At 52.4% G+C, this 56,828-nt stretch carries 59 protein-coding genes and 1 other RNA gene (1 of these 60 running past the window's edge); 32 read left to right on the top strand and 28 right to left on the bottom strand.

All coding sequences use genetic code 11. From position 1 onward, the window contains the following. Window positions 1-82 carry the 5' portion of a tagaturonate reductase gene (locus tag HGO41_RS20220; protein ID WP_013577201.1) on the bottom strand. It extends 1,370 nt beyond the left edge of the window, so 82 of the gene's 1,452 nt are visible here — the first part of the coding sequence; its start codon is at window positions 80-82; the stop codon falls past the left edge of the window. A gap of 156 nt (window positions 83-238) precedes the next feature. Further along, on the bottom strand, window positions 239-1,651 hold the full coding sequence (gene uxaC, locus HGO41_RS20215; protein WP_112197450.1) for a glucuronate isomerase: 1,413 nt from the start codon (window positions 1,649-1,651) through the stop codon (window positions 239-241). Window positions 1,652-2,621: 970 nt separating this feature from the next. Between uxaC and HGO41_RS20210 the strand changes: the two genes are divergently transcribed. The 10 genes from HGO41_RS20210 to HGO41_RS20165 all read left to right on the top strand — a co-directional run bounded on the left by HGO41_RS20210 (window position 2,622) and on the right by HGO41_RS20165 (window position 9,769). Then, window positions 2,622-3,914 carry an MFS transporter gene (locus HGO41_RS20210; protein ID WP_013577203.1) on the top strand — a complete coding sequence of 431 codons (1,293 nt, stop codon included), beginning with the start codon at window positions 2,622-2,624 and terminating at the stop codon, window positions 3,912-3,914. Window positions 3,915-4,104: 190 nt separating this feature from the next. Then, window positions 4,105-4,881, top strand: a complete 777-nt coding sequence (exuR, locus tag HGO41_RS20205; RefSeq protein ID WP_013577204.1) for a transcriptional regulator ExuR — start codon at window positions 4,105-4,107, stop codon at window positions 4,879-4,881. 383 nt (window positions 4,882-5,264) lie between these two features. Beyond that, window positions 5,265-5,945, top strand: a complete 681-nt coding sequence (locus HGO41_RS20200) for a DedA family protein (RefSeq protein WP_013577205.1) — start codon at window positions 5,265-5,267, stop codon at window positions 5,943-5,945. Further along, complete coding sequence (gene mzrA / locus HGO41_RS20195; RefSeq protein ID WP_015690506.1) at window positions 5,945-6,328, top strand: EnvZ/OmpR regulon moderator MzrA; 384 nt, start codon at window positions 5,945-5,947, stop codon at window positions 6,326-6,328. Before HGO41_RS20200 ends, mzrA begins: the two co-directional genes overlap by 1 nt. 132 nt (window positions 6,329-6,460) lie before the next feature. Continuing rightward, a complete protein-coding gene (locus tag HGO41_RS20190) occupies window positions 6,461-6,838 on the top strand; it encodes a DUF1090 domain-containing protein (protein ID WP_015690507.1) in 378 nt (125 codons plus the stop codon). Window positions 6,839-6,985: 147 nt separating this feature from the next. After that, the gene (locus HGO41_RS20185) at window positions 6,986-7,288 is read left to right on the top strand and encodes an ElaB/YgaM/YqjD family protein (RefSeq protein WP_013577208.1); all 303 of its coding nucleotides are present in this window, start codon (window positions 6,986-6,988) and stop codon (window positions 7,286-7,288) included. Window positions 7,289-7,290: 2 nt separating this feature from the next. Then, window positions 7,291-7,698, top strand: a complete 408-nt coding sequence (locus tag HGO41_RS20180) for a phage holin family protein (RefSeq protein WP_013577209.1) — start codon at window positions 7,291-7,293, stop codon at window positions 7,696-7,698. Next, window positions 7,695-7,979 (top strand): YqjK-like family protein, encoded by a 285-nt coding sequence (locus tag HGO41_RS20175; RefSeq protein WP_112151042.1) that lies wholly within the window; start codon window positions 7,695-7,697, stop codon window positions 7,977-7,979. Before HGO41_RS20180 ends, HGO41_RS20175 begins: the two co-directional genes overlap by 4 nt. 239 nt (window positions 7,980-8,218) lie before the next feature. Further along, on the top strand, window positions 8,219-8,611 hold the full coding sequence (locus tag HGO41_RS20170; protein ID WP_013577211.1) for a DoxX family protein: 393 nt from the start codon (window positions 8,219-8,221) through the stop codon (window positions 8,609-8,611). Window positions 8,612-8,785: 174 nt separating this feature from the next. Continuing rightward, window positions 8,786-9,769 (top strand): glutathione S-transferase family protein, encoded by a 984-nt coding sequence (locus HGO41_RS20165; RefSeq protein ID WP_250981332.1) that lies wholly within the window; start codon window positions 8,786-8,788, stop codon window positions 9,767-9,769. Window positions 9,770-9,810: 41 nt separating this feature from the next. On the opposite strand, the gene HGO41_RS20160 is transcribed toward HGO41_RS20165, so the two are convergent. After that, entirely contained in the window at window positions 9,811-10,716 is a 906-nt protein-coding gene (locus HGO41_RS20160; RefSeq protein ID WP_013577213.1) for a LysR family transcriptional regulator, read from the bottom strand. Between the two features lie 110 nt (window positions 10,717-10,826). On the opposite strand from HGO41_RS20160, the gene HGO41_RS20155 reads away from it, so the two are divergent. Next, entirely contained in the window at window positions 10,827-11,531 is a 705-nt protein-coding gene (locus HGO41_RS20155; protein ID WP_250981331.1) for a pirin family protein, read from the top strand. A gap of 173 nt (window positions 11,532-11,704) precedes the next feature. Here the strand turns inward: HGO41_RS20155 and rnpB are convergent. Beyond that, an RNA gene (gene rnpB / locus HGO41_RS20150) (RNase P RNA component class A) lies at window positions 11,705-12,083 on the bottom strand. Between the two features lie 25 nt (window positions 12,084-12,108). Then, window positions 12,109-12,978, bottom strand: coding sequence for a 16S rRNA (cytidine(1402)-2'-O)-methyltransferase (gene rsmI / locus HGO41_RS20145; protein WP_013577227.1), 870 nt, complete (start codon window positions 12,976-12,978; stop codon window positions 12,109-12,111). Between the two features lie 61 nt (window positions 12,979-13,039). On the opposite strand from rsmI, the gene HGO41_RS20140 reads away from it, so the two are divergent. From HGO41_RS20140 to dolP, 4 genes are all read left to right on the top strand, one after another. After that, on the top strand, window positions 13,040-15,076 hold the full coding sequence (locus HGO41_RS20140; RefSeq protein ID WP_013577228.1) for a penicillin-binding protein activator: 2,037 nt from the start codon (window positions 13,040-13,042) through the stop codon (window positions 15,074-15,076). Between the two features lie 65 nt (window positions 15,077-15,141). Next, the gene (locus HGO41_RS20135; RefSeq protein ID WP_153376096.1) at window positions 15,142-15,510 is read left to right on the top strand and encodes a YraN family protein; all 369 of its coding nucleotides are present in this window, start codon (window positions 15,142-15,144) and stop codon (window positions 15,508-15,510) included. A gap of 30 nt (window positions 15,511-15,540) precedes the next feature. After that, entirely contained in the window at window positions 15,541-16,131 is a 591-nt protein-coding gene (gene diaA, locus HGO41_RS20130; protein WP_013577230.1) for a DnaA initiator-associating protein DiaA, read from the top strand. Window positions 16,132-16,140: 9 nt separating this feature from the next. Next, complete coding sequence (gene dolP, locus HGO41_RS20125; protein ID WP_013577231.1) at window positions 16,141-16,716, top strand: division/outer membrane stress-associated lipid-binding lipoprotein; 576 nt, start codon at window positions 16,141-16,143, stop codon at window positions 16,714-16,716. A 79-nt stretch (window positions 16,717-16,795) separates the two neighbouring features. On the opposite strand, the gene mtgA is transcribed toward dolP, so the two are convergent. Both mtgA and arcB read right to left on the bottom strand, forming a co-directional pair. Continuing rightward, the gene (gene mtgA, locus HGO41_RS20120) at window positions 16,796-17,518 is read right to left on the bottom strand and encodes a monofunctional biosynthetic peptidoglycan transglycosylase (RefSeq protein ID WP_013577232.1); all 723 of its coding nucleotides are present in this window, start codon (window positions 17,516-17,518) and stop codon (window positions 16,796-16,798) included. Window positions 17,519-18,414: 896 nt separating this feature from the next. Next, window positions 18,415-20,754 (bottom strand): aerobic respiration two-component sensor histidine kinase ArcB, encoded by a 2,340-nt coding sequence (gene arcB, locus HGO41_RS20115; protein ID WP_013577233.1) that lies wholly within the window; start codon window positions 20,752-20,754, stop codon window positions 18,415-18,417. An 872-nt stretch (window positions 20,755-21,626) separates the two neighbouring features. Between arcB and gltB the strand changes: the two genes are divergently transcribed. Together gltB and HGO41_RS20105 are read left to right on the top strand one after the other, a co-directional pair. Further along, on the top strand, window positions 21,627-26,084 hold the full coding sequence (gltB, locus tag HGO41_RS20110; RefSeq protein WP_112151045.1) for a glutamate synthase large subunit: 4,458 nt from the start codon (window positions 21,627-21,629) through the stop codon (window positions 26,082-26,084). A 9-nt stretch (window positions 26,085-26,093) separates the two neighbouring features. Further along, window positions 26,094-27,512 (top strand): glutamate synthase small subunit, encoded by a 1,419-nt coding sequence (locus HGO41_RS20105; protein ID WP_013577235.1) that lies wholly within the window; start codon window positions 26,094-26,096, stop codon window positions 27,510-27,512. Window positions 27,513-27,675: 163 nt separating this feature from the next. Here HGO41_RS20105 and sspB read toward each other — a convergent pair whose 3' ends face one another. The 5 genes from sspB to zapE form a co-directional block, all read right to left on the bottom strand. Next, window positions 27,676-28,170, bottom strand: a complete 495-nt coding sequence (sspB, locus tag HGO41_RS20100; protein WP_013577236.1) for a ClpXP protease specificity-enhancing factor — start codon at window positions 28,168-28,170, stop codon at window positions 27,676-27,678. Between the two features lie 3 nt (window positions 28,171-28,173). After that, a complete protein-coding gene (gene sspA / locus HGO41_RS20095; RefSeq protein WP_013577237.1) occupies window positions 28,174-28,815 on the bottom strand; it encodes a stringent starvation protein SspA in 642 nt (213 codons plus the stop codon). Window positions 28,816-29,149: 334 nt separating this feature from the next. Further along, a complete protein-coding gene (gene rpsI, locus HGO41_RS20090) occupies window positions 29,150-29,542 on the bottom strand; it encodes a 30S ribosomal protein S9 (RefSeq protein WP_013577238.1) in 393 nt (130 codons plus the stop codon). Window positions 29,543-29,558: 16 nt separating this feature from the next. Continuing rightward, window positions 29,559-29,987, bottom strand: a complete 429-nt coding sequence (gene rplM / locus HGO41_RS20085; RefSeq protein ID WP_013577239.1) for a 50S ribosomal protein L13 — start codon at window positions 29,985-29,987, stop codon at window positions 29,559-29,561. 318 nt (window positions 29,988-30,305) lie between these two features. Then, a complete protein-coding gene (gene zapE, locus HGO41_RS20080; RefSeq protein WP_112151046.1) occupies window positions 30,306-31,445 on the bottom strand; it encodes a cell division protein ZapE in 1,140 nt (379 codons plus the stop codon). A 285-nt stretch (window positions 31,446-31,730) separates the two neighbouring features. On the opposite strand from zapE, the gene zapG reads away from it, so the two are divergent. The 3 genes from zapG (at window position 31,731) to degS (ending at window position 34,809) form a co-directional block, all read left to right on the top strand. Further along, a complete protein-coding gene (gene zapG, locus HGO41_RS20075) occupies window positions 31,731-32,132 on the top strand; it encodes a Z-ring associated protein ZapG (RefSeq protein ID WP_013577242.1) in 402 nt (133 codons plus the stop codon). 154 nt (window positions 32,133-32,286) lie between these two features. Beyond that, the gene (degQ, locus tag HGO41_RS20070) at window positions 32,287-33,654 is read left to right on the top strand and encodes a serine endoprotease DegQ (RefSeq protein WP_013577243.1); all 1,368 of its coding nucleotides are present in this window, start codon (window positions 32,287-32,289) and stop codon (window positions 33,652-33,654) included. An 87-nt stretch (window positions 33,655-33,741) separates the two neighbouring features. Continuing rightward, a complete protein-coding gene (gene degS, locus HGO41_RS20065) occupies window positions 33,742-34,809 on the top strand; it encodes an outer membrane-stress sensor serine endopeptidase DegS (protein WP_037035040.1) in 1,068 nt (355 codons plus the stop codon). Between the two features lie 96 nt (window positions 34,810-34,905). On the opposite strand, the gene murA is transcribed toward degS, so the two are convergent. The 7 genes from murA to mlaF all read right to left on the bottom strand — a co-directional run bounded on the left by murA (window position 34,906) and on the right by mlaF (window position 39,815). Continuing rightward, the gene (murA, locus tag HGO41_RS20060; RefSeq protein ID WP_013577245.1) at window positions 34,906-36,165 is read right to left on the bottom strand and encodes a UDP-N-acetylglucosamine 1-carboxyvinyltransferase; all 1,260 of its coding nucleotides are present in this window, start codon (window positions 36,163-36,165) and stop codon (window positions 34,906-34,908) included. Between the two features lie 67 nt (window positions 36,166-36,232). Beyond that, complete coding sequence (gene ibaG / locus HGO41_RS20055; RefSeq protein ID WP_013577246.1) at window positions 36,233-36,487, bottom strand: BolA family iron metabolism protein IbaG; 255 nt, start codon at window positions 36,485-36,487, stop codon at window positions 36,233-36,235. A 168-nt stretch (window positions 36,488-36,655) separates the two neighbouring features. Next, complete coding sequence (mlaB, locus tag HGO41_RS20050; RefSeq protein WP_013577247.1) at window positions 36,656-36,970, bottom strand: lipid asymmetry maintenance protein MlaB; 315 nt, start codon at window positions 36,968-36,970, stop codon at window positions 36,656-36,658. Continuing rightward, window positions 36,967-37,602 (bottom strand): phospholipid-binding protein MlaC, encoded by a 636-nt coding sequence (gene mlaC, locus HGO41_RS20045; protein WP_013577248.1) that lies wholly within the window; start codon window positions 37,600-37,602, stop codon window positions 36,967-36,969. The genes mlaB and mlaC overlap by 4 nt, the downstream gene beginning before the upstream one ends. 41 nt (window positions 37,603-37,643) lie before the next feature. Next, the gene (gene mlaD, locus HGO41_RS20040; RefSeq protein ID WP_013577249.1) at window positions 37,644-38,210 is read right to left on the bottom strand and encodes an outer membrane lipid asymmetry maintenance protein MlaD; all 567 of its coding nucleotides are present in this window, start codon (window positions 38,208-38,210) and stop codon (window positions 37,644-37,646) included. Window positions 38,211-38,213: 3 nt separating this feature from the next. Then, on the bottom strand, window positions 38,214-38,996 hold the full coding sequence (mlaE, locus tag HGO41_RS20035; protein WP_013577250.1) for a lipid asymmetry maintenance ABC transporter permease subunit MlaE: 783 nt from the start codon (window positions 38,994-38,996) through the stop codon (window positions 38,214-38,216). Between the two features lie 15 nt (window positions 38,997-39,011). After that, a complete protein-coding gene (mlaF, locus tag HGO41_RS20030; protein ID WP_013577251.1) occupies window positions 39,012-39,815 on the bottom strand; it encodes a phospholipid ABC transporter ATP-binding protein MlaF in 804 nt (267 codons plus the stop codon). A gap of 307 nt (window positions 39,816-40,122) precedes the next feature. Here mlaF and HGO41_RS20025 point away from each other — a divergent pair, with 307 nt between their 5' ends. From HGO41_RS20025 to npr, 11 genes are all read left to right on the top strand, one after another. Then, a complete protein-coding gene (locus HGO41_RS20025) occupies window positions 40,123-41,100 on the top strand; it encodes a calcium/sodium antiporter (protein WP_121019667.1) in 978 nt (325 codons plus the stop codon). A 19-nt stretch (window positions 41,101-41,119) separates the two neighbouring features. Beyond that, a complete protein-coding gene (gene kdsD, locus HGO41_RS20020; RefSeq protein ID WP_013577253.1) occupies window positions 41,120-42,106 on the top strand; it encodes an arabinose-5-phosphate isomerase KdsD in 987 nt (328 codons plus the stop codon). A 16-nt stretch (window positions 42,107-42,122) separates the two neighbouring features. Further along, on the top strand, window positions 42,123-42,689 hold the full coding sequence (gene kdsC / locus HGO41_RS20015; protein WP_013577254.1) for a 3-deoxy-manno-octulosonate-8-phosphatase KdsC: 567 nt from the start codon (window positions 42,123-42,125) through the stop codon (window positions 42,687-42,689). Continuing rightward, window positions 42,686-43,255: an LPS export ABC transporter periplasmic protein LptC gene (lptC, locus tag HGO41_RS20010; protein ID WP_013577255.1), complete on the top strand. Its 570-nt coding sequence runs from the start codon at window positions 42,686-42,688 to the stop codon at window positions 43,253-43,255. The genes kdsC and lptC overlap by 4 nt, the downstream gene beginning before the upstream one ends. After that, window positions 43,233-43,790, top strand: coding sequence for a lipopolysaccharide ABC transporter substrate-binding protein LptA (gene lptA / locus HGO41_RS20005; protein ID WP_013577256.1), 558 nt, complete (start codon window positions 43,233-43,235; stop codon window positions 43,788-43,790). Before lptC ends, lptA begins: the two co-directional genes overlap by 23 nt. A 6-nt stretch (window positions 43,791-43,796) precedes the next feature. Continuing rightward, a complete protein-coding gene (gene lptB, locus HGO41_RS20000) occupies window positions 43,797-44,522 on the top strand; it encodes an LPS export ABC transporter ATP-binding protein (RefSeq protein ID WP_013577257.1) in 726 nt (241 codons plus the stop codon). Window positions 44,523-44,623: 101 nt separating this feature from the next. Beyond that, complete coding sequence (gene rpoN / locus HGO41_RS19995) at window positions 44,624-46,057, top strand: RNA polymerase factor sigma-54 (RefSeq protein WP_013577258.1); 1,434 nt, start codon at window positions 44,624-44,626, stop codon at window positions 46,055-46,057. 23 nt (window positions 46,058-46,080) lie between these two features. Then, complete coding sequence (gene hpf, locus HGO41_RS19990) at window positions 46,081-46,368, top strand: ribosome hibernation promoting factor (RefSeq protein WP_013577259.1); 288 nt, start codon at window positions 46,081-46,083, stop codon at window positions 46,366-46,368. Between the two features lie 98 nt (window positions 46,369-46,466). Continuing rightward, window positions 46,467-46,949, top strand: a complete 483-nt coding sequence (gene ptsN, locus HGO41_RS19985; RefSeq protein WP_173362074.1) for a PTS IIA-like nitrogen regulatory protein PtsN — start codon at window positions 46,467-46,469, stop codon at window positions 46,947-46,949. A 67-nt stretch (window positions 46,950-47,016) separates the two neighbouring features. Continuing rightward, window positions 47,017-47,871, top strand: a complete 855-nt coding sequence (rapZ, locus tag HGO41_RS19980) for an RNase adapter RapZ (RefSeq protein ID WP_013577261.1) — start codon at window positions 47,017-47,019, stop codon at window positions 47,869-47,871. After that, window positions 47,868-48,140, top strand: coding sequence for a PTS phosphocarrier protein NPr (gene npr, locus HGO41_RS19975; protein ID WP_013577262.1), 273 nt, complete (start codon window positions 47,868-47,870; stop codon window positions 48,138-48,140). The genes rapZ and npr overlap by 4 nt, the downstream gene beginning before the upstream one ends. 25 nt (window positions 48,141-48,165) lie before the next feature. On the opposite strand, the gene HGO41_RS19970 is transcribed toward npr, so the two are convergent. The 9 genes from HGO41_RS19970 to HGO41_RS19930 all read right to left on the bottom strand — a co-directional run bounded on the left by HGO41_RS19970 (window position 48,166) and on the right by HGO41_RS19930 (window position 55,890). After that, window positions 48,166-50,085, bottom strand: coding sequence for a BglG family transcription antiterminator (locus tag HGO41_RS19970; RefSeq protein ID WP_013577263.1), 1,920 nt, complete (start codon window positions 50,083-50,085; stop codon window positions 48,166-48,168). 216 nt (window positions 50,086-50,301) lie between these two features. Continuing rightward, entirely contained in the window at window positions 50,302-51,042 is a 741-nt protein-coding gene (gene dagF, locus HGO41_RS19965) for a 2-dehydro-3-deoxy-phosphogluconate aldolase (protein WP_013577264.1), read from the bottom strand. Further along, window positions 51,039-52,166, bottom strand: a complete 1,128-nt coding sequence (locus tag HGO41_RS19960; RefSeq protein ID WP_250981330.1) for a DgaE family pyridoxal phosphate-dependent ammonia lyase — start codon at window positions 52,164-52,166, stop codon at window positions 51,039-51,041. The genes dagF and HGO41_RS19960 overlap by 4 nt, the downstream gene beginning before the upstream one ends. Further along, the gene (locus HGO41_RS19955) at window positions 52,156-53,289 is read right to left on the bottom strand and encodes an amidohydrolase/deacetylase family metallohydrolase (RefSeq protein WP_250981329.1); all 1,134 of its coding nucleotides are present in this window, start codon (window positions 53,287-53,289) and stop codon (window positions 52,156-52,158) included. The genes HGO41_RS19960 and HGO41_RS19955 overlap by 11 nt, the downstream gene beginning before the upstream one ends. Window positions 53,290-53,358: 69 nt before the next feature. Next, window positions 53,359-54,006, bottom strand: a complete 648-nt coding sequence (locus HGO41_RS19950) for a DUF4310 family protein (protein ID WP_047605604.1) — start codon at window positions 54,004-54,006, stop codon at window positions 53,359-53,361. A 13-nt stretch (window positions 54,007-54,019) separates the two neighbouring features. Beyond that, window positions 54,020-54,796, bottom strand: a complete 777-nt coding sequence (locus HGO41_RS19945; RefSeq protein WP_013577268.1) for a DUF4311 domain-containing protein — start codon at window positions 54,794-54,796, stop codon at window positions 54,020-54,022. Window positions 54,797-54,828: 32 nt separating this feature from the next. Continuing rightward, window positions 54,829-55,128 carry a DUF4312 family protein gene (locus HGO41_RS19940; protein ID WP_013577269.1) on the bottom strand — a complete coding sequence of 100 codons (300 nt, stop codon included), beginning with the start codon at window positions 55,126-55,128 and terminating at the stop codon, window positions 54,829-54,831. After that, the gene (locus tag HGO41_RS19935) at window positions 55,128-55,493 is read right to left on the bottom strand and encodes an SFCGS family glycine-rich protein (RefSeq protein WP_013577270.1); all 366 of its coding nucleotides are present in this window, start codon (window positions 55,491-55,493) and stop codon (window positions 55,128-55,130) included. The genes HGO41_RS19940 and HGO41_RS19935 overlap by 1 nt, the downstream gene beginning before the upstream one ends. A 46-nt stretch (window positions 55,494-55,539) precedes the next feature. Continuing rightward, window positions 55,540-55,890, bottom strand: a complete 351-nt coding sequence (locus HGO41_RS19930; protein ID WP_112198097.1) for a PRD domain-containing protein — start codon at window positions 55,888-55,890, stop codon at window positions 55,540-55,542. A 399-nt stretch (window positions 55,891-56,289) separates the two neighbouring features. On the opposite strand from HGO41_RS19930, the gene rnk reads away from it, so the two are divergent. Then, window positions 56,290-56,700 carry a nucleoside diphosphate kinase regulator gene (gene rnk / locus HGO41_RS19925; protein ID WP_112198098.1) on the top strand — a complete coding sequence of 137 codons (411 nt, stop codon included), beginning with the start codon at window positions 56,290-56,292 and terminating at the stop codon, window positions 56,698-56,700. Window positions 56,701-56,828: the final 128 nt, after the last annotated feature.

Here is a 56,828-nt window from a genome sequence, read left to right as displayed (position 1 = left end):
GCAGGAAATTACCTTCACCGAATTGAATAATTTTGTCCGGATGTTGACGGCCAGGGAAGTCACGGCGATTTAACCTTTGCATCTCACATTCACCTTAATTTGCTCAGACTCCGGTCTTTGAGGGCGGGAAAATTGCCCTATGGCCGTCGTTATCTGTTGGGATAGTTGTTTGTTATTTCAATGTTTATTTCAGGAGCGCAGGAACCTGCGCTCCGTCGTGCTACTCAGTTCAAGCCGATCAGTTCAGTTCAATCTGGAAATACTGTTTCGCATTATCGAAGCAGATGTTTTTCACCATGCTGCCCAGCAGTTCGATATCTGCCGGTGCTTCGCCCTCTTCCACCCAGCGACCAATCATCTGGCACAGAATGCGACGGAAATATTCATGACGCGTATAGGACAGGAAACTGCGGCTGTCAGTCAGCATGCCGACGAAACGGCTGAGTAAGCCGAGGTTGGCGAGCTGTGTCATCTGACGTTGCATGCCGTCTTTCTGGTCGTTAAACCACCAGCCGGAACCAAACTGCATTTTGCCCGGCATCCCTTCACCCTGGAAGTTACCGACCATGGTGCCGATCACTTCGTTATCACGCGGGTTCAGGCAGTACAGAATGGTTTTTGGCAGGCCACCGGCCAGACCTTGCGCGCCCAGCAATTTGGACAGCGGCTCGGCCAGTGGCTGGTCGTTAATGGAGTCGAAACCAACGTCTGCGCCAATCAGCTGGAACATACGGGTGTTGTTATTACGCAGCGCGCCAATGTGATACTGCTGTACCCATTCACGACGTTGATATTCAGAAGCCAGATACAGCAGAACGCCGGTTTTGAACTGAGCAATTTCTTGCGCAGTTGGCGTTTCACCGCTCAGACGACGGGACAGAATGCCGTCCAGCGTCGCATCATCCGCTTCGCCGTAAACCACTACATCCAGCGCGTGGTCTGACACTTTGCAGCCGTGCGCCGCAAAGTGATCCATACGTTTTTTCAGGGCATCACGCAGATCGCTGAAACGGGTAATGGAGACATCCGCCGCGGCTTCGAGTTTCTTCATGTAATCGACGAAGGTTGCCGCTTCAATGTTGAAGGCTTTATCCGGGCGCCAGCTTGGCAGCACTTTGACATCAAAGCCGGAGTCTTGTGCCACCGCTTTATGATGTTCCAGAGAATCAATCGGGTCATCGGTAGTGCCGACCATTTTGACGTTCATCTGTTTCATGATGCCGCGGGCAGAGAATGCATCCTGCGCCAGCAATTCATTACCGCGCTCCCAGATTTCGCCCGCGGTAGACGGGGAAAGCAGTTTACCGGTGATGCCAAACGGACGGCGCAGCTCAAGGTGCGTCCAGTGGTACAGCGGGTTACCGATCGTGTGAGGAACCGTTGCAGCCCAGGCGTCAAATTTCTCGCGGTCGCTGGCATCGCCGGTACACATCCGCTCAGGCACACCGTTGGTACGCATCGCGCGCCATTTGTAGTGATCGCCTTTCAGCCAAATGTCATACAGGTTTTTGAATTTATAGTCCTGCGCAATCAGCTCAGGTGGCAAATGGCAGTGGTAGTCAAAAATTGGCTCATCTTTCGCGTAGTCGTGATACAGGCGACGTGCGAATTCTGTGTCGAGAAGGAAGTCTTCCGTTAAAAACTGCGCCATCTTAGGTTCCTCATCATGAATTCTGTAGAGTTGTCACTCAATGGTGCGAAGTTATCACACCAATTTAAGCTATCGTCCAGTACTTTTTAATGCACCAAAGCCATTAAAATGACTGATTTCATTCCAAAAAAACAAACTAATTCTCTGTAAAATAATGACTTTAGCGTCATCAGCTGCTGGTGCTTATTATCCTCACAATTAGAGTGTCATTTTGTGATGTCACTCAAACTTTAAATCTGTATGACAAGTTATTTCGTACCAAATGTGACAAAACCTAAAAAGTGCGCGCCGGCTTGCGGACATTCAACCGGGCTTCGGCCTCATTATCCTCTTCCCACGCCAGCAGGGCTTATGTAATCCATTTGCCCTTCAGGCGGCCTGCATCGGTCAATTTTTACCAGATAACAGTGTTCATTAACTGTTCACGATAAATGTGATCATTTCGTGAAGTTGTCACACCAATTACGTTTCATTTTTCAGGCTGTCATTGTTAAGCATTGACAGAAAAGTGTGAACCGGATCAATCAAAATACAGTTTTCATTGTAAAATCAAGTAAATAACCGTGAATTTAAAAAAGTTAAGTAACCACACAATATAAATGTGGTTTTGTGATGTCATTCAAATTTTAAATCTGTATGACAAGTTATCTTTGCATCGCCCGGACAAGAGCGTCAGAGATTACCTGCCACGTCCTTTCGCTGTTGTCCGGGCAAAACACTTCCCGGGTGCAGTCAGCCCCATGGCGAAGCAGTAATTCTGGTGTTCAGGACGTTCATCGGACCCTTACGCACAGATAACAATAACGCAGTGCGTAATAACACGGGCAGCTCCCAGTGAAATCATCTGGCGGCAACGTTCCCGAAAACACTTTAAGGAAAGCCAGAACCCCCACGCTTGTTCAGGTGGTGCGAAATACGCCCTGACAGCCTGATGTTGTCATCGCCGGATTATTTACTGGGAGAGAGTTAAATGGGTAAGATTAAAGGGTTACGCTGGTACATGATCGCACTCGTCACCTGCGGCACTGTATTAGGTTATTTGACACGTAACGCCATTGCGGCTGCAGCGCCAACGCTGATGAGCCAGTTAAACATCACCACACAGCAATATTCCTATATTATCGCCGCCTATTCCGCCTGCTACACCCTGATGCAGCCGGTCGCCGGTTACGTTCTCGACGTCATGGGCACCAAAGTCGGTTACGCGATGTTCGCTATTATGTGGGCCATCTTCTGTATGGCGACGGCGCTGGCAAGTAGCTGGGGTGGCCTGGCCATCGCCCGCGGTGCAGTCGGTATGGCAGAAGCGGCCATGATCCCTGCCGGCCTCAAAGCCAGCAGCGAATGGTTCCCGGCAAAAGAACGTTCTATTGCCGTCGGTTACTTCAACGTGGGTTCATCTATTGGCGGCATGATTGCGCCGCCGCTGGTCGTCTGGTGCATCGTGATGCATAGCTGGCAACTGGCCTTCATCATTACCGGCGTACTGAGCCTGATCTGGGCACTGAGCTGGCTGGTGTTCTATAAGCACCCTAAAGATCAGAAGAAACTCAGCGCAGAAGAACGCACCTACATTCTGGAAGGTCAGGAAGCACAGCATCAGACCAACAACGGCAAGAAAATGTCTGCCTGGCAGATCCTGCGTAACCGTCAGTTCTGGGGCATCGCGCTGCCACGTTTCCTGGCTGAACCCGCCTGGGGAACATTCAACGCCTGGATCCCGCTGTTCATGTTCAAAGTGTATGGTTTCAATCTGAAAGAAATCGCGATGTTTGCCTGGATGCCGATGCTGTTTGCCGACCTCGGCTGTATCCTGGGCGGCTATCTGCCACCGTTATTCCAGAAGTACTTCAAAGTTAATCTGATCGTTTCCCGTAAAATGGTTGTCACCATGGGGGCGGTTCTGATGATTGGCCCTGGCATGATCGGTTTGTTCACCAGCCCTTACGCCGCTATTGCTTTATTATGTGTAGGTGGTTTTGCTCACCAGTCACTGTCCGGCGCGCTGATCACTCTGTCATCTGATGTGTTCGGTCGTAACGAAGTGGCTACCGCCAACGGTCTGACCGGTATGGCGGCCTGGATGGCAAGTACCATGTTTGCACTGGTGGTCGGGGCGCTGGCCGATACCATCGGTTTCAGCCCGCTGTTCGCCGCCCTTGCCGTGTTCGATCTGCTCGGCGCCATCATTATCTGGACAGTCCTGCAGAACCGTTCTGCAGTAGAACCTGTCCCGGCTCCGCTGAAAACCGCAAAAGCCTAAACGTCTGTTCGTCAGCCCGGTAACTCTCTTTACCGGGCTTTGCATTTTTCTGACATTTCTCCCATGCCTTTCTGTCCGATGCACGGTGCATCAAACTTTCGTAAAACGTATACTGGCACTTGTATAATAAGTTCACAGGTCTGTCCGACACTCATTTCTTACAGGTTTCACTACTTTAAAGAGCACTCATATGGAATCCACAGACACCAGACGCCTATATCAACAACTGGCTGCCACGCTCAAGGAACGCATCGAAACAGGCTTGTATCCGGTTGGCGAAAAGCTGCCCGCTGAACGTCTGATTTCAGATGAAATGGATGTCAGTCGCACGGTCGTGCGTGAAGCGATTATCATGCTGGAAGTTGAAGGCTATGTGGAAGTCCGTAAAGGGTCGGGAATTCATGTGATGTCAAATCAGCAGCGCCACCTTGTTGTGCCCGATTGTGGCAGCGAGTTTGGCACTGCCGGTCCGTTTGAGCTGTTACAGGCACGTCAGCTGATTGAAAGTAACATCGCTGAATTCGCCGCCACACAGGTCACCAAGCAGGACATCATGCGTCTGATGGAAATTCAGGAGCATGCCCGCCAGGAAGACCGCTTCCGCGATTCAGAATGGGATTTAAAATTCCATGTGCAGGTCGCACAGGCCACGCAAAACAGTGCGCTGGCGACCATCGTTGAGAAGATGTGGAGCCAGCGTTTGCATAACCCTTACTGGCGCAAACTGCATGAGCACATTGATGAGAAGTCCATTGAGAGCTGGTGTGAAGAACACGATCTGATTTTAAAAGCGCTGATCCGCCGTGATCCCCACGCCGCCAAACTGGCAATGTGGCAGCATCTGGAAAACACCAAACAAATGCTTTTCCGCGCGACCAGCGATGATTTCGAGTTTAACGTAGACCGTTATCTTTATTCAGAAAACCCGGTAGTTCATCTCGACCCGCCGGTACTCAATTCTAAATAAATTCCCCTTAAGGCAGGTTTATTCTCCCAACCTGCCTTTTTCGTGCCTCTGCTTTGCCCCCGCCAATCCTGTCAGGCACTGTCGAGTAGTGTCAGCCAATGTAAAACCCTTTTCCATAACGTGCTTCAGACTTAAATGATCAGTCTCAACGCGCTATATTTACCTGTCTGAGTTATTGTTATTTTGTTACAGTTAGACCACTTTTTTTACCCGTCCATGCCGAGTGAAACAGGCCCGGAGACGCGTAAATCCCCGAAAAACTCATGACCAGAAAGCCCGCCAGGGAAGAGGCGACCTTATCAGCAAAACAGGCAGCGTCGAGACAAATTCTCCGCTGATGTCTTTCGCTGACCCACTGAAAATGATGGAGTTTTACAACACCGATGGAAATTATCAGTTCGCTTATCGATGCCCTCTGGCAACAAGATTATAAAACCCTGGCTAATCCCCAATTAGTCTGGGCGTTGTATCTGATTTTATTCATGATTATTTTTCTGGAAAACGGTTTGTTGCCTGCGGCTTTTTTGCCGGGCGACAGCCTGCTGATCCTTGTTGGCGTTTTGATCGCCAAAGATGCCATGAATTTCCCTTTAACCATTTTCCTGCTGACCACCGCAGCCAGCCTCGGTTGCTGGCTGAGTTACGCCCAGGGAAAATGGCTGGGCAACACCCGGATAGTACAAAGCTGGCTGGCGCATTTACCCGTGCATTATCATGAACGTGCACACGCGCTTTTCCATAAGCACGGTCTTTCCGCCTTGTTAGTCGGCCGTTTTCTGGCCTTTGTCCGCACCCTGCTGCCAACAATTGCCGGACTTTCAGGCCTGAACAATAGCCGTTTCCAGTTTTTCAACTGGGTGAGCGGATTGTTGTGGATCCTGATCCTGACCTCGCTGGGGTATTTTCTCGGTAAAACCCCGCTGTTCCTGAAATATGAAGATCAGGTGATGAACTGCCTGATGCTGCTCCCTGTTTTGCTGCTGGTCGGCGGCCTGATCGGTTCGATTGTCGTGCTGTGGCGCAAAAAACACGCTGACCGTCAAAATAAAGGCAAGAACGCATAATGAACCGAAGATTACTCAAACGTTCATTTATCTGGCCTCTGCTGCTCATGCTGCTGGCGGCGGCGACTATGATCGGGCTGGCGGTATCCCGTCTTCCGGCACCGACCAGTGCGCTGCAAATCCGTCCTGCCAGAGCGGGCGTCGCCTTACCCGATGGTTTTTATGTCTATCAGGGGCTGAGCCAGCGCGGTATTCACATCAAAAGCATTACGCCGCTCAATGATGCTTTGGTGGTACAACTCGACACCGCCTCACAACGCAAACTGGCGGAGACCGTATTGCAGGACATTTTGCCTGCCGGATTCGTTATCCAGTACTACGAACCTCAACATGCCACGACCTGGGGGTCGAAACTGGATCGTGAGCGTCTTAAGTTCGGATAAGACCATGCGCAGGATTTGTCTCATATCACCACATATTCAGCGGTAATATAATTTAGACGCTAGCATTCATAAAACTCATCAACAAATGGAATTAAGTGCACATTCGCTTAAACGTCAAAAGGAAAACCGATGATGAAAATCACTTTATCTGCCCTCACTCTTGTTCCTGCATTGCTGTTTACCACTGCCGCTTTTGCCGCACCTCAGCCGGAAAGTTGCGTGACTAAGCAACAGGAAATCCAGAAACAAATCGACGAAGCGCGGGCGCATAAAAACCAGAACCGCGTTGACGGTCTGGAGAAAGCGTTACGTGAAAATAAAGCGCACTGTACCGATGCAGGTCTGAAAGCAGAAAATCAGAAACGTGTTGAAGAGAAACGTGAAAAAGTTGCCGAACGTGAGCAAGAGTTGAAAGAGGTTCAGGCTAAAGGCGACCACGAAAAAATCATCAAGAAACAGCAAAAACTGGAAGAAGCGAAGTCTGAACTGAAAGAGGCTGAAGGCCATTAATCGCTTTTCAGACTGACAGATTTTGCCTCACGCCATAGCGGGTTTACAGCGATCTTGCCTTTTGAAACAGACAATTCGCATTTGCGATAACCCGAATATCCGCTATGTTAAAAGTTCGAATCAGTTAACGTATGGAGTGACTTACACATGGCTAGTAATACATCAGAACAACTGCGCGCTGAACTCAAGTCATTGGCGGATACTCTGGAAGAAGTTCTCCAGACCTCTACCGATAAGCCGAAAGCTGAACTCGATAAACTGCGTGGTAAAGCAGAATCCCTGCTCAAAGATACCCGCGAGCGTCTGAGTGATACAGGTGACAAGATTGCCTATCAGACCAAAGAAATCGCCGGTAAAGCTGACGATTACGTGCATGAAAAACCCTGGACGGGCGTCGGTATTGGTGCCGCGGTCGGTGTTGTGATTGGCGTTCTGTTAGCCCGCCGCTGATTATGGCTGAATCGATCAAACCTTCGCCACAAGGGCCGGGTAAGGGCCTGTTTGACATCGTTTCCCGCATTGCCACCGTGGTGGTGAGCATTGTGGAAACGCGTGTCCGGCTGGCTGTGGTTGAGCTGGAAGAGGAAAAGGCCAATATTTTCCAATTACTGCTTATGGCCGGTATTACCCTGATCTTTACTGCCTTTGGTCTTATGAGTTTGCTGGTTGTTTTATTCTGGGCCATTGACCCGGCCTATCGTCTTACGGCGATAGCAACAACGACCGGCGTGTTGCTGCTTCTGGCAGTGATCCTTGGCGCGATGACACTGGCGAAAGCCAAACGATCAACACTGCTTAGCCTCACCCGAAAGCAACTGGACGTCGATCGCGCTCTGCTGGAAAAGGATGACGAGCTATGAGCATTCCGAACCGTGCTATCGAAAAAGTCAGGTTGCTGCGCAAAATTGAGCGTCAGCGCGGCGAACTTTCTCAGGCCGGTTCTGACTGGCTGGATGCCACCGCGAAAGTGGATCACTACTGGATAAAACTGGTGGATATGCGTAAATATCTGGTCGTAGGCTCAAGCCTGATGGCTGTTTACGGTATCCGTCATCCCAGTGCAGTGGTTCGCTGGTCCCGGCGCGCTTTCGGTATCTGGGGAACGGTACGTCTGTTTCGCAAGACCATCGGCAACAAATAGCGTGATACCCATCCTGCAAAAAGGGCTGATTGAAAACAATCAGCCCTTTTCTTTTTGAATAACAATACGGTGGCTGTTCAATTTATTTGAACCATTCAGACAGATTTACTTGCTAACATAACTTATTCATCCGACTTATTATCTCGTCATCAACTGATGCGGTAACGGCAGGAAATATTTTCCGACCGGACCGGTAACACTTTTAGCTCAATTTGGGCGCACCACTTTCGGAGTCGAAGATGAACAAGTTACACGACACAGCTTTACTGGTTGCACGTATTCTGATGCCTATTCTGTTTATTGTTGCAGGTTGGGGCAAAATTAACGGTTACACCGCGACTGCGGGTTACATGGCTTCCATGGGCGTGCCAAGCTTCTTCCTGCCACTGACTATCTTGTTAGAGTTTGGCGGCGGTCTGGCAATCTTGTTCGGCTTCTTTACCCGTACCACCGCGCTGATCACCGCCATCTTCACTATCCTGACGGCGCTGATCTTCCACACTGATTTTGCACAGGGCGTGAACCAGATGATGTTCATGAAAAACCTGTCTATCGCGGGTGGATTCTTCGTCCTGTTTGCTTCCGGCCCTGGCGCATTCAGCATCGACCGCCTGATCAAGAAAAACTGGTAATTGCCCCGGCACCAGGGAGCAGCAACCACGCTATAATTAAATAAGACAATAAGTCAGACCTGCAGGGCGATGTGATTTATCACCTCGCCCTTTTTTATTACTTATCTGTAAATCTCCCCTAAATCATTCGGGTTGCATCACGGCGGCTCGAAGGATGAGGGGGAAGGAGGAAAAATGGGACAACTAGTGAATGGCGTTTGGCAGGACACCTGGTACGACACCAAGTCGACCGGCGGTCATTTCAAACGTTCAGCAGCGCAGTTTCGTAACTGGATAACGCCTGATGGGACGCCGGGCGAACACGGCGTTGGCGGCTTTACCGCAGAACGCGACCGTTATCATCTGTATGTTTCGCTGGCCTGCCCGTGGGCGCACCGCACCTTACTGATGCGTACGCTGAAAGGGCTGGAAGACATTATCCCGGTGTCTGTCGTGCACCCGCTGATGCTGGAACACGGCTGGACGTTCGGCACCGATTTCCCGGCCGCGACCGGTGATGATTTGTATCATCTGAATTACGCCTATGAAATCTATCTGCGCGCGCAGAACGATTACACCGGCCGCGTCACCGTGCCAATCCTGTGGGATAAAAAGCAGCAGACCATCGTCAGCAATGAATCCGCCGATATCATCCGCATGTTCAACAGCGCGTTTGATGCCGTGGGTGCCAAAGCCGGGGATTATTATCCCGAGGCGTTGCGTTCAGAGATTGATGAGATTAATGAGTGGGTGTATCCGCAAATCAATAATGGGGTGTATAAGGCGGGTTTTGCGACATCTCAGGAAGCCTACGATGAAGCGGTTGACGGTGTTTTTGCGGCACTGGAACGTGCCGAGGAATTACTGGGCAAACATCGCTATCTGGCCGGCAATCAGCTGACCGAGGCGGATCTGCGTTTGTGGACCACGCTGGTGCGTTTTGATCCCGTCTATGTCACACACTTTAAATGCGATCGCTACCGCATCAGCGACTACCCGAATCTGTACGGTTTCCTGCGCGATATCTACCAGATGCCGGGGATTCGCGACACGGTGAATTTCGCGCACATCCGTAATCACTATTTCCGCAGCCACGCGACCATCAATCCTTACGGGATTATTTCCACCGGACCGGCGCAGGATTTAGACTCTGAGCACGGCCGCGATAGCCGTTTTTGATTTCGTTCGGCTCCTTCCCCTTTCACACGGGGAAGGACACATTACTTCACGTCCCGCGTAGCCAGCAGCTTAGGGATTTCACGCAGGAACCAGGCTTTTGCCTCGCCCATGCTGTCACGGCGCCACGCCATAATAATGTCGATTTCACGGTTATATTCCGCGCTCACCACCCGCAATCGCCCTTCCTCGATATCTTTCTCGACCATCGGATAAGGCATCGTCGCCACGCCCAATCCCGCCAGCAAGGCTTTACGCTTCTCTTCGATGGTACTGACCGTCAGACGCTGCTGTTTATCCAGCAACTGAACGGTTAATACCGGGCGCTCACGGGCGGTATCCGCCACGGCAATCCCGCGGTATTTAACCCGGCTAACGTCAGACAGCGGCTCCGCTTCAAGATGGATCGGGTGATCCGGCGCGGCCACGTATATGCTGGCCAGCTTATACAGCTTGCGGCTGTTAATTTCGGTGGAAGAGCGGAAATGCATATCCGGCGCGATCACAATATCCGCCCGGCCTTGCTCGAGACGTTCCCACGCACCGGCCAGCACTTCGGTTAACAGAGACACCTGCGTATTGGCTTTCAGCGCCAGCTTTTCAATCAGCGGGAACAACTGCGCAGCGGGCGATAACGCTTCACACACGATGGTGATGTGCGTTTCCCAACCGCGGGCCAGTGCTTCGGCATCCACTGTCAGTTTATCTGCGGCTTCCAGCAATACTCGTCCACGTTCGAGCAACATCCGGCCAACATTGGTGAATTTTGTCCGATGACCTGAACGGTCAAATAACACCACATCCAGCTCTTCTTCAAGTTTCTGCATGGTGTAGCTCAATGCCGACGGGACGCGGCCCAGCTCATCGGCGGCAGCGGCGAAACTCCCCCTGCGGTCAATCGCATCCATGACCCGTAATGCTTCCAGTGTGAGTGCGCGATCCTTAGCCATTCTCTTCTCTTTCAGGAAATTTGAATATAGCGACCAGATTAACTGGCTAACAATCACACGTCCAGACGCTTACCATTTATACATCGAAATTTTTAAGAGAGGCGACCGCCATGATTACCAGCAGAACGGCAAAAGAGTGCGGTACCGCTGACTTTGGCTGGCTCCAGGCACGGTATACATTTTCCTTCGGCCATTACTTTGATCCCAAGCTGATGGGCTACGCTTCCCTGCGCGTCCTGAATCAGGAAGTGCTGGCACCGGGTGCCAGTTTCCAGCCGCGCACGTATCCGCGCGTGGATGTGCTGAATCTGGTGTTGCAGGGTTCGGCGGAATACCGCGACAGCGAAGGCAACAGCATGCAGGTCAGCGCCGGTGAAGCTGCGTTGCTGTCGACGCAGGCGAATGTCAGTTACAGCGAACTGAACACCAGCACCACCCAGCCCCTGACGCGAATGCAACTGTGGCTGGATGCCTGTCCTGAACACGAGAATCCGTTAACGCAGAAAATGGTACTGCCGGAGGCGACGCATTTCCTGCTGGCCTCACCGGACGGGGAAAAGGGCAGCCTGCAACTGCGGCAAAACGTGTGGATCCATCAACTGACACTGGCGGCGGGTGAAGCAATAACATTGCCGGTTCGCGGACCGCGCGCCTATCTGCAATCAATTCACGGTCAAATTGATGCGCAGGGTTCGGTCAGCCGCGAGCTACAAAAACTAGCCTGTGGCGATGGCGCGTTTATCCATCAGGAAAACAGCCTGACGGTTTCTGCCAGCACGCCATTACGGGCGCTGCTGATTGATATGCCGGTGTAGAACGTCCACTAAATCATTCAAATTGCAGGAAGGCGGCAAACGCATGAATCCCGATGAGCTTACTGAAGTAAGCGATTCGGGTGAGTAAGAGCAGCCAACGCGTCGGCAGTTTGAATGGTGACGGGGAAAAGGCGAAAGCCCGCGTAGTTAACACTACGCGGGCTTTCTGTTGACGAGGGAGTTGACCGTTAAGCCGGGTTCTGTCGTGGACAGTCATTCGTCTAGGCCAGCAATCGCTCACTGGCTCAAGCAGCCTACCCGGGTTCAGTACGGGCCGTACCATGTGAACCCCTATTTGGCCTTGCTCCGGGTGGAGTTTACCTTGCCACGAACTGTTGCCAGCCGCGCGGTGCGCTCTTACCGCACCCTTTCACCCTTACCTGATCCCGCTTGCGCGGGCCATCGGCGGTTTGCTCTCTGTTGCACTTGTCGTAAGCTCGCGCTTCCCAGGCGTTACCTGGCACCCTGCCCTATGGAGCCCGGACTTTCCTCCCCTCCTTCTGTCTCCCCCGAAAGGGACGGCAAAGAAGCGGCGACTGTCTGGTCAACTCCGCGGCGGATAATAGGGTATTACGCCCTATTTGTCACCCTCTTGCTCATCAAGCGCGTATTTATACAACGCATTCTTCTTCACACCGTGGATTTCGGCGGCCAGCGCGGCCGCTTTTTTGAGCGGCAGTTCTTTTTGCAGCAATGCCAGTGTGCGCAGGGCTTCCGCCGGTAAGGCTTCGGTATCGACCTTATGGCCTTCAACGATCAGCACCATTTCACCGCGCCGGCGCGTTTCGACTTCCTGCACCCATGCCAGCAGTTCACCCACCGGCGCACCGTGAATATTTTCCCAGGTTTTGGTCAGTTCACGCGCCAGTACGACATAACGATCTGGCCCCCAGACTTCGACCATATCCTGCAAACTGTCCAACAGGCGGTGCGTGGATTCATAGAAAATCAGCGTGCGGGGTTCTTCAATCAATGCCTGCAACGTATCTTTACGGGATTTGGTTTTGGCGGGCAGAAACCCTTCGTAACAGAAACGATCAGAGGGCAAACCGGCGGCACAAAGCGCGGTGATCGCCGCACAGGCACCGGGTAACGGTACCACGCGGATACCGGCTTCGCGGCAGCGACGCACAAGGTGATAGCCAGGATCATTGATCAGCGGCGTACCGGCATCCGAGACCAGCGCTATCGTCTGGCCTGCCTGCAATTTCGCCAGTAAATGCTCAGCTTTCTGCTGTTCATTATGATCATGCAGCGGGTACATTTTTGCCGTGATCGCGAAATGTTGCAGCAGCAATCCGGTATGGCGGGTATCTTCTGCAGCAATCAAATCTACACTGTTCAGTACGGCCAGCGCGCGTTGGGTTATATCTCCTAAATTGCCAATTGGCGTCGGTACGATATACAGCGTTGAGGCAGAAATATCTGCTTGATCGTCTTGATTCATTGTTTCATCCGGATTGCCGATTTAATATTGAGCATCTTAAAAAAACATCACTGGAAACTGAATGCCTTCCTCAATGACCTTTCGTACCCGTTCGGGACGTTTACTCCCTGCCATCATCGTGGCCATGCTTCTTGCCAGCTGTTCAGGTCAGGCGCCGCAGGCACCGACAGAAAGTGTCCAGGGTGCAGCGTCCGGCAGCTCTGACTATTATTTGCAGCAGGCGCAGCAAAGCGGTGATGATAACAAGGCTGACTGGCAATTGCTTGCAGTGCGTGCCCTGATACGCGAAGGCAAAGCGCCTCAGGCGGCGGAACAGCTGGCTAAAGTGCCGCAAAATCTGACGGCTGCCCAAACCGTCGAACAGCAACTGACCAGTGCAGAAGTGCAGGTTGCGCTGAAAAATTATCCGGCAGCAGCCACCAGTCTGAGCCAGTTGGATCCCCACGATCTGACCAACGATCAGAAAGCCCGTTATTATCAGGCGCAAATCGATGCCAGTCAGGGGCGCACCAGCCTTGGCGTGATCCGCGCCTATATCGCGCAGGAGCCGCTGGTACAAGGTCAGCCGCATCAGGACAACATTGACCGCACCTGGATGGCGCTGACGCAGATGTCCGCACAGGACGTCAACAGCATCGTGATCAATGCGGATGAAAATACGCTGCAGGGATGGCTGGATTTACTCAGCGTCTGGCAAAGCAACAAGCAGGATCCTGATTTACTGAAAGCCGGGATTAAAGACTGGCAGCGCCGTTATCCGGTGAATCCGGCAGCGAAAAGCCTGCCGACTCAGCTCAATAATGTGCTGACTTTCCAGCCTGCTTCAACCGGCAAAATTGCGCTGTTTCTGCCAATGAGCGGCCCGGCACAGGTTTACGGGAATGCCATTCAGCAGGGTTTTAATGCGGCAATGAGCGGTCAGGTCAGCCAGCCAGCGGCACAAACGGCACCGACCGATCCAAACGCACAATCTCAGACGCCGGCAGACCCGAACGCAGCCGTCAGTACATCTGCACCGGACGCCAGCGCGCAAAATACCGCGTCTCAAACCGATCCTTCCCAGGCTCAGCCTGCCGCAACCCCAGCCGCTGCGCCCGTGGCCAGCAGCAACGGGCAGGTGAAAGTGTATGATACCAATGGTCAGCCTCTGGCCGCGCTTCTGACGCAGGCTCAGCAGGATGGCGCAACGCTGGTTGTCGGCCCGCTGCTGAAAGATCAGGTGAACGCACTCGCTTCTGACCAGACGCCTCTGAATGTTTTAGCGCTCAATCAGCCAGAAACTGAGAAAAACAGCCCGAATATCTGTTACTTTGCGCTCTCGCCGGAAGACGAGGCACAGGATGCTGCGCGCCACATGTGGTCTGAGCAGAAACGTATGCCGCTGTTACTGGTGCCGCGTGGCAGCTTCGGCGACCGTATCGCGCAGGCTTTTGCTAACGAATGGCAGAAACTGGGCGGGCAAACCGTACTGAAACAAGGTCTCGGTTCCGCCGGTGAATTGCGTTCTTCTATTGGCAGCGGTATCCGCCTGACCGGTACGCCGGTCACCACCAGTGATGCAGCCGCGCCAGCACAAGCGCAGGGTGTCACAATTGGTGGCATTACCATCCCGGCGCCGCCGACAGATGCACAGATTACGCAAGGCAGTACCGGTGGCGCAGTGGATTCCGTCTACGTTGTTGCGACACAAAGTGAACTGACGCTGATTAAACCGATGCTGGATCTGGCCGTGAATGGCCGCGTGCATCCTTCAGTGTACGCCAGTTCGCGCAGCTATCAGGCAGGTGCCGGTCCGGATTACCGTCTCGAAATGGAAGGCGTGCAGTTTAGCGATATTCCTTTACTGGCAGGCGGTAACCCTGCGCTGATGCAGCAGGCAGCCGCGAAGTTTGGTAACGACTATTCGCTGGTTCGTCTCTATGCGATGGGGATCGATGCCTGGAATCTGGCAAATCATTTCTCCCAGATGCGCACATTGCCTGGCTTCCAGGTTTCCGGCAGCACCGGAGAATTGAGCGCCAATAGCAATTGCGTGATCCACCGTAAATTGCCATGGCTGCAATACCGTCAGGGTTCGCTGGTGCCAGTTTCTTCTTAAGAGAAAACTGAAACAGCTCAACAGAGATCGGAATTCTCAGCCATTACAGGTACAAGGACGTACTGATGAAGTCTTTTTTGTCAAAAACGCGGGCGTGCGGCGATAAATACGAAGCATTTGCACGACGCTATCTCGAAGAAGCCGGGTTAACCTTCGTGGCGGCCAATGTGGCCTGCCGTGCCGGTGAAATTGACATGATCATGCGTGACCAGCAAACCTGGGTGTTTGTTGAAGTCCGTTACCGGCGCAACGCCAGTTTTGGTGGTGCGGCGGCCAGCGTGACGATTCAAAAACAGCAGCGCCTGTTACGCGCTGCCTCTTTCTGGCTTGCAGGAAAGAACGCAAGCTTTGACACATCATCTTGCCGTTTTGATGTTTTTGCCATCACCGGCAGCCAGATAGAATGGCTGCGTGATGCCTTCAATGCGGAATAAATATTACGACGACTGACTGGACGAAAACCCGTGCTGGATAGAATCAAAGTCTGCTTTACAGAAAGTATCCAAACTCAGATTGCGGCGGCAGAAGCCTTGCCTGACGCGATTTCCCGCGCCGCGATGACGCTGGTGCAATCGCTGCTTAACGGCAATAAAATTCTGTGCTGCGGCAATGGCACCTCTGCGGCAAATGCGCAGCATTTTTCCGCCAGTCTGATTAATCGTTTTGAAACTGAACGTCCTAGCCTTCCTGCAATCTCATTATGTGCAGATAACATTGTGCTCACTGCGATTGCCAACGATCGACTGCATGAAGAAATTTATGCTAAACAGGTGCGCGCCTTAGGTCAGGCGGGTGATGTTCTGCTGGCCATTTCTACCCGCGGCAACAGCCGTGATATTGTCAAAGCCGTTGAAGCAGCGGTAACCCGTGATATGACCATTGTCGCATTAACAGGTTATGACGGCGGCGAGCTGGCGGGTTTACTGGGGCCTCATGATGTTGAGATCCGTATTCCCTCTCATCGCAGTGCCCGCATTCAGGAAATGCATATGCTCACAGTTAACTGTCTCTGTGACCTGATAGATAACACGCTGTTCCCACACCAGGACGATTAAGGAGATCCCATGAAGGCGAGTCCTCTCTTTGCTGTATTGTTAAGCGCCCTTCTGCTACAAGGCTGTGTCGCCGCTGCGGTAGTTGGTGCGGCTGGCGTCGCAACAAAAACAACGACTGACCCACGTACGGTCGGCACTCAGGTTGATGACAGCACGCTGGAAGCCCGTGTCTCTAATGCGGTGAGTAAAGATAAACAACTGAAAGACGAAGCCCGCATCGTGGCGACTGCGTATCAGGGTAAAGTCCTGTTAACCGGTCAGGCGCCGACGGCGGATATGGCTTCTCGCGCAAAACAAATTGCGATGGGTGTTGAAGGCGCAACGGAAGTGTACAACGAAATCCGTACCGGTAAGCCGGTCAGCATGGGCACAGCGTCAATGGATACGTGGATCACCACCAAAGTCCGTTCTCAGTTGCTGACCAGTGATTCGGTTAAATCATCTAACGTCAAAGTCACCACCGAAAACGGCGAAGTGTTCCTGCTGGGTCTGGTGACGCAGGAAGAAGGTAAGTCAGCGGCTGGGATAGCGGCTGGCGTGAGCGGCGTTAAACACGTCACCACGGCCTTTACTTACGTTAAATAGCTACGTGAAATAATTCAGTACGTTATAACCAAAAAGGACAGCTCAGGCTGTCCTTTTTTTACTGTAAACATCATCCGCTCTAATGCAGTTTATGCTCTTGCAGGAAAGACTCACCACCGAGCTGGCTCATCTGACGCAGGATCCATTGCTGACGGCGTATGACATACGCAGAAGGCGCATTCACCTTAAACAGATGCGGATTCGGCAACACTGCGGCCAGTAACGCGGCCTGAGACGCAGTCAGGCGGCTGGCCGGTTTATGGAAGAAATGCTGCGCAGCCTGCTCGACGCCAAAGACGCCATCACCAAACTCCGCGATATTCAGGTACACCGTCAGAATGCGACGTTTTGTCCATACGGTTTCAATACCCACGGTCAGCCCGGCCTCAAGCCCTTTACGCACCCAACTGCGCCCATCCCACAGAAACAGGTTTTTAGCGGTTTGCTGGGATAATGTCGAAGCACCACGCATTTTTCCGCCGTCTTTATCCAGCACCGACTGAATAGCATCGACATCAAATCCCCAATGAGTCGGGAATTTCTGATCTTCCGCCGCCATCACCGCGAGCGCCATTGGTGAGGAAATCTCACTCATTGGCACCCAGTCCGAATGTGCAACATAACCAAAATCACCGGTCAGCCACGCGGAAATCTGGCGCTCCACCATCACGGCAGAAAAAGGCACGGGTAAAAAAGAAAAAAGAAGAATGCCCGCTACCCATAAGCAGAGTAACAGTATCACTGCGCGTTTTAGCCATAACAGCGGCGTACGCAACAGGCCTTTTCGAGTAATTTTATTCATTTGGCGCTTTCCACAACACATCCGACCATCTAATCAATCTCAATAATAACCTGCAAGATCAGGCTAGCGAAATGCTGCACAATATTGCTAACAATTGAGCAATAACAATGAAACTTTTGCTTACATTCAGAACGAAAAATTCCGATTAAACCACTACCATCAAGGAGTTCCGTCAAACAGTCAGGAACTCTTGCTTTTTTCACTGCGACTGATTTTTAAGCAAAAAAGTAAAATTTTTGTAAACTAATCAACAAAAGATACGTAAGATTAATTTATGATTCCGATCAGTGAAAGTGAATAAATTCTCATCAATTATTCCGTAATGCGTTAACGCACTAAGTCAAATACAACACCTGTGATACCTAAAAAATCAGCAGGGTGTGCACCTTTTTATCAGATAAAAAACGCATAAACCTAAGTGAAATTTTTTCATTTAAAATAAATTTCAGATCTCTTTTGGCTCCGGAGAGATCATTTCGCTGAAATTCACACTTAAACCATATATTACAACAAGTTGGCATAAATTTTTCAATTTATAGAACCGGTTTCATAGACGGGCATGTCGCAAATTCACCTGCAAAACCGCCTGCTATTGTTCACTTCCATAAGCAAAATTGCATGTCGCCAATACAACATCAACATGCTTCATTTGTATTCTGTCAAAAATCCTGCGATAAAGACTTGATGTTTTGTATAGACAAAGACTAATCTACATCACAGTTTTTAATGAATGTTGTAACAGTTCTGCTTATATTTGTTATGTTGATTGCTACAGGATGTATTAGACTTTAAACCTGAATTCCAAGACCTGCGAAAACCGAACCCTAAAAACTATCGTGGGTTACCTCTTTCCCTGGTGTTGGCGCAGTATTCGCGCACCCCGGCCTCGGCCGGGGTTATTTTTTTTCAGCGTTTGCCGTCCAGTCACGTAATACTTTGATGTCATTGCGCCATTCGGCCTTCAGCTCATCAATCCATTCCTGAACGTTATCCCACCAGGCTGGCAATGTCGGCGTCTGAATTTGTTGTGCCAGTTGCTGTAAATGTTTCAGGCCAACAGAACCCGCCGCGCCTTTGATTTTGTGGCCTTCCTCGGCAATCCCTTTTTGATCGCGTGCCGTCATGTTGGAATCAAGCACAGCCAGATAGCCCGGCATCATTTTTTCAAACATATCCGCACTCTGATAAATCAGTTTCGCCCCAACCAGGTCGATGTACTGCTCAAGCATGGCGGTATCAAGCAACGATTCGCTGTCTTTCATCACTACGGGCTCCTTTTCCACTACGGAAACGTCAGGCTGATGATCCCAGAACTGCTGAATCATCGCGGTCAGCGCGGAAACAGACAGCGGCTTGCTCAGCACGTCATCCATTCCCGCATCGAGATACTCTTTTTTGTCTTTCAGCACGTTTGCTGTCAGGGCAATCAGTGGCGGCAGATGTTGTCCGGCGTAATCGGTGCGCAGCTTGCGGGCAATATCCAGCCCTGTCATGTCAGGCAACTGGATATCCAGCAGTACCAGATCGAATTCGTCAGGATCGAACATCTCCAGCGCATCATGGCCATTCATCGCCACTTCCACGCTGTTACCTAACTTCTCCAGCACTGAACGCGCCACAATGACGTTCAGCTCAATGTCTTCGACCAGCAGCACGTGCAGCGCCGGTAAGGGCATGTCTTCTTCGTCACTGGCCAGGTCAGCCGGTGAATCCAGCGTTGGTGCGCGTACGACGAGCGTAAAGCAGGAACCCTGACCCGGCACGCTGCTGACGGTGATATCGCCGCCCATTGCCTGTGCCAGACGTTTTGAGACCGCCAGCCCAATCCCTGTGCCGGTCGCCGGTTTACCGCCGTTCTGATCTTTCACCTGATAATACATGGCAAAGATTTTGTCCTGCTCATCCTGCGGGATCCCCAGACCGGAATCGCGCACGACAAATCGCAGCATATCGTTCGGTTCATAATGCACGCTCAGCACAATCTCACCTTCGCGGGTGAATTTGACGGCGTTGCCGATCAGATTCCACAGAATCTGGCGCAGACGCGTGCCGTCCGTCGTAATACTGCGCGGCAACGGCAGGTCAGGCTCCATGATAAATTTCAGCCCTTTCGGCTGGGCCAGCAGTCCGGAGAGATTTTCCAGATCGGAGAGGAATTCGGTGAAATCAACCGGCTGGTTATCAAGCTGCACTTTGCGGCGCTCAATTTTGTCCATTTCAATAATATCGTTGAAGATATTGCCGAGGGTGATCGCGCTGACATGAATGGTTTTCAGGTAGCTGTGCTGTTCTTTGTCCAGCTCGGTGTCGAGCAAAATGCGGCTCAGCCCGACGATACCGTTAAGCGGCGTACGCAGCTCGTGGCTGATCGTTGAGATAAAAGTGGTCTTCTCACGGCTGGCGTTCTCTAACGCGTCCTGATAGCGCTTACGCTCGGTAATATCACGTCCGAAGCCCATCAGCCCGTGTCGCTTACCGATACGGTCATAAAACGGCACTTTACGCAATTCGAAGCAGGCTTTGCGCCCGTCCGGATAGACCAGCCATTGTTCGTAGGTCAGGGAAACGTTGTGACGGAAAACCTTCTCGTCGGTTTCGACCACTTTCTCGGCGATATCCGGAGTATAAACATCGTTGGGAGTCAGGCCGATCAGTTGCTTTTCACTTTTGCCGGTCAGCAGTTCCATCGCCCGGTTACAGCCGGAGAATTCTTTGTCTTCGTTGCGGTAATACACCAGGTCCGGCGAGGCATCGAGGAAAGAGCGTAATAATGCAGATTGCTGGCTCAGTTCGATCTGCGCCTGTTCGCGGTGCTGCATTTCGAGTTTCAGCTTATCGACCACTGCCAGACGCGCTTCTTCCGCTTTCACACGGTCGGCGATTTCCTGATTCAGTTGGGTGATGTTGTCTTTGAGTTGCTGATTCAGTTCGAGGTCGCGGTGGCGCATTTCTTCCAGTTTATCGACCAGACGCGCTAAACGCTGACGCGACTCTTCAAGTTGTTCAACCACCACCGACAGGAAGTAAACCGCCCAGGGCGTGATCAGCAAACCAAAGAAGATGGAACGAACGACGTCGATACTCTCAACCTGCCCGCGCAGGAGCATAGTGACCGCCATCTGGACAATCATTGCCAGTACCACCAGCGCAGACGCCAGCAACAGTGAGAATCTCACCAGCCCCAGCTTGACCATCAGATCGACATAATACTGCGCTAAAACCCGGATTTGCTTCATAACGTTTCCCTTAAAACGAAGTCGTCTGAATCATACCGCAAAACCTCACCGGCGTGATGGCAGGGGATAAATTGAGCGTGAAGTTTGTGAGATGCACCTTGCAGGGGCTTGTCATGGTGCAATGCAGGAAATAAGGGCAGAGTTATTGACTATTATCTGCGGTGATATTATTAATATCGGCCGGCTTTATCAGGCTGCACGCGTTGCCAACTGCCGTCCAGCTAACATTTTTTCCTTTTATCCTCCGAATATTTTCTCTCCCGGTGCGTTTCGCACAGGCATAACTATTCATTATTACTGCAAATAAAGTCATTCGTGGCAGTATGAATAATTCTTATTACAAACACCGGACTAACACATTATTACTGTCAGGTTAAAAACAGTGACAAACCGCATGGGTACAGTATTTTCCAGTATAAAATACTGGTAATTACGCCCCTGCCAGCACGGTGCGGAGATCTTACGCTTTCCCCATAGTGAGTCAGCTCACACTTTACGTGCATGCCCCCATCGGAAATATGCCAGCAAAAACCCCATAAAACATATATATTTCAAATAATTAAATCTCTTTATATCACTTTTAATATAACTTAAATCGCCATTTGACCTGTCTGTGCTTTCTCGCTAAGTTGGGAGTCCGCTGGAAGCAATCTCGACGGGTGAGCAACTCGTCATATTTATGCAGTAATTGAAGACTCCCTCATTAAAACAAGTCAACCACCACTTGTGAGAACCATCACGAGAGGCCTTTGACGGAGATGTCCGGGCAATCAACGCACCGCAAGAGTGCGCGAAATTGCGGACAAACCTCTGTGTATAAGCCCGCTCGCGATTGGTGTGAGAGTCTCGCAGAGCCTGGGGAGGTTCACGTAATGTTGTACGATAAATCCCAAGAGAGGGACAACTGTGGTTTCGGCCTGATCGCCCATATAGAAGGCGAACCTAGCCATAAGGTCGTGCGTACTGCGATCCACGCGCTGGCCCGTATGCAACACCGTGGCGCGATCCTTGCTGACGGCAAGACCGGCGACGGCTGTGGCCTTCATTTACAGAAACCTGACCGCTTCTTCCGCATGATTGCTGAAGAACGTGGCTGGCGTCTGGCGAAAAACTATGCCGTTGGCATGCTGTTCCTCAGCAAAGATGAAAAAGAAGCTGAGGCAAGCCGCCGCATTGTTGAAGAAGAGTTGCAAAACGAGACGCTGTCCGTGGTGGGCTGGCGTGACGTTCCGACCAATCCGGACGTACTCGGTGAAATCGCGCTTTCCTCCCTGCCCCGCATCGAACAAATTTTTGTCAACGCGCCTGCCGGCTGGCGTCCGCGTGACATGGAACGCCGCCTTTATATGGCGCGCCGCCGTATTGAGAAACGCATTCAGGATAAAGACTTCTATGTGTGCAGTTTCTCCAACGTGGTCACGATCTATAAAGGCCTGTGTATGCCTGCGGATCTGCCACGCTTCTATTTAGACCTGGCCGACCTGCGTCTGGAATCGGCCATCTGCCTGTTCCACCAGCGTTTCTCGACCAACACCGTACCGCGCTGGCAACTGGCTCAGCCTTTCCGCTATCTGGCGCACAACGGCGAAATCAACACCATCACCGGTAACCGCCAGTGGGCGCGTGCCCGTGCGTATAAATTCAAAACGCCGCTGATCCCCGATCTGCAAGACGCCTCACCGTTCGTGAATGAAACCGGTTCGGACTCCAGCTCGCTGGACAACATGCTGGAACTGTTCCTGGCAGGCGGGATGGATTTACTGCGCGCCATGCGTTTGCTGGTGCCGCCAGCCTGGCAGCAAAACCCGGACATGGACGACGATCTGCGCGCATTCTTCGACTTTAACTCCATGCACATGGAGCCGTGGGATGGCCCGGCCGGTATCGTGATGTCAGATGGCCGTTATGCCGCCTGTAACCTTGACCGTAACGGTCTGCGTCCTGCGCGCTATGTCATCACCAAAGATAAGCTGATCACCTGTGCGTCCGAAGTTGGCATCTGGGATTATCAGCCGGACGAAGTGGTCGAAAAAGGCCGCGTCGGACCGGGCGAGCTGATGGTGATCGACACCCGCAGCGGCAAAATCCACCATTCTGCAGAAACTGACAACGATCTGAAGGGCCGCCATCCTTATAAGCAATGGATGGAGAAAAACGTTCAGCGTCTGGTGCCGTTCGAAGACTTGCCGGAAGATCAGGTGGGCAGCCGTGAGCTGGAAGACACCTTACTGGAAACTTTCCAGAAGCAATTCGGCTACAGCAGCGAAGAACTCGATCAGATCATCCGCGTACTGGGTGAAAACGGTCAGGAAGCCGTCGGCTCCATGGGTGACGACACGCCATTTGCCGTGCTCTCCAGCCGTCCGCGTATCGTGTATGACTACTTCCGCCAGCAATTTGCGCAGGTCACTAACCCGCCAATCGATCCGCTGCGCGAAGCCCACGTGATGTCTCTGGCGACCAGCATCGGCCGCGAGATGAACGTGTTCTGCGAAGCCGAAGGTCAGGCTCACCGTCTGAGCTTCAAATCGCCAATCCTGCTGTGGTCTGACTTTAAACAGCTGACCACACTCGACAGCAAACACTATCGCGCGGAAACGCTGGATATTACGTACGATCCGACCGAACAAAATATGGAGCAGTTCGTCCAGAAACTCTGTGACGAAGGCGAACAGAAAGTGCGTAACGGCGCGGTTCTGCTGGTGCTGTCTGACCGCAATATCGCCCCGAACCGCCTGCCGCTGCCTGCACCCATGGCCGTCGGTGCGTTGCAGTTGCGTCTGGTTGAAAAAAGCCTGCGATGCGATGCCAACATCATTGTTGAAACCGCCAGCGCCCGTGACCCGCACCATTTCGCCGTGCTGATTGGCTTCGGTGCCACTGCGGTTTACCCGTATCTGGCCTACGAAACCCTGGCAAAACTGGTCGACTCCCAGGTCATCGAGAAGAAATACCGTGAAGTGATGCTGAACTACCGTAACGGCATCAACAAAGGCCTGTACAAGATCATGTCCAAAATGGGCATATCAACCGTCGCCTCTTACCGTTGCTCGAAACTGTTTGAAGCAGTCGGTCTGGCGAAGGATCTGTGCAACACCTGCTTTAACGGCGTCGTCAGCCGTATCGGCGGTGCCGGTTACAGCGACTTCGAACAGGACTTACTGAACCTGTCCAAGCGCGCGTGGCTGAAACGCAAAACGCTGGATCAGGGCGGCCTGCTGAAATTTGTCCACGGTGGCGAATACCATTCCTATAACCCGGACGTGGTCACTACCCTGCAAGCCGCTGTCAACAGCGGTGATTACGACGATTATAAGAAATACGCCAAACTGGTAAACGAGCGTCCGGTGGCCACACTGCGTGACTTGCTGAAAGTCACGCCAAAAGGTCAGCCGATCCCTGTTGATCAGGTTGAACCGGCGGAAGGTTTATTTACCCGTTTCGATACCGCAGCGATGTCTATCGGCGCACTGAGCCCGGAAGCGCATGAATCTCTGGCCGAAGCGATGAACAGCATCGGCGGACGTTCTAACTCCGGCGAAGGTGGCGAAGACCCGGCGCGTTACGGCACCAATAAAGTGTCCCGAATCAAACAGGTCGCATCGGGTCGTTTCGGCGTAACCCCGGCGTATCTGGTGAATGCCGATGTTATCCAGATCAAAGTGGCGCAGGGTGCAAAACCAGGCGAAGGCGGCCAGTTGCCGGGTGACAAAGTGACGCCGTACATCGCGAAACTGCGCTATTCCGTACCGGGCGTGACCCTGATTTCTCCACCGCCGCACCACGATATTTATTCCATTGAAGATCTGGCGCAGCTGATTTTCGACCTGAAACAGGTCAACCCGAAAGCGATGATTTCGGTGAAACTGGTGTCTGAACCGGGCGTCGGCACTATCGCCGTTGGCGTGGCAAAAGCTTACGCGGATCTCATCACTATCGCTGGCTACGATGGCGGCACCGGCGCAAGCCCGCTGTCTTCGGTGAAGTATGCCGGTTGTCCGTGGGAACTGGGCCTGGTAGAAACACAACAGGCACTGGTGGCCAACGGCCTGCGTCATAAGATCCGTCTGCAGGTTGATGGCGGCCTGAAAACCGGCCTCGACATCATCAAGGCAGCGATTCTTGGTGCAGAAAGCTTCGGTTTTGGTACCGGCCCGATGGTGGCGCTGGGTTGTAAATACCTGCGTATTTGCCACCTGAACAACTGTGCAACGGGCGTGGCAACTCAGGATGAAAAACTGCGTCGCAACCATTATCACGGACTGCCGGAACGTGTAGTGAACTACTTCAGGTTCATCACGCAGGAAACCCGTGAAATCATGGCCGAGTTGGGTGTCAGCCAGCTGGTAGATCTGATTGGTCGTACCGATCTGCTGACTGAGCTGGACGGTTTCACCGCCAAGCAAAACAATCTCGACCTTTCTGCGATACTGGCAACGGCCACGCCGCATGAAGGCAAAGCGGTGTACTGCACCGAAAGCAACCCGGCGTTCGACAAGGGTCAGCTGAATAAAGACATCCTGGAACAGGCCGCGCCGCATATCGATTCAAAACAGAGCAAAGCGTTCTACTTTGATATCCGCAACACTGACCGTTCCGTTGGCGCTATGTTGTCCGGTGCGATTGCAGAGAAACATGGCGATCAGGGCATGGCGGCTGATCCGGTGCGTATTAACTTCAACGGCACCGCAGGCCAGAGCTTCGGCGTCTGGAACGCAGGCGGCGTAGATTTAATGCTGACCGGCGACGCGAACGACTATGTGGGCAAAGGTATGGCGGGTGGCCGCATTGCCATTCGTCCGCCAATTGGTTCTGCGTTCCGCAGTCACGAAGCCAGCATCATCGGTAACACCTGTTTATATGGCGCAACCGGCGGCAAAATGTTTGCTGCAGGCCGCGCGGGTGAGCGTTTCGCGGTACGTAACTCCGGTGCCATCACCGTGGTGGAAGGCATCGGCGATAACGGTTGTGAATATATGACCGGCGGCATTGTTTGTGTGCTGGGCCGTACCGGCGTCAACTTCGGCGCAGGCATGACCGGTGGTTTCGCTTATGTTCTTGATGAAGATGGCGAATTCCGCAAACGTGTTAACCCGGAACTGGTTGAAGTCCTGGAAGTAGCCGATCTGGCTATCCATGAAGAGCATCTGCGCGGTTTGATCATCGAACACGTACAGCTGACCGCATCGACCCGTGGTGAAGAGATTTTGGCGAACTGGCCGGAATGGGCGCCTAAATTTGCCCTGGTAAAACCGAAGTCCAGTGATGTCAAAGCATTGTTGGGTCACCGTAGTCGTTCCGCAGCTGAGCTGCGGGTACAAGCGCAGTAAGAGGTTAAGATGAGTCAAAACGTTTATCAATTTGTCGACCTGCAGCGTGTTGATCCGCCTAAGAAAGCGCTGAAGATCCGCAAAATTGAGTTTGTGGAAATTTACGAGCCGTTCTCAGCAACGCAGGCCGCATCACAGGCTGACCGCTGCCTGTCCTGCGGTAACCCTTACTGCGAATGGAAATGCCCGGTTCACAACTACATTCCGAACTGGCTGAAGCTGGCGAACGAAGGTCGCATCATGGAAGCAGCCGACCTCGCGCATCAGACTAACAGCCTGCCGGAAGTCTGCGGGCGCGTTTGTCCGCAGGACAGACTGTGCGAAGGCTCCTGTACCCTGAACGATGAGTTCGGTGCAGTGACCATCGGTAACATCGAACGCTACATCAACGATAAAGCGATCGAGATGGGCTGGCGTCCGGATATGTCTCACGTGCAGCCAACCGGCAAACGCGTGGCGATCATCGGCGCAGGCCCGGCAGGTCTGGCTTGTGCAGACGTCCTGACCCGTAACGGTGTGAAAGCGGTGGTTTACGATCGCCATCCGGAAATCGGCGGCCTGCTGACTTTCGGTATTCCGGCCTTCAAGCTGGAAAAATCAGTGATGACCAAGCGTCGCGAAATCTTCACTGAGATGGGTATCGAATTCCAGCTCAATACCGAAGTCGGCAAAGATATCACTATTGATGCGCTGCTGGCGGAATACGATTCTGTATTCCTCGGCGTTGGCACCTATCAGTCCATGCGCGGTGGCCTGGCGAACGAAGATGCGCCGGGCGTGTACGATGCCCTGCCGTTCCTCATCGCTAACACCAAGCAACTGATGGGCTACGATGACAGCCAGGAAGAACCTTACGTGACGATGGATAAGAAACGCGTCGTGGTGCTGGGCGGTGGTGATACCGCAATGGACTGCGTGCGTACCTCGATTCGTCAGGGCGCAACGCATGTAACCTGTGCGTACCGTCGTGATGAAGAGAACATGCCGGGCTCGCGTCGTGAAGTGAAGAATGCGCGTGAAGAAGGTGTGGATTTCAAATTCAACCTGCAACCGCTGAGCATCGAGCTGAATGATTCAGGCCGCGTATGCGGCGTGCGTATGGCGCGTACCGAACTGGGCGCTCCGGATGCCCATGGCCGCCGTCGTGCAGAAATCGTGGCCGGTTCCGAACATGTGATGGAAGCTGATGCCGTGGTGATGGCATTTGGTTTCCGCCCTCACAAAATGGAATGGCTGGCAGCCCATGACGTTGAGCTGGACTCTCAGGGACGCATCGTTGCCCCTGAAGGCAGCGACAACGCCTTCCAGACCAGCAATCCGAAAATCTTCGCGGGTGGCGATGCAGTTCGCGGTTCTGATCTGGTGGTGACAGCGATTGCTGAAGGCCGCAAGGCCGCAGAAGGCATCATGAACTTCCTCGAAGTCTGATCCGGCGGGGCATCAAAACGGGGCTGCCAGCGATGGCAGCCCCGTTGTTTTTTTAATCGTATGCAATCTGCACTGGCGAAAAGAGGCGGCGGCGTATTTAAGGCAATAAAAAACCCCACGTAACAACGCAGGGTTTAAGCATGAAGCCGGATTGAGCGGGTTGTTATTTCACAACACGCAATGCCGGGCGACCACCGCGAGGCGGTGTCGGCGGCTCATCATCCGGATCTTCTTCAGCCACATCCGGCAAATCACCATCAATGACTGACATGGTCGGTTCTGTCGGCTCATCAGCGCTCAGGTCACCGTCAAAGGCACCTTCGGCTTCATAAGCAGGTTCAGGTTCGAACATGGTACCGGCACCGTTTTCACGGGCATAAATTGCCAGAACAGCAGCAATCGGTACAAACACGTTACGCGGTACGCCACCAAAACGGGCGTTAAAGCGTACGTCATCATTACCCAGTTCGAGATTGCCGACAGCACGCGGCGCAACGTTCAGAACAATTTGTCCGTCACGCGCAAACTCCATCGGCACCATCACGCCAGGCATCGTCACGTCAACCACCAGATGCGGGGTTAACTGGTTGTCCAGCAACCAGTCATAAAAAGCCCGCAGCAGATAGGGGCGACGCGGAGACATGTCGGTCATCTCCATACCTTAACCTCGGGTATGCAAACGCATTTCGCGCTCTGCTTCGGTCAGGGAAGCCAGGAAAGCATCACGTTCGAAGACGCGGGTCATGTAGCCTTTCAGCTCTTTCGAACCGGTACCTGACAATTCAATGCCCAGCTCTGGCAAACGCCACAACAGCGGAGCCAGGTAGCAATCGACCAGACTGAACTCTTCGCTTTTGAAATAAGGCATGTACGAGAAGATTGGCGCAATCGCCAGCAGCTCTTCACGCAGTTGCTTACGTGCAGCGTCCGCTTCAGTCGCAGAACCTTGCTCGATTTGACGCATCAGCGAATACCAGTCATTTTCGATGCGGTGCATCATCAGACGGCTCTCACCACGGGCAACCGGATAAACCGGCATCAGCGGCGGATGCGGGAAGCGCTCATCAAGATATTCCATGATGATGCGGGATTCAAACAGGGTCAGCTCACGATCAACCAGTGTCGGTACAGTGCGGTAAGGGTTGAGGTCAATAAGATCCTGCGGCAGGTGATCCATCTCAACCTGCTCGATCTCGACACTGACACCTTTTTCCGCCAGTACGATACGTACCTGATGGCTAAAAATGTCGGTCGGGCCGGAAAACAGCGTCATTACCGAACGTTTGTTGGCAGCGACAGCCATGAAAACCTCCAAGTTTATCTAGAATATTACAGCGAGTTATCGCCAGCCTGCAGTTTTTGTCCCGTAGTTTCATAGACAACCATCGGCAAGGCGAACCCAGCCAGGAAGCGCGGCAACGTCAACTGCTCGGCGAACAGGCACAAAAGTGTGTGATAGTTTACCAGATTTTACGCAGGCTGTGGGGGACGGTGAGACGATTTCATGGGGAATTGTGTGTCAGGAGATCATTTCCCCTGCAATTACGGAACAAAAGGCATAAAAAAACCCGGTGAAACACCGGGTTTTTGACGCTGATTTTCGTGCCGAAGCACTGTGCTGCGATAGCAGCAGAAAATTAACGCTTGGAGAACTGAGGACGACGACGTGCTTTACGCAGACCGACTTTCTTACGTTCAACCTGACGAGCATCACGAGTAACGAAGCCAGCTTTACGCAGTTCGCCACGAAGATTTTCGTCATATTCCATCAGTGCACGGGTAATACCGTGACGGATAGCACCAGCTTGACCGGAGATACCACCACCTTTAACGGTGATGTACAGGTCGAATTTCTCAACCATGTCGACCAGTTCCAGTGGTTGACGAACTACCATGCGGGCAGTTTCACGACCAAAGTACTGTTCCAGGCTACGCTGGTTAATTACGATGTTACCACTACCCGGTTTGATGAAAACACGAGCGGCGGAGCTTTTGCGGCGACCAGTGCCGTAGTATTGATTTTCAGCCATTGCCTATAATCCCGAATTAAATGTCAAGAACTTGCGGTTGTTGCGCCGCATGAGTGTGCTCGTTACCCGCGTAAACTTTCATTTTACGGTACATTGCACGACCCAACGGGCCCTTTGGCAACATGCCTTTAACCGCGAGCTCGATCACGCGTTCAGGACGGCGAGCGATCATCTCTTCAAAGGTCGCTTGCTTGATACCACCGATGTGGCCGGTGTGATGGTAATAAATCTTGTCGTTACGCTTGTTGCCAGTAACAGCAACTTTTTCTGCGTTCAGAACGATGATGTAATCACCAGTATCAACGTGCGGAGTGTATTCCGCTTTATGTTTGCCACGCAGACGGCGAGCCAGTTCAGTGGCCAGGCGACCTAAGGTCTTGCCGGTAGCGTCAACTACGAACCAGTCACGTTGTACGGTTTCCGGTTTAGCTGTAAAAGTTTTCATTAAAAGCTTACCCAATTAAAGTTACACGTTGGCGAACACCCGAACGCTTACTTGTTTATAAAATAAGTATTTGAGGTTCACACGACCATCGTCCAGCAAACCTACCCCTTCGAATAGCCAATGCTGGCACTTATAAAGTTTCGGGAAAAAAACTTTGTAGTAACGTGGGGTCGCAAGATTATAGAGAAGTCTCCCGCAAAGATCGAACCCTTTTTCGACAAAAAGGAAGATTTACCTCAACGTCTTCTGAGGGTTCGCCATGCAGGCTTTACTGCGCCTTTTTATACCACAGGCTGAGCAAATAATAATCAATTAAAATCACGGCAGATGCGGCCGCCTGAGGTATTCCTCACTCTGCATCTCCTGCAGACGCGAGAGGCAACGCTGATATTCGAATTTCAGCCGTTCCCCCTGATAAATCTCAAACATCGGCACCGCTGCGGAAATCACCAGTTTTACATGGCGCTCATAGAATTCATCGACCAGCGCCAGAAAACGCCGCGCAGCGTTCTCACTGTCTGCGCCCATCACCGGCACATTATGCAGCAGTACACTGTGATAGATTTTCGACAGCGCAATATAATCGAGCTGGCTGCGCGCCTCTTCACATAAGGTATGAAATTCCACCGCCAGCACGCCGTCAACGGCAGCAATGGCCTGCAGCGGACGATGATTCACTTCAAGTACGGGTCTTTCGCCTGCCTCCGCGCCACTGTGATTGCCGGTCAGTTTGCCTAGCATGGAATGCATCGCGTCACTCGTATCAGGGCCAACAGGCGATAACCACAAATTGGCTTGTGTCAGCGTACGCAGACGGTAATCAATGCCGGCATCCACATTCAGCACATCGCAATATTCTTTAATCAGATCAATGGCCGGCAGGAACCGCGCGCGTTGCAGACCGTTGCGGTACAGCAAATCAGGCGGAATGTTCGACGTCGCAATCAGGGTGATACCGCGGGCAAACAGCGCCTGCAGCAACGTCGCCAGCAACATCGCATCGGTAATATCCGAAACAAAAAACTCGTCGAAACAGAGTACGTCCGTTTCCGCTTTGAAGCGGTCAGCAATCACTTCCAGCGGATCTTCCTGCCCCTGAAGCTCCGTCAGTTCTTCATGGACACGCAACATAAAGCGGTGAAAATGCAGGCGAAGCTTACGTTCACCGGGCAGGCTGTGGAAAAACAAATCCATCAGCCAGGTTTTACCGCGCCCCACGCCGCCCCACATATACAGTCCCTGTACTGGTCGCGAAGGGGTTTTCGGCGGAGATTTTGCAAACAAACGGCCCAGCAACCCTCCACGACCGGTGGTCTGAGGCATTGTTGCGGGCTGCGCGGAAAGTGCCTGATAAATCACATCAAGCTTTGCGACAGCCTGTTTCTGAACAGCATCCGCCTGGAATTCACCGGCATCCACAGCGTTCTGATAAAGGAAAAGGGGTGATTGAGATTGCATCTTTGTTAACGTCCCTGAGAAAAAATTTTTATGTTTTTCACGTCGTTTAGCCGCTTTTTTGCCGTGGGTTCGCCGCTTTTCCCGGCTGTCTGTGTATGAAAAAACCAACAGATAGCAGTGATTTTCCCCGCAGGATTCCACTCTGGCAAGGTTAACGGTTATAGTGGAGCTATTGCATGACAAATGCGTGTAACAATTACGTTAAAACCATTGTGTAAAGAAGTTAAGTCATAAAAGTTACGTGAAAAAGCCCTGCGGGACAACGAAGTCAAAATAGGAGTCATTATGACCTGGGAGTATGCACTCATTGGATTAGTGGTCGGTATCGCGATTGGTGCGGTAGCGATGCGCTTTGGTAATCGTAAATTACGTGATCAACAAGTCATGAAAAACGAACTGGAGAAAAGCAAAGCCGAACTCGACGAATACCGTCAGGAACTGGTGGGCCATTTTGCCCGCAGCGCAGAGTTGCTGGATAACATGGCGACTGATTACCGTCAGCTGTATCAGCACATGGCTAAAAGCTCCAACAATTTGCTGCCCGATATGCCCGAGCAAGATAATCCGTTCAACTACCGCCTGACCGGCTCCGAGGCCGATAACGATCAGGTACCGGTGCAAATGCCACGCGATTATTCTGATGGCGCGTCCGGTCTGCTGCGTGGTGAGCGTCCGGTTCGTAAATAACAGACGCCCCTGACCTGCATAACAATCGTTATGCAGGCGTATTTACGGCATATGTCCCGTGCATGTGCCGTTCTCCAGACCCTTCCCGTGCTGTGAATCACCGTTCTATTGTCCATAACTGACGTCCATTACAGAAAGCGAGAGAGTTATCGTGATGAAGAAAAAGTCATTTTTGCTCAGTGTGTTAGCTGTTAGCCTTGGATTAACTTTCGCTTCTGCGCCTATGGCGAATGCCGCTTTACCTACGGAAGTTCAGGGACAACCTTTGCCAAGTCTGGCACCTATGCTGGAAAAAGTATTGCCCGCAGTCGTGGGCGTTCAGGTTTCAGGTACCCAGCCACCCAGTGCGGATGTCCCACCGGAATACAAATTCTTCTTCGGTCAGCAGGACCCGGAACCCAATCAGGGGCCACAGCCTTTTGAAGGGCTGGGTTCAGGCGTTATTATTGATGCCGCCAAAGGCTATGTGCTCACCAACAACCACGTGGTGAATAATGCGGATAAAATCAACGTTCAGCTCAACGATGGCCGTGAATATAAAGCCAGGCTCATCGGCAAAGACGATCAGTCTGATATTGCGGTGATCCAGCTGATTGATGCTAAAAATTTGACACAAATTACGATGGCGGATTCCGACAACCTGCGTGTCGGTGATTTTGCCGTCGCCGTTGGCAATCCGTTTGGGCTTGGCCAGACGGTGACATCCGGCATTGTTTCTGCGCTTGGTCGCAGCGGCCTGAATCTTGAGGGGCTGGAAAACTTTATTCAGACCGATGCGTCGATTAACCGCGGTAACTCCGGGGGCGCATTGCTCGATCTGAAAGGTGAACTGATTGGTATTAACACCGCCATCATTTCCTCTCAGGGTGGCAGCGTCGGTATCGGTTTTGCTATCCCGGCGAACATGGCGAAGAACCTCAGCCATCAGTTGATTGAGTTCGGTGAAGTGAAACGCGGCCTGCTGGGGATCCGCGGCAGTGAAATGACGCCGGAACTGGCGCAGGCATTCAAACTTGACAGCCAGCGCGGCGCTTTCGTCAATGAAGTATTGCCGGATTCTGCAGCGGCGAAAGCCGGTATTAAACCGGGCGACGTACTGATTACCCTGCAGGGGAAAACGCTGAGCAGCTTTGCTGAGTTACGCGCGAAAGTGGGCACCGCAGGTCCGGGCGTCACCATGCAGATTGGTTTGCTGCGCGATGGTAAACCGATGACTGTGAACGTCACGCTGGATAAAAGCCCGGCCGTGGAAGTCAGCATTGAGAAACTCAATCCTGCCTTGCAGGGTGTGACGCTCAGCGATCCGGCGGATAAAAACGCCAAAGGCGTGCATGTCGATGACGTGAAAAAAGGGACGCCCGCTGACCAAATCGGTCTGGAAAAAGACGATGTGATTATCGGTGTAAACCGCGAACCGCTCGAAAATCTGGCCGCTTTCCGCAAAATACTGGAAAGCAAACCTGACCTGATCGCGCTGAGCATCTTGCGTAAAGGGCAAAATATCTACTTATTCATGCCGTAAAGCGTTGAAAATCGGACGCAGGTGCTGCTGCGTCCGATTAACTCATGCTATTCTTCCCTCACTTTTTATCTCGCATCCCATATACCCATGTTTGTTAAGCTATTGAGATCCGCTGTTATCGGCCTGATTGTTGCTGGCATTTTGCTGGCGGCGGTACCTATGTTGCGTAAAAACATCACAGAACCGCTGTTTGACCGAAACTTCACCCAAAACAGCGAAGAACCGGTCAGCTATAACTCAGGCGTCCGCCACGCTGCTCCGGCAGTGGTGAACGTTTATAACCGCAACATGGGTAACAGTTCACAGAACGAACTGGCCATCCGCACACTGGGTTCCGGTGTGATCATGAACGACAATGGTTATATCCTCACCAACAAGCACGTAATCAATAATGCCGATCAGATCATCGTCGCATTGCAGGATGGCCGCGTATTTGAAGCCTTGCTGGTCGGCTCTGACAGCCTGACTGACCTGGCCGTACTGAAAATCAACGCCGGAAATCTGCCGGTGATCCCGATTAATCCACATCGCGCCCCGCATGTCGGTGATGTCGTGATGGCAATTGGTAACCCGTATAACCTCGGTCAGACAGTCACGCAGGGTATTATCAGCGCCACTGGTCGCATTGGCCTCAGCCCGTCAGGCCGCCAGAACTTTCTGCAAACCGATGCATCGATTAACCAGGGTAACTCCGGCGGTGCACTGGTGAATTCGCTGGGTGAGCTGATGGGGATTAATACACTGTCCTTTGACCAAAGTAATGACGGCGCCACACCGGAAGGTATCGGCTTTGCCATCCCGACCGCACTGGCGACAAAAGTCATGGGCAAGCTGATTCGCGATGGCCGGGTTATTCGCGGGTATATCGGAATCAGCGGGCGCGAGGTTTCCCCTCTGCACGGGCCGAATAGCGGACTGGATCATATTCAGGGGATTGTGGTGAATGAAGTCACACCCAATGGCCCGGCGGCTAATGCAGGCATGCAGGTCAGAGACGTGATCGTTAACGTCAACAACAAACCGGCTGTTTCCGCTATCGAGACAATGGATCAGGTCGCAGAGGTTCGTCCGGGTACGGTCATTCCGGTGGAGATTATGCGTGACGGTCAGAAGCTGACCTTGCAGGTGACCGTGCAGGAATATCCTGATCACTGACGATCGCTGAAGACAGCAACGAAAAAGCCGGAAAGGTTTCCCCTTCCGGCTTTTTTATTGCATCAGAAATCGTTTTATTGCATCAAGAGCTACGAATCATTCGCCGTTGAAGCGCTCAATTTTCGCACCCAGCTGACGCAATTTATCTTCGATACGCTCATAGCCACGATCGATGTGATAAATACGGTCAACCACGGTCACCCCCTCGGCAATACAACCCGCCAGAACCAGACTTGCAGAAGCACGTAAATCGGTCGCCATCACCTGAGCGCCAGACAGTTTTTCAACGCCATGACAAATCAGGGTGCTGCCTTCGATTTCAGCATGTGCGCCCATACGGATCAGTTCAGGAATGTGCATGAAACGGTTTTCGAAGATGGTTTCGGTGATCACACCGGTACCCTCTGCCACCAGATTCAGCAAGCTGAACTGCGCCTGCATGTCAGTCGGGAAGCCCGGATGCGGTGCGGTGCGGAAGGTGACGGCTTTAGCCCGTTTGCCATGCATGTCGAGACTGATCCAGTCTTCGCCCACTTCGATATCGGCACCGGCTTCACGCAGTTTTGCCAGTACAGCATCCAGCGTATCAGGACGGGCTTCGCGACAGGTAATCTTGCCACCGGAAATCGCGGCCGCCACCAGGAAGGTGCCGGTTTCGATACGATCGGGGACCACACGGTAAACACCGCCACCCAGACGTGCAACGCCTTCGATGGTGATTTTATCAGTACCCGCACCGGTAATTTTCGCACCCAGCGTATTCAGGAAATTCGCGGTATCGACGATTTCCGGCTCACGCGCGGCGTTTTCAATAATGGTGGTGCCTTCAGCCAATGTCGCTGCGCTCATGATGGTAACGGTCGCACCCACGCTGACTTTATCCATCACGATGTGCGCACCTTTCAGGCGGCCATCGACAGAGGCTTTCACATAACCTTCTTCCAGCACAATGGTCGCGCCCAGCTGTTCCAGACCGGTAATATGCAGGTCAACAGGACGTGCGCCGATAGCACAGCCGCCCGGCAGGGAGACTTCACCGCGACCAAAACGCGCCACCAGCGGGCCAAGAGCCCAGATAGAAGCGCGCATGGTTTTCACCAGGTCATACGGCGCACAAAACTCATTCACCGCACTGGCGTCAACGAAAACAGAACCGTTGCGTTCTATTTTGGTGCCCAGCTGGCTCAGCAGTTTGATGGTGGTATCGATATCTTTCAGATGAGGAACGTTCTGGAGTTCAACAGGTTCTTCAGCAAGCAGTGCGGCAAACAAAATAGGAAGTGCTGCATTTTTTGCACCAGAGATAGTGACTTCACCGCTCAGGCGAGTCCCACCCTGTACACGAAATTTATCCATTATGACTGCTCTCTATTCATTAAAACGACAGGTCAAATACGAGGAAGCTGCCGGAACTCCGGCAGTCTTATAAACCGCTCAGTTTACGGTCACGCGCCCATTCTTCAGGGGTATAAGCCTTAATAGACAGTGCGTGAATTCGATTGTCGGCGATGTATTCCATCAGCGGTGCGTAAACGGTCTGCTGTTTTTTCACGCGGCTCATGCCATCAAACATCGCACCAACGACAATGGCCTGAAAATGACTGCCATCGCCAGTAATGTGGGCTTCGTCCAGTGCCAATGCGTTCATCAGCACGTCTTTAATTTCACTCGTTTCCATAGGGATCTATTCTTCTGAAGAATCATAACAGCCCGATATCTTATAGGGATCGGCGCAATTCTTAAACCACGAAAAAGCCCCTGACGAAGAGTTTCGCACAGGGGCTTTACGGACATTCAGTCAATTATTCACATCCCGCAGCCTAACTCACGGGAACTGCTCATATATTTATTCAACAGAGCAGCCCGTAGTGTCCGACGGAATAATGTCCTGAAGGTTATACAAGGTAATCAGTGTTCTCAGCCTGTCGGTGATGCCCGCAATCGTCAGCGTAATCCCCTGCTGACGGGCTTCCTCGCGTAAATGCACCAGGAAAGCCAGACCGGAAGAATCCACACGCTCCAGCCCGGAAACATCCAGACAGGTCACGCCGGACATCAGCTTTCTGCGCATATCCCAGAATGCCACCAGCGTTTCGCGATCTAACTCACCGTGCAACATCAGTCGCGGCGGCTGCGATTCCCAGCGCAGGGCTTCACTCATTGTTGTTTATCCAGCGTGATCGGCTGAGCAGCGGCTTGTTTCAGACGCGCTGTCAGACCCTCGATACCTTTCTGGCGCAAGATATCTGCCCACTCGTTCTGTTTGGTCGAAATCATGCTGACGCCTTCGGCGATCATGTCATATGCCTGCCATTCGCCTGTGCGGCTGTTTTTACGCCACTGGAAATCCAGACGAACCGGAGGACGACCATTCGGATCGGTAATGGTGACACGGATAGCAATGATATCTTTATCCGCGTAGGACTGCTCTGGTTGCACCGTGTAGCTCTGGCCGTTGTACATCGCCAGCGCCTGACCGTAAGCCTGTTGCAGATAGTCAGAGAACGCCGCGAAATAAGCCTCGCGCTGTGCAGGTGTCGCCTGTTGATAATAGCGGCCTAATACCAGCGCGCCGGCGTATTTGACCTGCACATACGGCAGCAATTCTTCACGAACGATCTGGCGCAGATAGTTAGGATCCTGCTTGATTTTCGGCTGTTCGGTTTTGAGGCGGGTGAAGGTTTTGTTCGCTGCTTCATTCATCACGCTGTAAGGATTGGTCTTGTCCACAGCAGCATTCGCCAGCGGAGCCATAACCACCAACAGTGCAGCGATCACTAAACGTTTAAACATACTTATTTCCTCTTTTATGGAGAATCCGTAATGGCAAATTCTTAATGGGCAGCCGGCTGTGGCGCCGTATTAGCGTCAGGTGCAGGTGCAGCATTCCCTTCAGGCGCAGCAGGAGCCGCCGTTGCGTCAGGGTCAGCCTTGCCGTCGCCACTCTTATAAAGGAACTGGCCAATCAGGTCTTCGAGAACCATCGCTGATTTAGTGTCCTGAATAACGCCGCCGTTTTTAAGGATAGTCGTTCCCATTTCAGGGTCTTCAAAACCAATATTCAACGCCAGGAATTGTTCGCCCAGCAAACCAGACGTGCGGATCGCCAGCGTACTGGTGCTCGGGATCTGGTTGTATTTCTGGTCGATATCCATTTCGACACGTGGGGAATAGTTTTTATCAAGCGTTATGCTGCTGACGCGGCCGATAACCACGCCACCGACTTTGACCGGCGAACCGCTTTTCAGGCCGCCTATATTGTCGAAGTCCGCAGAAATACGGTAAGTCGGGTCGGAGCCGATGGAACGGATGTCGGCCACTTTAAGACACAGGAAGATCACCGCAATCAATGCGATGATTAAAAACGCGCCTACCCAGATTTCACTCTTTTTCGTTTGCATGGTTTAATTTCCAAACATCAGTGCTGTCAGCACAAAATCCAATCCCAGCACCGCCAGTGACGAATGCACCACAGTACGTGTCGTTGCCCGGCTAATCCCTTCGGACGTCGGTATCGCATCATAGCCATTGAACAACGCAATCCAGGTCACAGTGATAGCGAAAACAAGGCTTTTAATCAGGCAGTTAAGTAAATCAGTCCGCCAGTCTACCGCGGTTTGCATCGCTGACCAGAAGAAACCGCTGTCGATGCCTTTCCAGTCCACACCCACCAGCGAACCTCCCCAAACCCCCACGGCAACGAAAATCGCCGTCAACAAAGGCATGGAAATCAGACCGGCCCAGAAACGCGGTGCAACAACGCGGCGCAGCGGATCGATAGCCATCATCTCCAGGCTGGAAATTTGCTCAGTGGCTTTCATCAACCCCAGTTCGGCGGTCAGCGCGGAACCCGCTCGGCCGGCGAACAGCAGAGCAGTCACCACCGGTCCAAGTTCGCGCAGTAAAGAGAGCGCCACCATCATGCCGAGGCTGGCCTCAGCGCTGTAGGTGGTTAAAATCAGATATCCCTGCAAACCAAGCACCATGCCGATAAACAAGCCGGAAACGAGGATAATCAGCAGGGAAAGTACACCAACGCTGTAAAGCTGCTTGATCAACAGCGGCCACTGCTTGGCAAATTGCGGCTTACCGACCAATGCCCGAAAGAGCATCAGACCGGCGCGGCCAAAAGACGCACAGGTGTTTATCCCGCGGCGCCCGACTGAGGCTAACGCCTTAATTAACATGAATAGGGAACTCCATCATCCGAGCAGCTCGGTTTTGTAATCACCGGCAGGGAAACGGAAAGGCACCGGTCCATCGGCAATACCGTCAAGGAACTGACGAACACGCGGATCAGGATTATTTTGCAGCTCCTCAGGTGTGCCTTCGGCAATCACATGCTGCGCGGCCACAATATAAGCGTAATCAGCAATACTTAGCACTTCAGGAACGTCATGAGAAACCACGATGCACGTCACACCCAGCGCATGGTTCAGTTCATCAATGAGTTTAACCAGGACGCCCATGGTGATCGGATCCTGTCCCACAAAAGGCTCATCGAACATGATCAGTTCAGGGTCGAGGGCAATCGCACGAGCCAGTGCGACACGTCTTGCCATACCGCCAGACAATTCAGCAGGCATCAGGTCACCGGCACCGCGTAACCCGACCGCTTCCAGTTTCATGGTCACCGTACTGCGCAGTAATTCTTCCGGTAATTTGCTGTGTTCACGCAGCGGGAACGCCACATTTTCGAACACAGTCAGGTCAGTAAACAATGCACCGGACTGAAACAACATACTCATTTTCTTGCGCGATTCGTACAATTTGCGACGGGACAACGTCGGAATGTTATCGCCGTCGAACCAGATTTCGCCGCTGTCGGGCGCAAGTTGTCCGCCAATCAGACGCAGCAAGGTGGTTTTACCGATCCCCGAAGGCCCCATGATTGCAGTGACTTTGCCACGCGGCACGGTCATATTTATCTCTTCGAAAATGGGACGATCGCCGCGCACAAAACTCATGCCTTTGATCTCAACCAGATTCGATTCGCTTTGACTCATTCAGTTTTTCCCTTCGGAATGCTTTCGCTAAGAATACGTCTGACACGCACAAGGTATCGTATAACTTTGGTATTTTTACAAAAACTTACCCCGGTTTCGTTACCAAAGTTGCCATCGATTTACTTTTCTGCCACAGACGGTCAAAATCAACGAATTACCATTTTAAAATAAAAGCCTTCATCGTCTAACATACAGGAACCCGCAGGCGTCATTTTCAGACAAAATGTCGCCTTAGCTCATGTTGACGAAGGAATCGCCTGCCCGCCAGGGCAACGAACCTCGCATTATACCCAATAAAGGATGTTTCATGCTTCTCGCTATCGTACTGATGATTGTCGGCTTGTTACTGTTAGTTTACGCCGCTGATCGTCTGGTGTACGGAGCCGCAGTGCTGGCACGCTCGATGGGCATCTCCCCGCTGGTGATTGGTATGACTGTCGTCGGCGTCGGAATATCCCTTCCTGAACTGGTGGTTTCCACCACCGCCGCCATCAACGATCAGATGGATTTGGCCGTCGGAAACGCAATTGGTTCGAATATCATTAATATTCTTCTGATTTTGGGCGGTGCTGCCCTGATTCATCCACTTTCCGTTCGTTCTGATATATTACGCCGCGAGCTCCCATTATTGTTACTGGTCACCGCACTGTGTGGTTTTCTGTTAAGCGACGGCGAACTCAGCCGGTTTGATGGCATTTTGCTACTGGCCAGCGCAGGCGTGTTCGTGATGCTGATGATAAAAATCGCCCGCGCCGCCGAAAAAGAGGGGCTGGATACGCTGACCTACGAGCAAATGTCCGAACTTCCGCAAGACAGTAGCAATACGGTCGCATTTTTGTGGCTGGCACTGGGCTTTATCATCATGCCGCTGGCGTCGGGCATGATCGTTGATAACAGCACTGTCATCGCGCGTTATCTGGGTGTCAGTGAACTGGTGATTGGCCTGACGGTGATTGCTATCGGTACCAGTCTGCCAGAACTGGCGACCTTTATCGCCGGCGCTATCAAAGGCGAAGATGACATCGCGCTGGGTAATATTATCGGCGCAAACATTTTTAATACCTGCCTGGTGCTGGGATTACCCGCGCTGGTAGCACCAGGTTCGTTCAACCCAGACGCGTTTCATCGCGATTATTGGGTCATGCTGGCGGTCAGCGTGGTGCTTTCCGGACTATGCCTGATGCGTAAACACCGTATCGGACATTTAGCCGGTGCATTACTGCTGTGTGGATTTATCGCTTATATGGCCGTGCTGTTTCTATTACCGGACAGCATTGCCTTCTGAACTCTGTCAGGAACCCACTATGGCTAACGATACCTTCGCCCCCGGTTTTGATTTTCAGGCCGTCGGACATGATGTGCTGAAAACAGAACGTGAAGGACTTGAGCAGTTAGATCAATACATTAACGGTGATTTTACCCGCGCCTGCGAAAAAATCTTCGCCTGCAATGGCAAAGTCGTCGTCATGGGCATGGGCAAATCTGGTCATATCGGCCGTAAGATGGCCGCCACCTTTGCCAGTACGGGCACACCGGCATTCTTTGTGCATCCCGGCGAAGCCAGCCACGGTGATCTGGGCATGGTATCGAAGCAGGATGTCGTCATTCTGATTTCCAACTCCGGCGAAGCCCATGAAATTCTGGGGCTGATACCGGTACTCAAACGTCTGGGCATTACGCTTATCTGCATGACGTCTAACCCCGAAAGCACGATGGGGAAAGCGGCAGATGTTCACCTTTGTGTAAAAGTGCCCAAAGAAGCCTGCCCGCTGGGTCTGGCACCGACCAGCAGCACCACGGCAGTGCTGGTGATGGGCGATGCACTGGCCGTCGCACTGCTTGAAGCACGCGGCTTCACACCGGAAGATTTCGCCCTGTCACATCCTGGCGGAGCACTGGGTCGCAAGCTGTTACTGCGCGTCAGCGATATCATGCACACCGGGGATGAAATTCCGCACGTCAGCCGTGAAGCTTCGTTGCGGGATGCGTTGCTGGAAATCACCCGAAAAAATCTGGGCATGACGGTTATCTGCAACGATTTGATGAAAATCGAAGGGATCTTTACCGATGGGGATTTACGACGCATCTTTGATATGGGCGTCAACATCAATACGGCATCGATTGCGGATGTGATGACGACAGGCGGTATCCGCGTGCGTCCTTCACTGCTGGCGGTTGATGCGCTGAATTTAATGCAGGACAAACACATCACTTGCGTGATGGTTGCTGATGGTGACCAGTTGCTGGGTGTGTTACATATGCACGATATGCTGCGCGCTGGCGTAGTTTAATTGAGGAATTCCCTGAATGAGTAATAGCGCAGCCCTGGTGGAAACCTGCTACGGTCCGGTCAGTGCGCAAGTGCTTGAACGGGCAAAAGCAATCCGCCTGCTGATTTGCGATGTCGATGGCGTTATGTCTGATGGCCTGATCTATATGGGAAATCAGGGAGAAGAGCTGAAAAGTTTCAACGTTCGCGACGGTTACGGTATCCGCTGCCTGCTGACATCCGATATCGAAGTCGCGATTATTACAGGCCGCAATGCGAAATTACTGGAAGATCGCGCTAAAACTCTGGGCATACGCCACTTGTATCAGGGGCAATCTGATAAGCTTTTGGCCTTCCGCGAACTGTTAGATACACTGTCTCTGCGGGCCGAAGAAGTGGCGTACATTGGTGATGACCTGATTGACTGGCCGGTGATGGCCGAAGTGGGTCTCTCTGTCGCGGTTCAGGATGCACATCCTGTTCTGTTACCGAAAGCGCATTATGTTACCCGTATAGCGGGTGGACGTGGTGCAGTACGCGAACTGTGTGATTTGATTCTGCTGGCGCAGGGTAAGCTGGAGGACGCCAAAGGGCTGTCGATATGAGTAAAGCAAAACTTTGGATTATTCTGGCGCTGACTGCCATCGTTCTGGTGCTGATTGGCTGGTCATTATCTGACAACAGCGATGATGTTCCGCAAGCGGTCAATGATCAGGATCCGACTTACCAGACGTCCCACACCGTTACGATGGTGTATGACCCGATGGGCAGCCTGACGTATAAACTGGTTTCAGACCAGGTAAAATATTACACCGCTGATCAGGTGTCATGGTTTACCAATCCAGTCGCGACCATGTATGACAAGAACAAAGTAGCCACCTGGGTATTGCGTTCTGATAAAGCGAAACTGACTCAGGATAAAATGCTCTATCTTTATGGGCATGTGCAGGCAGACAGCCTGACACCTGAGACATCACAGCTGCAAAGAATCAAAACGGACAATGCACGGGTTAACCTGACGACACAGGACGTTGCCTCAGACGATGAAGTGACGTTGTATGGTACAGGTTTTACATCTAACGGCATGAAAATGCGTGGTAATCTGCGTGACAAAACAGCAGAGCTGATCGAAAAGGTAACGACCTCTTATGAAATTCAAAGCAAAAAATAAAATCCGTGATCTCCTGATCGTCAGCTCATTGTTAGCCGTCAGCGTTCCGGCATTTGCCTTAAAAGACGATACAACGAAACCGATCACCATTGATTCAGCAAACCAGGCGCTCGACGTCAATACCAATACCGCGACCTTTACCGGCAATGTGGTCGTCAATCAGGGTACGATCCAGGTTAAAGCCGACAAAGTGGTCGTCATCCGCCCGCAGGGGGTTTCCGGTAAAGAAGTGGTAGAAGGTTACGGCAACCCGGTGACGTTCTACCAGATGCAGGATAACGGTAAGCCGATTAAAGGCCATGCACAGAAAGTCCGCTACGAAGTGGAAAATGACCTCGTCACGCTGACCGGCAACGCTTACCTTGAGCAACTGGACAGCAATGTGAAAGGCGACCGTATTACCTATCTGGTACAGAAACAGCAAATGGAAGCCTTTAGTGATAAAGGTAACCGTGTGACGACCGTTCTGGTACCTTCGCAGCTGCAACAAAAAACGCCTGCAGCGGGCGGCCAGCCGACCAAAAAGAGTAACTGATATTTTATGGCTAAATTAATCGCAGAGAATCTGGCAAAGGCATACAAAGGCCGTAAGGTCGTTGAAGATGTCAGTCTGATGGTCAACTCGGGTGAAATCGTCGGGTTATTAGGGCCAAACGGTGCGGGTAAAACCACCACCTTTTACATGGTCGTGGGCATCGTCCAGCGCGATGCGGGCCGCATTATCGTTGATGATGAAGACATCAGCCTGCTGCCGCTGCATACCCGCGCCCGTCGCGGTATTGGCTATCTTCCGCAGGAAGCCTCCATTTTCCGTCGTCTGAGCGTATTTGATAACCTGATGGCGGTGCTGCAGATCCGTGACGATCTGACCAAAGAACAGCGTAATGACCGCGCTAATGAATTAATGGAAGAGTTCCATATTTCTCATTTGCGCGATAACCTCGGTCAGTCACTGTCTGGTGGTGAACGCCGTCGTGTTGAAATTGCCCGTGCACTGGCAGCGAACCCTAAATTCATCCTGCTGGATGAACCGTTCGCCGGGGTTGACCCGATTTCCGTTATCGACATCAAAAAAATCATTGAGCATTTACGTGACAGCGGCCTCGGCGTACTGATCACTGACCATAACGTTCGCGAAACACTCGACGTTTGTGAACGCGCGTATATCGTCAGTCAGGGGAAATTGATCGCCCACGGCACGCCAGCCGACATTCTTGCTGATGAACAAGTTAAACGTGTTTATCTTGGTGAAGAATTCCGTCTGTGATCTGTGCCGCCGGAACCGTGCCTGTTTCAACCTACACTGAAACAGGCCGTCTCTGACAGAAGTGTTGCCGTTTTCACTCATCAACGGAATTAAGCCAAGATATGAAGCAAGGTTTGCAACTCAGACTCAGCCAACAACTGGCAATGACTCCTCAGTTACAACAGGCCATCCGCTTGTTGCAACTATCCACGCTTGAGCTCCAGCAGGAGATCCAACTCGCGCTGGAGAGCAACCCTCTGTTGGAACAAACCGACCTTCATGAAGAAATCGACTCGGTAGAAACCACCGACAGCGAAGGGTTAGACACCCGCGAAGCACTCGAGCAGAAAGACATGCCGGAAGAGTTGCCGCTGGACGCCACCTGGGATGAGATTTACACCGCAGGCACGCCGTCAGGCACCGGCAATGATTACAGCGACGATGAGCTACCGATTTACCAGGGCGAAACCACGCAGACACTTCAGGATTACCTGATGTGGCAGGTCGAGCTGACGCCGTTCTCTGATACCGATGCCGCGATTGCCACCTCAATCGTCGATGCAGTGGATGACACCGGTTACCTGACCGTCTCCCTTGACGACATTCTCGAAAGCGTCGGTGATGAAAATGTCACCATGGACGAAGTCGAAGCCGTACTTAAGCGCGTTCAGCGTTTTGATCCGGTGGGTGTGGCCGCCCGTGACCTGCGCGACTGCCTGCTGATCCAGCTTTCTCAATATGCGACTGACACGCCTTTCATCACTGAAGCCCGTCTTATCATCAGCGAACATCTCGATTTGCTGGCGAACCATGATTTCCGCGCACTTATGCGATCAACCCGGTTAAAAGAAGATACACTGAAAGGAGCGATGCTCCTGATCCAGTCTCTTGATCCGCGTCCGGGCCAGTCTATCAACACCGGCGAATCCGAATACGTGATCCCGGATGTGCTGGTGCGTAAAGTGTCAGGTGTCTGGGCGGTAGAACTCAATTCCGACAGCATTCCGCGTCTGAAGATTAACCAGCAGTACGCCGCGATGGGGAATTCCGCACGCAGCGACAGCGACGGGCAATTTATCCGCAGCAATCTGCAGGAAGCCAAGTGGTTAATCAAAAGCCTGGAAAGCCGTAACGACACGCTGTTGAAAGTGACGCGCTGCATCGTTGAGCAGCAGCAGGCGTTCTTTGAACTGGGTGAAGAATTTATGAAACCTATGGTGCTGGCAGATATTGCCAGTGCCGTGGAAATGCACGAATCGACGATTTCACGTGTGACGACGCAGAAGTTCCTGCACAGCCCGCGTGGCATTTTCGAACTGAAGTATTTCTTCTCCAGCCATGTCAGTACAGACAGCGGTGGCGAGGCATCGTCAACCGCGATCCGGGCGCTGGTGAAGAAATTAATCGCAGCGGAGAATCCTGTAAAACCGCTCAGTGACAGTAAGTTAGCGACCCTGCTTTCCGATCAGGGAATTATGGTTGCGCGTCGGACTGTCGCCAAATACCGAGAGTCTTTGTCCATCCCGCCCTCAAACCAACGTAAACAGTTAGTTTGACCTCAACAGAGAAGGAAGACATTATGCAGCTCAACATTACCGGACATCACATTGAGATCACGGATCCCCTGAGAGAGTTCATCACGTCGAAGCTGGCTAAGCTTGAGCAGTATTTCGACAGGATTAATCAGGTGTATGTGGTGTTGAGCGTGGAAAAGGTGCAGAAAGTAGCGGAAGCCACTTTGCATGTGAACGGAGGCGAATTACATGCCACCTCGGAACATCAGGATATGTACGCAGCGATTGACGGACTGGTTGATAAACTGGCCCGACAGTTGAATAAACATAAAGACAAACTGAAACAGCACTGACATTCATGTAGCCAACCCTGTGCTACAAACCTTCGGGCATCGGCTTGTGACCTTCGGGAAACGAGCCGATATAGCTTTAAGGGTGAAACAGCGCAAAAGTGAAAGATGACATGATTAACGATACTGCAATGCAATTAACGTCGGTGCTTAATGCCGAATGCACCAAAAGCGGCGTTCATTGCGCCAGCAAAAAACGCGCACTGGAAATCATCAGTGAGCTGGCCGCCAAACAATTAAATTTGTCGCCGCAGGTGATTTTTGACGCCATTTTGACCCGTGAACGTATGGGGAGCACCGGGATCGGTGCCGGGATCGCCATCCCGCACGGTAAGCTGGAAGAAGACACTTTACGTGCCGTCGGCGTATTCATTCAGCTTGAACAACCGATTGCTTTTGACGCCATCGATAATCAGCCGGTAGATTTGCTTTTTGCCTTGCTGGTACCGGCAGATCAATGTAAAACCCATTTACATACATTATCTTTAGTCGCTAAGAAATTAGCTGATAAAACAGTGTGTCGCCGTCTGCGTGGCGCGCAAAGTGACGAAGAACTGTTCCAGATAATGACTGAAAACGAATAAATTGCTGATTCCCGGTACAGTGCCGGGAAAATGAATTCTGCACACTGAATGCCAGGGGAGTGACACCATGGTGCTGATGATTGTCAGCGGCCGTTCCGGTTCCGGGAAGTCGGTTGCCCTACGGGCACTAGAAGACATGGGTTTTTACTGTGTGGACAACCTGCCGGTGGTGTTATTGCCGCAGCTTGCCCAGACCCTTGTTGAACGTAATACATCAGCGGCCGTCAGCATTGACGTCCGTAACATGCCGGAAACACCGGAAGTTTATGAGTATGCGATGTCACAACTGCCGGAGAGCTTCTCACCGCAGTTGTTATTCCTTGATGCCGACCGCAATACTCTGATCCGCCGCTACAGCGACACCCGTCGTCTGCACCCGCTTTCCAGCAAAAATCTGTCCCTCGAAAGTGCCATTGATGAAGAAGCCGATCTGCTCGAACCACTGCGTTCGTCTGCGGATTTGATCATCGACACCTCCGAAATGTCCGTGCATGAACTGGCAGAAATGCTGCGTACCCGTCTGCTGGGTAAACGCGAGCGCGAACTGACGATGGTGTTCGAATCCTTCGGTTTCAAACACGGCATTCCGATTGATGCGGATTATGTTTTCGATGTGCGTTTTCTGCCAAACCCGCACTGGGATCCGAAACTGCGTCCGATGACAGGCCTTGATAAGCCGGTCGCGGCGTTCCTTGACCGTCATACTGAAGTGCACAACTTTATTTACCAGACCCGCAGCTACCTCGAACAATGGCTGCCGATGCTGGAAACGAACAACCGCAGCTATCTGACCGTCGCCATTGGCTGTACCGGCGGTAAACACCGTTCGGTCTATATCGCAGAGCAACTGGCCGACTATTTCCGTTCCCGCGGGAAAAATGTGCAATCCCGCCATCGCACGCTGGAAAAACGCAAATCATGACGGTGAAACAAACGGTAGAAATCAAAAACCGGTTGGGTATGCATGCCCGCCCGGCAATGAAGTTGTTTGAACTGGTGCAGAGCTTTGAATCAGAAGTGATGCTGCGCAACGACACGGGCATTGAAGCGGAAGCCAGCAGTGTCATCGCGCTGCTGATGCTCGATTCCCCGAAAGGTCAGAAAATCGAAATCGAAGCCACCGGCCCCGATGAAGAACAGGCATTGACGGCAGTGGTAAATCTGATTAATTCAGGTTTTGATGAAGACTGATAATTAACGCACTCTTTGAGCCGTATTAAATGCGGCTTAAACAGTCGATTGCAATGGCCTTGAAACTCTCAAAGTTTTCGCTGCTCAGCAGACGGCTCATTGAGCGTTCCCGCACAAACGTCACGAACAAATCGTAAATCGCCATCGCCTCTTCATAATCTGCCTTGCTGATTGCCAGCAGGAAAATCACGTGTGCTGTCTCCCCTTCTCCCCACGCAATGCCCTGCGGAGAGAGCAACGTTATCACCACGGTTTTCTTCGCCAGCAGCCCCAGCGAGTGCGGCAGCGCAATCCCTTCCCCCAGCATGGTCGAGACAATTTCCTCGCGCTCAACCACCGACGGATAAAACGCCTGATCGACGTAGCCTTCGGCTTCCAGCTGAGAGCACACATGGCGGAATAACTCCGCCTGCGTCATCGGTTCATCGATGATCATGAAGTGTTTTTCGTCGAAGAATTTTTCCAGCATATAAGGCCGGGTGCGATCAACCAGTACCAGCTTGCCAAGCTGCTCCATCTGGTATTCGGTCGGGAATGGCGACAGCACCACCACCGGTTTATTCTTCTCGCTGATGCGGGCGTTGGAGATGATGAAATCTTCGTCGATGTGTTCCAGTTGTTCGTAATCCCGCAACGTCACCACCTGTTTCATCACCAGCTGCGGATATTTGCGGCTAATCTGCGCCTGAATCATACGGATGGTCGAATTGCCGGTGTCGCATACCAGCATCACCTGCGGATGTCGCTGATAACCGATGTTGTAATGCCGCTCCAGCCCGACGCCGATATGCAGCACAAGAAACCCAATCTCGTTTTCACTCAGGGTGTACGGCGTGTATTTCCCCCAGCTCGACACCGCCGCCAGCGTGACGTCATACGCCATCGGGTAATGCTGTTTGATGTTGTTCAGCAGCGGGTTGGGGATATTAATCTGGTATTTCACCCGCGTAATCATGGTTTTGATATGCGTCAGCAGATCAGCGCGCAGCTGTTTATCACCTTGTAAATCATAACTATAGTGCGAATTGATATACGACAGGATGTAATCGACCAGCGATTCGTCATCGTCAGCATTAATGTCCGTTGGCAGGATTTGCTGCACGCGACGCGCGGCGATATTCACCCGCAGATAAGCTTCTTCAGAGGCCGGAATTTCCTTGCCCACCAGACTTTTCAGCTCCGCAGCCAGCCGCACAGAAACGTGTTTGACCGCCGGGTCACCGTCTTCAGCATCAAAATCAGTCAGCGGATAACCGCCGGCAATGCGTTTAATGGCCACCGCGCAATAGAGAATCAGATATTGTTCACCTTCGTCGGTCAGTTGAATAGAAGACTGCGTCAGAAGCTGATGCATAAAGCGCGTCAGCGGCACCAGCGCTTCCGACTCCAGACTTTCCGCCTTCAGCAGCGGATTGGCCTGTTCTTCGGCATCGAGCTGGAACAACAAGTCGGTCAGGCAGGCGCGGATTGCCAGCTCCGCACCAAACAGCTTCATGCCGTAGCGCGGCTTGGTTTCAATATTCAGATGATAGCGGGCCAGATGCTCCCTTACCTCAGCCATATCATTTTGCAGGGTTCCCCGGCTGACAAACCATTCATCAGCCAGATCTTCCAGCTTTAATGAAAAAGCTGAGGTCAAAAAGCGGATCAGCAGCGTCTTCACCCGCTCTGCGGCCGTACGCGGCGTCGGATTCGGTTTACGTTGTGTCGATTGCTGCAACGACGAGAACAGGCTCTGATCATCAACGCGCAGCTGATACCCGCTGCCACGGTTGTGTACGAAGGTCGCGCCATAGTCCGCGATGATTTCATTAAGCGCAGTGATATCCGCACGGACCGTCCGCGTCGACACCGACAGGCGTTTTGCCAGTTCATCCTGAGGCAGCGTTTCGGTTTGCAGCGCATCAAACAGTTGCGCCAGACGTTGATTGGGAAATCTCACCATTGTTCTTCCATATTATTCCGGCTACGGCGCGATCACCCTTTACAACGAACTGCCGACTGCCACAGAGTCATCGATAAACGCAGTTTGCCGTTTTCGGCAAATACCTTGAATCAGGTGATGTTATCGCTTCGTTGATTGATTGCGTAAATATATTTGCCATCCGGTAACAACATCAGTGTGCCCGGACGGCTTACCGCGCAGGAAAGGTCAGAACCTTCAGCCCACCAGCTTTTTGACGCTGACCAGCAGGGTTTTCACATCGTCAGGACGTGTGTTACCGGTGGCGCTGTCGATAATCGAGCTGTAGATATGCGGGATGATTTTAGTGACGCCCGCCGCCAGCGCGATTTCCATAATCGGCTCGAAGTTTTCTAAATCGATACCGCCGGTCGGTTCCAGCCAGAAATCCTGTTCCGCACAGGCACGGGCCACGGCAGCGAATTCATCACGGGTTTTCAGGCCACCCATCGGGAAATATTTCACCGAGCTGCCGCCCATATCTTTCAGCAGCGCAATGGCGGTTTCCACCGGCACGATGGCGTCCGCAGAAGCAGAACTCAGCGGTCCGGTATTGATCTTCACAAAGCCGGGTTTACCGGTGGGTGAAATCAGACCGTTGACCACGCTGTCGTTTTGCCCAAGCATTCCACGGCTGGTACCGACGCCGGTAAAGACCTGATTGACGTGCTGCGGCTGAACCTGCGCTGAAATCTGGCTGACCATCAGAGACTGACGCGGATCGCCCGCGCCTAAACCGACAGACAACGCGTTTTCAATCAATGCGGCATACTCTTTCATGTCCGCCACCGCACTCGCGACGTCTGGATAATTTTTGGAAAGCACACCGACCAGTACATGACCTTCTGCCGCTTCATAGATATCACGGGCATTGTCTTTCGAGCCCGCCAGCACATTCAGGCACACGCGGTCACGATAGAAATTTGGGGTCAGCTTCATGCTTTGTCTCCGCTGAAAAGTTGTTTAAAACGTTGTGCGACGATGGTGAGCTGCGGCGGCGTCACGCTGCGCACATCGACTTCGATCTTGCCTTCGTTGGCGCGGTAGCCACGGAAATAAATCGCGATATCGCCGTTTTTCATGGCGTCCACAATGGCTTTGGTTTTCCAGCCCAGTACCGCTTCATCGAAAGTGATTTCCGTACGGGCGATATCACGTCCGGCGCTGTCCCAGACCACGCGTCCGGTAACACCGCTGATTTCATTCAGGCTGGCGATAAATGGCGTCATCTTGTCGACCATTTCCTGCCCGGTGGTTTTCGGCAAGGTGAGATAGCTTTCGATAGCCTGCGTCAGGCCAAGAATGCCTTCTTTGCCGACTTTCATCGCACGACCAATCCCGCCCGATTGCAGTTTTACCCATTCGACATACTGTTTTTTGCCGAGCACCAGCCCGCTGGTCGGCCCTTCGATGGCCTTCGCGCCACTGTAAATCACCAGATCCGCACCCATCTCGTAATAACAGGTCAGATCTTCTTCCGCGGCGGCATCGACGATCAGCGGCACATTGTGCTTACGCGCCACTTCAGCGGCTTCCGCAACCGACAAAATGCTTTTCTGCACTGAGTGGTGCGATTTTATGTACATGATTGCAGCGGTACGCGGGGTGATGCAGGCCGCGAGTTGTGCGGCAGAACATTCGTTGGCATAACCGGCTTCTACCACCTTGCCACCGCCCATCGTCACCATCGTCGCGACCGGTGCACCGAAATTCACGTTATGGCCTTTTGGCAGAACGATATCGTGCGGGATTTCCAGTGGCGCGGCGTGCAGGTTTTCCAGCAGCCAGGCGTCATCTTTGACGATCACCGCCGCCACAGATTGCGCGATCCCGGCAGAAGCGCAGGAAACCACCACCGCGTTTTCGACGTTTAGCAGTTTCGCGATGTAAGCGTCGGTTTTGTTCACCAGATCTTTCATCTCAAAGTAATGATTCAGACCGGTATTCACCACTGCTGCGACTTCTTCACGCGGCGTGGAAACGCCCAGCGCTGTCATACGACCGGAAGCATTAATGACTTGTTTTAACTGGTACTTTTCATACAGCGATTGTTCAGAAGACATGAGCAGATTTCCCTTCTTCGGTTAACAGAGTGACGCCCGCGACCACAGCGGCCAGAGGCACCAGCAAACTTTCGCCCTTCACGGACTGTCCTTCGGAATCGATAAACACCTGCGGCGCCTGACGGAGTTCGAACAGGGTCAGATCGGCGTCGGCACCGATTTGCAGACGACCTTTGGCAGGAAGACGCAGCGCATCAGCGGCGTGCGAGGTGACGCAATCAATCACCTGCGGCAATGTCATGCCGACGCTGAAGAATTTCGACATCACGGTCGCCAGGCTGTGCACCGGCCCGTTGAGGCGATTGCGGCAATAAATATCGGAGCTGATGGTGTGCGGCAAAATGCCCTGCTTAATGGCCAGCTCTGCCACTTCAAAGCTGAAACTCGCGGTGCCGTGACCGACATCCAGCAGCACGCCACGGCTGAGCGCCCGCTTAACGGAATCACGCAGCACGCCTTCCGGCGAGAGAATGCGGTTCGGCTTGCCGTTATAGCAGTGGGTAATGATGTCGCCAGAGGTCAGTAAATCTGCGATTTCGTCGAGGTTCGGCGGGTTATTACCGATATGCACCATCAGGGGCAGGTCATCGTTTTCCTGCTGAATTTCTTTGGCGCGCACCAGTGGCTTAATGCCGTTCTGGCCGACCACACTGCTGCTCATGCGCGCTTTGATGCCAATGATAAAACTGGGATTTCGCGCGATGGCGTCACGCACGCCGACCTTGTCGATCTGGGTCATATCCGCCAGTTCGTTCTGCGTGACAATGCCGGTGCGGGCGATATTGAGAAACGCGTAGACGTTGGTTTTCGCCTCACGGGTAATCTGATAGAAATCGTCGACATCATTCGCGCCGGTACTGCCCGCATCGGCCACGGTGGTGACACCGCAGGCCACACCAATCAGATCGGCTTCGTCATGATAAATCGGCGATTTGGGGTAACAGTGAACATGGGAGTCGATCCATCCCGCGCTGGCGTAAACCTTGCCCTGAAGATCGAGAGTCTGGCGGGCGGTGGCACCGCAGGGCAACGTGCCAATGGCGGCGAATTTGCCGTCGCGGATTGCAATATCAGTCAGGCTGCCGTCTGCGCGTAATGCCTGGCGGATGATTAAGTCATACATACGACGTTCTCCATAATCTCGGGCGTCAGGAGTGTTCCTGACGCCCGTTTACTGCTTATGTACTGCTTCTTACAGTGAAACCGGGAAGATGGCGCCCAGCACCATCGCACCGAGAATGGCACCACCGGTAATCGGCTTCTGCCACAGATAGAAACCCAGTGCGCCAATCAGCGAGCCAAGACCGATTGGAATCGATGCGGCCATTGCGGAGAGGATAATCAACGGCCCGAGGAAGCGGCCGGAGGCATTACCCGCGCCCATCATCACGTCAGCGCCGTAGGTGGAGTTGCTCTGATTGATGGTGAATTTACGCGCCAGAATGATGATGTAACCGACGGCTAACCCGAGGATCAGGCCGGTCACCAGCGAGGCGGCAAAGTTCGCCACCGGGAAGATAATCCCGGCGCCCAGCAGCATTGCAGGAACGCCCAGGCCGATACCGGTCTGGATCGCGCCGCCGATATCGAGAATACCAACCAGCGAACCTTCGATGATGCGGGCAAACAGGAAGCTGGCACCAAAGGCCGCCACTGCGCCGTACACGCCGGTATCCATGCCGGAACGCAGCATCGACACAAAGGCCACTTCGTTAAATGCACCGATGCCGTACAGGTAATACATGTGTGTCCCGGCGAAAACGCCGGAAGACAGCAGTCCGACAAAAATCGGGAACGACCACTCGGCGTACCAGAAACCACGTTTGGCTTGTTCTTCCATTGTCATGTTCCCCTTACTTACCGCTGAGTGAGTTGTGAATGCCGTTCAGCCATGTCGGGACGTCCAGCATGAAGGATTGCAACAGCTTGACGTCGAAACCACGGAAGAAACCGCTAAGAACGAACAGCGCGATAATCGCCGCCATCATCACTTTGGTGACGTGGTTCCAGCCGCTCTCTTCGACGCCTTTACCGATCAGGATACCCAGTACCAGACCCGGCACGGCGTTCCCCATGATCATCTGCGCCAGACCGCCAAAAATGGTGGCCCAGAAACCGGAACGACGTCCTGCATCGATCGCCGCCAGCCAGAAAATCACCGGCATGACGGTGTTCACCAGCAGGTTCGCCGCAGGCACCAGCACTTTAATGGCCGTGACCTGCAACGCCGCAGGCACGGCAGACGCGGTGGTGTTGAGGAAGGCCACCACAATCATGCCGATGATGCCGCCCGCAATCGCCATCTTGCGCGGGTCGTGCAGGGTTTCAGTGACATTGCGGTTTTTGAACATCAGGGCAGCGGTGGCCCAGTGAGGAATGATGCGGTGGTCAACGTCCTGAGTGAAAGAACCTGCCGCCACGGAAGATGCCCAGGCGTTAAAGAAGAAGCCCAGACCGAATGAGAAATGCGAAGCCGGATCGCCTTCACAGGAGTTTAATTCCCCAAGCGTACGAAAAGCCCCCATTCCTTGCACGGTTGGCGCATGGAACATACGTGCGGCACCCGCACCTACGCCCACCCCAACCAGTCCGCCGATAATAAGCGACTTAAATAAAATAATTAAAAACATCAGTATATCCTTGTCATTTATAGCTAACGTTTTTATTTCGTGACAAAAACTACCTGTTCCGTATTAATAACAGTCAGGTTGACGGTAATGTCTAACGCCACGTAATAACTCTTTCTTTCCCTGGCCAGAAAAAAGAACAGAAACTTTTCTCTTTTAACCGACTCCTCTGCCTTTATTACCTTGACGTCCTGCGGTTCAATGCGCAGCAAGACATTATTAGCAGACGATTGGAGAACCGTTCTCTGAACCTGACTCAGTGCGGAAGAAAAGGCGGCAGCCTTATTTTCGCCCTTTCCTTCAACCCGGACTGTTGTGGTTAATTGTTGCTTCATTACGCCTGACCATACTTCTTGTTATAAGCTTCAACCAGACGCTGACCCAGTTCTTCTTTATCCATAAATCCGAACCCTAATACTAAACAGCCTTCGTTAATCGCCGTGACACCTTCATCAACTGAACGCATCCCGTACTTCGCTTTATATCCGTATTTGTTTTGTGCGGTAATCGCACCTGCACCGCCACTGCCGCAGAAAGAAATACCAAAGGTCGCGCCTTCTGCTTTCATCACGTCGCCGAGTTTCATGTCTGCCGCCATACCGGGGACAACAATGGCTTTTCCGCCAGCCGCTTCCACGCCTGCTGCCACTTTCTGGCCTTTACCTAAACGGTCGCCGATCACAACTAATACTTGTCCCATGATTCACATCTCCACATTAATTAATGTATTAAAATTTCAATAAAAATTATTTCGGCTCGTTGTCTCTGGCCACTTCAAAATGTACCGAGAGCAAATACGCTTCCTCAATCGGTAAATTCCCGAACCAGCTCACCACGTCCTCTGCCATTTGCATGGAGTCGGCAGAGATTTCATCAAATAACTCTTTTTCGACTTCAGGCAACGGCTCACCGGTAATCGAGCGTAATACCATGGCTTTAACGTGTGACGTTAACATCTGCAACTGAACATCGGTGGTGTAGATATTCTTCGCACTTTGCATTGTCTGAATATCTTTTAATACTTGCTCTGTTATCGCCGCAGCATCTTTCAATTCAATCCGCCCGGTCCCATTCACAGATGCGCTTGCGTTATTCACTCGCGGTTACCTCTCTCCTTGCCCGGCCCACTATTTTCAGCCGTGTATTTCGTCTGTCTTTACCCTAACCCCGGTAAGATTTCCTGTGTAGAGGGTCTTTTTCCAGTTCGAAGTGGAAATACGATGCGCTGAGCAGATCCAATTCGCAAAACGAAAAGTTAAGTCGCCATATCACTGAATATTGCAGGGTGTAGCAGCGTATTACACTGGTAATCGGATTTTTCGCAATGCGGATTAATTCCCTCACAACGCTTTCATTTCCGCTTAAGAGTGCCTAGTATCAAAGAACACATGCAAATTACCGACACCCCTGCGCTTACCCGCAGGGGTGTTATTTTTTGCCGACCGGCACCCCACTCGCATGAAGCGGGTGATGCAAAAGGAACCATGGAGAATGTTATGAGTAAACCGACACTGATCATCAATGAACTTGACGCAGAACGCCTGGACACACTGCTGGCGCAACCGGCGTTTGCCAGCAGCCCGGTCGCCGACGCACTGAATGACGAGTTAGATCGCGCCGAGATTTTGCCGCCCGAGGAAATCCCTGCCGACGTAGTGACGATGAACAGCAAGGTTCGCTTTACTGAAGGTAAAGACGGCGAAGAACACATCCGCACGCTGGTGTATCCGGCTGCGCTCAAAGACAGCAACGAGCAACTGTCGGTGATGGCGCCGTTAGGTGCCGCCCTGCTGGGGCTGCGCGTAGGCGGAAGCATCACGTGGGAAATGCCAAATGGCGAGAACAGCCGGATTGAAGTGCTGGAATTGTTGTTTCAGCCGGAGGCGGCGGGGGAGTTGAGACGTTAAGGCAGTTAACTCCTTTTTCTGCGAAGGTGGGAGGCAACGCGCTGAACGACTCCCTCCCCTGCGAAGGGGAGGGTTGGGGTGGGGTATTAATGGCGAATCTATAAGTTGATGTTTGCACTTACATTGGT

This window comes from Rahnella sp. CG8, assembly GCF_023701875.1.
GTDB lineage: Bacteria > Pseudomonadota > Gammaproteobacteria > Enterobacterales > Enterobacteriaceae > Rahnella > Rahnella aceris.
The sequence above is the reverse complement of the archived record's forward strand: the minus strand, read 5'-3'. Positions and strand labels throughout refer to the sequence as shown.

Excerpts from the sequence above, each read along its gene's own strand:
- uxaC (WP_112197450.1), bottom strand. The coding sequence starts at position 1,651 with ATGGCGCAGTTTTTAACGGAAGACTTCCTTCTCGACACAGAATTCGCA.
- HGO41_RS20210 (WP_013577203.1), top strand. The coding sequence starts at position 2,622 with ATGGGTAAGATTAAAGGGTTACGCTGGTACATGATCGCACTCGTCACC.
- exuR (WP_013577204.1), top strand. The coding sequence starts at position 4,105 with ATGGAATCCACAGACACCAGACGCCTATATCAACAACTGGCTGCCACG.
- HGO41_RS20200 (WP_013577205.1), top strand. The coding sequence starts at position 5,265 with ATGGAAATTATCAGTTCGCTTATCGATGCCCTCTGGCAACAAGATTAT.
- mzrA (WP_015690506.1), top strand. The coding sequence starts at position 5,945 with ATGAACCGAAGATTACTCAAACGTTCATTTATCTGGCCTCTGCTGCTC.
- HGO41_RS20190 (WP_015690507.1), top strand. The coding sequence starts at position 6,461 with ATGAAAATCACTTTATCTGCCCTCACTCTTGTTCCTGCATTGCTGTTT.
- HGO41_RS20185 (WP_013577208.1), top strand. The coding sequence starts at position 6,986 with ATGGCTAGTAATACATCAGAACAACTGCGCGCTGAACTCAAGTCATTG.
- HGO41_RS20180 (WP_013577209.1), top strand. The coding sequence starts at position 7,291 with ATGGCTGAATCGATCAAACCTTCGCCACAAGGGCCGGGTAAGGGCCTG.
- HGO41_RS20175 (WP_112151042.1), top strand. The coding sequence starts at position 7,695 with ATGAGCATTCCGAACCGTGCTATCGAAAAAGTCAGGTTGCTGCGCAAA.
- HGO41_RS20170 (WP_013577211.1), top strand. The coding sequence starts at position 8,219 with ATGAACAAGTTACACGACACAGCTTTACTGGTTGCACGTATTCTGATG.
- HGO41_RS20165 (WP_250981332.1), top strand. The coding sequence starts at position 8,786 with ATGGGACAACTAGTGAATGGCGTTTGGCAGGACACCTGGTACGACACC.
- HGO41_RS20160 (WP_013577213.1), bottom strand. The coding sequence starts at position 10,716 with ATGGCTAAGGATCGCGCACTCACACTGGAAGCATTACGGGTCATGGAT.
- HGO41_RS20155 (WP_250981331.1), top strand. The coding sequence starts at position 10,827 with ATGATTACCAGCAGAACGGCAAAAGAGTGCGGTACCGCTGACTTTGGC.
- rsmI (WP_013577227.1), bottom strand. The coding sequence starts at position 12,978 with ATGAATCAAGACGATCAAGCAGATATTTCTGCCTCAACGCTGTATATC.
- HGO41_RS20140 (WP_013577228.1), top strand. The coding sequence starts at position 13,040 with ATGCCTTCCTCAATGACCTTTCGTACCCGTTCGGGACGTTTACTCCCT.
- HGO41_RS20135 (WP_153376096.1), top strand. The coding sequence starts at position 15,142 with ATGAAGTCTTTTTTGTCAAAAACGCGGGCGTGCGGCGATAAATACGAA.
- dolP (WP_013577231.1), top strand. The coding sequence starts at position 16,141 with ATGAAGGCGAGTCCTCTCTTTGCTGTATTGTTAAGCGCCCTTCTGCTA.
- mtgA (WP_013577232.1), bottom strand. The coding sequence starts at position 17,518 with ATGAATAAAATTACTCGAAAAGGCCTGTTGCGTACGCCGCTGTTATGG.
- arcB (WP_013577233.1), bottom strand. The coding sequence starts at position 20,754 with ATGAAGCAAATCCGGGTTTTAGCGCAGTATTATGTCGATCTGATGGTC.
- gltB (WP_112151045.1), top strand. The coding sequence starts at position 21,627 with ATGTTGTACGATAAATCCCAAGAGAGGGACAACTGTGGTTTCGGCCTG.
- HGO41_RS20105 (WP_013577235.1), top strand. The coding sequence starts at position 26,094 with ATGAGTCAAAACGTTTATCAATTTGTCGACCTGCAGCGTGTTGATCCG.
- sspB (WP_013577236.1), bottom strand. The coding sequence starts at position 28,170 with ATGGAGATGACCGACATGTCTCCGCGTCGCCCCTATCTGCTGCGGGCT.
- sspA (WP_013577237.1), bottom strand. The coding sequence starts at position 28,815 with ATGGCTGTCGCTGCCAACAAACGTTCGGTAATGACGCTGTTTTCCGGC.
- rpsI (WP_013577238.1), bottom strand. The coding sequence starts at position 29,542 with ATGGCTGAAAATCAATACTACGGCACTGGTCGCCGCAAAAGCTCCGCC.
- rplM (WP_013577239.1), bottom strand. The coding sequence starts at position 29,987 with ATGAAAACTTTTACAGCTAAACCGGAAACCGTACAACGTGACTGGTTC.
- zapE (WP_112151046.1), bottom strand. The coding sequence starts at position 31,445 with ATGCAATCTCAATCACCCCTTTTCCTTTATCAGAACGCTGTGGATGCC.
- zapG (WP_013577242.1), top strand. The coding sequence starts at position 31,731 with ATGACCTGGGAGTATGCACTCATTGGATTAGTGGTCGGTATCGCGATT.
- degQ (WP_013577243.1), top strand. The coding sequence starts at position 32,287 with ATGAAGAAAAAGTCATTTTTGCTCAGTGTGTTAGCTGTTAGCCTTGGA.
- degS (WP_037035040.1), top strand. The coding sequence starts at position 33,742 with ATGTTTGTTAAGCTATTGAGATCCGCTGTTATCGGCCTGATTGTTGCT.
- murA (WP_013577245.1), bottom strand. The coding sequence starts at position 36,165 with ATGGATAAATTTCGTGTACAGGGTGGGACTCGCCTGAGCGGTGAAGTC.
- ibaG (WP_013577246.1), bottom strand. The coding sequence starts at position 36,487 with ATGGAAACGAGTGAAATTAAAGACGTGCTGATGAACGCATTGGCACTG.
- mlaB (WP_013577247.1), bottom strand. The coding sequence starts at position 36,970 with ATGAGTGAAGCCCTGCGCTGGGAATCGCAGCCGCCGCGACTGATGTTG.
- mlaC (WP_013577248.1), bottom strand. The coding sequence starts at position 37,602 with ATGTTTAAACGTTTAGTGATCGCTGCACTGTTGGTGGTTATGGCTCCG.
- mlaD (WP_013577249.1), bottom strand. The coding sequence starts at position 38,210 with ATGCAAACGAAAAAGAGTGAAATCTGGGTAGGCGCGTTTTTAATCATC.
- mlaE (WP_013577250.1), bottom strand. The coding sequence starts at position 38,996 with ATGTTAATTAAGGCGTTAGCCTCAGTCGGGCGCCGCGGGATAAACACC.
- mlaF (WP_013577251.1), bottom strand. The coding sequence starts at position 39,815 with ATGAGTCAAAGCGAATCGAATCTGGTTGAGATCAAAGGCATGAGTTTT.
- HGO41_RS20025 (WP_121019667.1), top strand. The coding sequence starts at position 40,123 with ATGCTTCTCGCTATCGTACTGATGATTGTCGGCTTGTTACTGTTAGTT.
- kdsD (WP_013577253.1), top strand. The coding sequence starts at position 41,120 with ATGGCTAACGATACCTTCGCCCCCGGTTTTGATTTTCAGGCCGTCGGA.
- kdsC (WP_013577254.1), top strand. The coding sequence starts at position 42,123 with ATGAGTAATAGCGCAGCCCTGGTGGAAACCTGCTACGGTCCGGTCAGT.
- lptC (WP_013577255.1), top strand. The coding sequence starts at position 42,686 with ATGAGTAAAGCAAAACTTTGGATTATTCTGGCGCTGACTGCCATCGTT.
- lptA (WP_013577256.1), top strand. The coding sequence starts at position 43,233 with ATGAAATTCAAAGCAAAAAATAAAATCCGTGATCTCCTGATCGTCAGC.
- lptB (WP_013577257.1), top strand. The coding sequence starts at position 43,797 with ATGGCTAAATTAATCGCAGAGAATCTGGCAAAGGCATACAAAGGCCGT.
- rpoN (WP_013577258.1), top strand. The coding sequence starts at position 44,624 with ATGAAGCAAGGTTTGCAACTCAGACTCAGCCAACAACTGGCAATGACT.
- hpf (WP_013577259.1), top strand. The coding sequence starts at position 46,081 with ATGCAGCTCAACATTACCGGACATCACATTGAGATCACGGATCCCCTG.
- rapZ (WP_013577261.1), top strand. The coding sequence starts at position 47,017 with ATGGTGCTGATGATTGTCAGCGGCCGTTCCGGTTCCGGGAAGTCGGTT.
- npr (WP_013577262.1), top strand. The coding sequence starts at position 47,868 with ATGACGGTGAAACAAACGGTAGAAATCAAAAACCGGTTGGGTATGCAT.
- HGO41_RS19970 (WP_013577263.1), bottom strand. The coding sequence starts at position 50,085 with ATGGTGAGATTTCCCAATCAACGTCTGGCGCAACTGTTTGATGCGCTG.
- dagF (WP_013577264.1), bottom strand. The coding sequence starts at position 51,042 with ATGAAGCTGACCCCAAATTTCTATCGTGACCGCGTGTGCCTGAATGTG.
- HGO41_RS19960 (WP_250981330.1), bottom strand. The coding sequence starts at position 52,166 with ATGTCTTCTGAACAATCGCTGTATGAAAAGTACCAGTTAAAACAAGTC.
- HGO41_RS19955 (WP_250981329.1), bottom strand. The coding sequence starts at position 53,289 with ATGTATGACTTAATCATCCGCCAGGCATTACGCGCAGACGGCAGCCTG.
- HGO41_RS19950 (WP_047605604.1), bottom strand. The coding sequence starts at position 54,006 with ATGGAAGAACAAGCCAAACGTGGTTTCTGGTACGCCGAGTGGTCGTTC.
- HGO41_RS19945 (WP_013577268.1), bottom strand. The coding sequence starts at position 54,796 with ATGTTTTTAATTATTTTATTTAAGTCGCTTATTATCGGCGGACTGGTT.
- HGO41_RS19940 (WP_013577269.1), bottom strand. The coding sequence starts at position 55,128 with ATGAAGCAACAATTAACCACAACAGTCCGGGTTGAAGGAAAGGGCGAA.
- HGO41_RS19935 (WP_013577270.1), bottom strand. The coding sequence starts at position 55,493 with ATGGGACAAGTATTAGTTGTGATCGGCGACCGTTTAGGTAAAGGCCAG.
- rnk (WP_112198098.1), top strand. The coding sequence starts at position 56,290 with ATGAGTAAACCGACACTGATCATCAATGAACTTGACGCAGAACGCCTG.